The organism is Flavobacterium tructae, from assembly GCF_001853485.1.
Classification (GTDB): domain Bacteria; phylum Bacteroidota; class Bacteroidia; order Flavobacteriales; family Flavobacteriaceae; genus Flavobacterium; species Flavobacterium tructae.
Window position 1 is genome coordinate 288,357 of sequence record NZ_MIKE01000011.1, and the last position, 57,671, is coordinate 346,027.

Annotated in this window: 50 protein-coding genes and 1 tRNA gene (2 of these 51 cut by a window edge); 27 read left to right on the forward strand and 24 right to left on the reverse strand. The window is 34.8% G+C overall.

Annotated features, from left to right (window positions below):
• The 3 genes in view from BHE19_RS03225 to rodA are tightly spaced (at most 15 nt apart) and all read left to right on the forward strand, a layout consistent with a single transcriptional unit that may run on beyond the window.
• Positions 1-257 carry the 3' portion of a hypothetical protein gene (locus tag BHE19_RS03225; protein ID WP_026110182.1) on the forward strand. Its footprint begins 250 nt before the window's first position, so the window shows 257 of its 507 coding nt (coding positions 251-507); its start codon lies beyond the left edge, outside the window; it ends in the stop codon at positions 255-257.
• Positions 254-2,218 (forward strand): penicillin-binding protein 2, encoded by a 1,965-nt coding sequence (gene mrdA, locus BHE19_RS03230; RefSeq protein WP_070905911.1) that lies wholly within the window; start codon positions 254-256, stop codon positions 2,216-2,218. Before BHE19_RS03225 ends, mrdA begins: the two co-directional genes overlap by 4 nt.
• 15 nt (positions 2,219-2,233) lie before the next feature.
• Entirely contained in the window at positions 2,234-3,469 is a 1,236-nt protein-coding gene (gene rodA / locus BHE19_RS03235; protein WP_070905914.1) for a rod shape-determining protein RodA, read from the forward strand.
• A gap of 209 nt (positions 3,470-3,678) precedes the next feature.
• On the opposite strand, the gene BHE19_RS03240 is transcribed toward rodA, so the two are convergent.
• The 6 genes from BHE19_RS03240 to xrtF all read right to left on the reverse strand — a co-directional run bounded on the left by BHE19_RS03240 (position 3,679) and on the right by xrtF (position 8,503).
• On the reverse strand, positions 3,679-4,359 hold the full coding sequence (locus tag BHE19_RS03240) for a DedA family protein (protein WP_017494825.1): 681 nt from the start codon (positions 4,357-4,359) through the stop codon (positions 3,679-3,681).
• Between the two features lie 129 nt (positions 4,360-4,488).
• Positions 4,489-4,830 carry a heavy-metal-associated domain-containing protein gene (locus BHE19_RS03245; protein WP_017494824.1) on the reverse strand — a complete coding sequence of 114 codons (342 nt, stop codon included), beginning with the start codon at positions 4,828-4,830 and terminating at the stop codon, positions 4,489-4,491.
• A gap of 138 nt (positions 4,831-4,968) precedes the next feature.
• Complete coding sequence (locus BHE19_RS03250) at positions 4,969-6,975, reverse strand: TonB-dependent receptor plug domain-containing protein (RefSeq protein WP_070905916.1); 2,007 nt, start codon at positions 6,973-6,975, stop codon at positions 4,969-4,971.
• A gap of 114 nt (positions 6,976-7,089) precedes the next feature.
• Positions 7,090-7,485: an HYC_CC_PP family protein gene (locus BHE19_RS03255; RefSeq protein WP_070905918.1), complete on the reverse strand. Its 396-nt coding sequence runs from the start codon at positions 7,483-7,485 to the stop codon at positions 7,090-7,092.
• Positions 7,486-7,530: 45 nt separating this feature from the next.
• Positions 7,531-7,977, reverse strand: a complete 447-nt coding sequence (locus tag BHE19_RS03260; protein ID WP_070905920.1) for an exosortase F system-associated membrane protein — start codon at positions 7,975-7,977, stop codon at positions 7,531-7,533.
• Positions 7,967-8,503 (reverse strand): exosortase family protein XrtF, encoded by a 537-nt coding sequence (xrtF, locus tag BHE19_RS03265; protein ID WP_017494820.1) that lies wholly within the window; start codon positions 8,501-8,503, stop codon positions 7,967-7,969. The genes BHE19_RS03260 and xrtF overlap by 11 nt, the downstream gene beginning before the upstream one ends.
• 71 nt (positions 8,504-8,574) lie before the next feature.
• Here xrtF and BHE19_RS03270 point away from each other — a divergent pair, with 71 nt between their 5' ends.
• From BHE19_RS03270 to rpe, 14 genes are all read left to right on the forward strand, one after another.
• Positions 8,575-9,030: a GAF domain-containing protein gene (locus BHE19_RS03270; RefSeq protein ID WP_070905922.1), complete on the forward strand. Its 456-nt coding sequence runs from the start codon at positions 8,575-8,577 to the stop codon at positions 9,028-9,030.
• A gap of 39 nt (positions 9,031-9,069) precedes the next feature.
• Complete coding sequence (locus tag BHE19_RS03275; RefSeq protein ID WP_070905923.1) at positions 9,070-10,023, forward strand: energy transducer TonB; 954 nt, start codon at positions 9,070-9,072, stop codon at positions 10,021-10,023.
• A gap of 88 nt (positions 10,024-10,111) precedes the next feature.
• On the forward strand, positions 10,112-10,378 hold the full coding sequence (rpsO, locus tag BHE19_RS03280) for a 30S ribosomal protein S15 (protein WP_007804772.1): 267 nt from the start codon (positions 10,112-10,114) through the stop codon (positions 10,376-10,378).
• Between the two features lie 163 nt (positions 10,379-10,541).
• Positions 10,542-12,677 carry a polyribonucleotide nucleotidyltransferase gene (locus tag BHE19_RS03285; RefSeq protein ID WP_070905925.1) on the forward strand — a complete coding sequence of 712 codons (2,136 nt, stop codon included), beginning with the start codon at positions 10,542-10,544 and terminating at the stop codon, positions 12,675-12,677.
• Between the two features lie 212 nt (positions 12,678-12,889).
• Positions 12,890-13,282, forward strand: a complete 393-nt coding sequence (locus BHE19_RS03290; protein WP_070905928.1) for a hypothetical protein — start codon at positions 12,890-12,892, stop codon at positions 13,280-13,282.
• 80 nt (positions 13,283-13,362) lie between these two features.
• Entirely contained in the window at positions 13,363-15,102 is a 1,740-nt protein-coding gene (locus BHE19_RS03295) for a tetratricopeptide repeat-containing sensor histidine kinase (RefSeq protein WP_070905930.1), read from the forward strand.
• Positions 15,095-15,841 (forward strand): LytR/AlgR family response regulator transcription factor, encoded by a 747-nt coding sequence (locus tag BHE19_RS03300; protein WP_017494813.1) that lies wholly within the window; start codon positions 15,095-15,097, stop codon positions 15,839-15,841. The genes BHE19_RS03295 and BHE19_RS03300 overlap by 8 nt, the downstream gene beginning before the upstream one ends.
• Before the next feature lie 198 nt (positions 15,842-16,039).
• Complete coding sequence (locus BHE19_RS03305; RefSeq protein ID WP_070905932.1) at positions 16,040-16,291, forward strand: hypothetical protein; 252 nt, start codon at positions 16,040-16,042, stop codon at positions 16,289-16,291.
• A gap of 239 nt (positions 16,292-16,530) precedes the next feature.
• A complete protein-coding gene (locus BHE19_RS03310; protein ID WP_070905934.1) occupies positions 16,531-17,250 on the forward strand; it encodes a hypothetical protein in 720 nt (239 codons plus the stop codon).
• Positions 17,251-17,270: 20 nt separating this feature from the next.
• Positions 17,271-20,006 (forward strand): TonB-dependent receptor, encoded by a 2,736-nt coding sequence (locus BHE19_RS03315; protein WP_070905936.1) that lies wholly within the window; start codon positions 17,271-17,273, stop codon positions 20,004-20,006.
• 5 nt (positions 20,007-20,011) lie between these two features.
• Positions 20,012-21,244: a DUF4249 domain-containing protein gene (locus tag BHE19_RS03320; protein ID WP_070905938.1), complete on the forward strand. Its 1,233-nt coding sequence runs from the start codon at positions 20,012-20,014 to the stop codon at positions 21,242-21,244.
• A complete protein-coding gene (locus tag BHE19_RS03325) occupies positions 21,232-22,968 on the forward strand; it encodes a hypothetical protein (protein ID WP_070905939.1) in 1,737 nt (578 codons plus the stop codon). The genes BHE19_RS03320 and BHE19_RS03325 overlap by 13 nt, the downstream gene beginning before the upstream one ends.
• A 124-nt stretch (positions 22,969-23,092) precedes the next feature.
• On the forward strand, positions 23,093-23,956 hold the full coding sequence (locus BHE19_RS03330) for a sigma-70 family RNA polymerase sigma factor (RefSeq protein ID WP_007804760.1): 864 nt from the start codon (positions 23,093-23,095) through the stop codon (positions 23,954-23,956).
• A gap of 334 nt (positions 23,957-24,290) precedes the next feature.
• Positions 24,291-24,953 (forward strand): ribulose-phosphate 3-epimerase, encoded by a 663-nt coding sequence (rpe, locus tag BHE19_RS03335; RefSeq protein ID WP_017494806.1) that lies wholly within the window; start codon positions 24,291-24,293, stop codon positions 24,951-24,953.
• Here rpe and BHE19_RS03340 read toward each other — a convergent pair.
• Together BHE19_RS03340 and BHE19_RS03345 are read right to left on the reverse strand one after the other, a co-directional pair.
• Complete coding sequence (locus BHE19_RS03340) at positions 24,930-25,715, reverse strand: DNA/RNA non-specific endonuclease (RefSeq protein WP_070906561.1); 786 nt, start codon at positions 25,713-25,715, stop codon at positions 24,930-24,932. The two genes, rpe and BHE19_RS03340, sit on opposite strands and share 24 nt — an antisense overlap.
• Before the next feature lie 123 nt (positions 25,716-25,838).
• On the reverse strand, positions 25,839-28,022 hold the full coding sequence (locus BHE19_RS03345) for a carboxy terminal-processing peptidase (RefSeq protein WP_017494804.1): 2,184 nt from the start codon (positions 28,020-28,022) through the stop codon (positions 25,839-25,841).
• Positions 28,023-28,223: 201 nt separating this feature from the next.
• Between BHE19_RS03345 and surE the strand changes: the two genes are divergently transcribed.
• From surE to BHE19_RS03370, 5 genes are all read left to right on the forward strand, one after another.
• Positions 28,224-29,003, forward strand: coding sequence for a 5'/3'-nucleotidase SurE (gene surE / locus BHE19_RS03350; protein WP_017494803.1), 780 nt, complete (start codon positions 28,224-28,226; stop codon positions 29,001-29,003).
• Positions 28,996-29,268: a hypothetical protein gene (locus BHE19_RS03355; protein WP_070905940.1), complete on the forward strand. Its 273-nt coding sequence runs from the start codon at positions 28,996-28,998 to the stop codon at positions 29,266-29,268. Before surE ends, BHE19_RS03355 begins: the two co-directional genes overlap by 8 nt.
• A gap of 68 nt (positions 29,269-29,336) precedes the next feature.
• Positions 29,337-30,455, forward strand: a complete 1,119-nt coding sequence (lpxB, locus tag BHE19_RS03360) for a lipid-A-disaccharide synthase (RefSeq protein WP_070905942.1) — start codon at positions 29,337-29,339, stop codon at positions 30,453-30,455.
• 12 nt (positions 30,456-30,467) lie between these two features.
• The gene (locus BHE19_RS03365) at positions 30,468-30,953 is read left to right on the forward strand and encodes a C40 family peptidase (RefSeq protein ID WP_070905944.1); all 486 of its coding nucleotides are present in this window, start codon (positions 30,468-30,470) and stop codon (positions 30,951-30,953) included.
• Positions 30,954-31,001: 48 nt separating this feature from the next.
• Positions 31,002-33,038, forward strand: coding sequence for a ComEC/Rec2 family competence protein (locus BHE19_RS03370; RefSeq protein WP_070905947.1), 2,037 nt, complete (start codon positions 31,002-31,004; stop codon positions 33,036-33,038).
• Positions 33,039-33,090: 52 nt separating this feature from the next.
• Here the strand turns inward: BHE19_RS03370 and BHE19_RS03375 are convergent, their stop codons facing one another.
• From BHE19_RS03375 to BHE19_RS03405, 7 genes are all read right to left on the reverse strand, one after another.
• Positions 33,091-33,537, reverse strand: a complete 447-nt coding sequence (locus BHE19_RS03375; protein WP_017494798.1) for a thioredoxin domain-containing protein — start codon at positions 33,535-33,537, stop codon at positions 33,091-33,093.
• 270 nt (positions 33,538-33,807) lie between these two features.
• A complete protein-coding gene (locus BHE19_RS03380) occupies positions 33,808-34,260 on the reverse strand; it encodes a thioredoxin domain-containing protein (protein WP_017494797.1) in 453 nt (150 codons plus the stop codon).
• Positions 34,261-34,487: 227 nt separating this feature from the next.
• Positions 34,488-34,955, reverse strand: coding sequence for a thioredoxin family protein (locus tag BHE19_RS03385; RefSeq protein WP_017494796.1), 468 nt, complete (start codon positions 34,953-34,955; stop codon positions 34,488-34,490).
• Positions 34,956-35,008: 53 nt separating this feature from the next.
• Entirely contained in the window at positions 35,009-36,493 is a 1,485-nt protein-coding gene (locus BHE19_RS03390; protein WP_070905949.1) for a peptide MFS transporter, read from the reverse strand.
• Positions 36,494-36,507: 14 nt separating this feature from the next.
• Positions 36,508-38,166, reverse strand: a complete 1,659-nt coding sequence (locus tag BHE19_RS03395; protein WP_070905952.1) for a peptide MFS transporter — start codon at positions 38,164-38,166, stop codon at positions 36,508-36,510.
• A 79-nt stretch (positions 38,167-38,245) separates the two neighbouring features.
• Positions 38,246-39,922: a peptide MFS transporter gene (locus tag BHE19_RS03400; RefSeq protein ID WP_017494793.1), complete on the reverse strand. Its 1,677-nt coding sequence runs from the start codon at positions 39,920-39,922 to the stop codon at positions 38,246-38,248.
• A gap of 42 nt (positions 39,923-39,964) precedes the next feature.
• Positions 39,965-42,136 (reverse strand): S9 family peptidase, encoded by a 2,172-nt coding sequence (locus BHE19_RS03405; RefSeq protein WP_070905953.1) that lies wholly within the window; start codon positions 42,134-42,136, stop codon positions 39,965-39,967.
• Between the two features lie 183 nt (positions 42,137-42,319).
• On the opposite strand from BHE19_RS03405, the gene BHE19_RS03410 reads away from it, so the two are divergent.
• Positions 42,320-43,636, forward strand: coding sequence for a hydroxymethylglutaryl-CoA reductase, degradative (locus BHE19_RS03410; protein ID WP_070905955.1), 1,317 nt, complete (start codon positions 42,320-42,322; stop codon positions 43,634-43,636).
• A gap of 94 nt (positions 43,637-43,730) precedes the next feature.
• Positions 43,731-44,645, forward strand: a complete 915-nt coding sequence (locus tag BHE19_RS03415; RefSeq protein WP_070905956.1) for a GYDIA family GHMP kinase — start codon at positions 43,731-43,733, stop codon at positions 44,643-44,645.
• A 44-nt stretch (positions 44,646-44,689) separates the two neighbouring features.
• Here the strand turns inward: BHE19_RS03415 and BHE19_RS03420 are convergent, their stop codons facing one another.
• The 7 genes from BHE19_RS03420 to BHE19_RS03450 form a co-directional block, all read right to left on the reverse strand.
• Positions 44,690-45,121: a hypothetical protein gene (locus BHE19_RS03420; protein ID WP_070905959.1), complete on the reverse strand. Its 432-nt coding sequence runs from the start codon at positions 45,119-45,121 to the stop codon at positions 44,690-44,692.
• Between the two features lie 257 nt (positions 45,122-45,378).
• Positions 45,379-47,478, reverse strand: coding sequence for a peptidylprolyl isomerase (locus BHE19_RS03425; RefSeq protein WP_070905961.1), 2,100 nt, complete (start codon positions 47,476-47,478; stop codon positions 45,379-45,381).
• 108 nt (positions 47,479-47,586) lie between these two features.
• Positions 47,587-48,846, reverse strand: coding sequence for a hemolysin family protein (locus BHE19_RS03430; protein ID WP_070905962.1), 1,260 nt, complete (start codon positions 48,844-48,846; stop codon positions 47,587-47,589).
• Between the two features lie 3 nt (positions 48,847-48,849).
• Positions 48,850-49,044 carry a hypothetical protein gene (locus BHE19_RS03435; RefSeq protein WP_017494781.1) on the reverse strand — a complete coding sequence of 65 codons (195 nt, stop codon included), beginning with the start codon at positions 49,042-49,044 and terminating at the stop codon, positions 48,850-48,852.
• Between the two features lie 12 nt (positions 49,045-49,056).
• A complete protein-coding gene (gene lptC / locus BHE19_RS03440) occupies positions 49,057-49,608 on the reverse strand; it encodes an LPS export ABC transporter periplasmic protein LptC (protein ID WP_070905964.1) in 552 nt (183 codons plus the stop codon).
• A gap of 52 nt (positions 49,609-49,660) precedes the next feature.
• The gene (locus BHE19_RS03445; protein WP_070905965.1) at positions 49,661-50,893 is read right to left on the reverse strand and encodes a hypothetical protein; all 1,233 of its coding nucleotides are present in this window, start codon (positions 50,891-50,893) and stop codon (positions 49,661-49,663) included.
• A complete protein-coding gene (locus BHE19_RS03450) occupies positions 50,886-51,620 on the reverse strand; it encodes a type III pantothenate kinase (RefSeq protein WP_070905967.1) in 735 nt (244 codons plus the stop codon). Before BHE19_RS03450 ends, BHE19_RS03445 begins: the two co-directional genes overlap by 8 nt.
• A 104-nt stretch (positions 51,621-51,724) precedes the next feature.
• On the opposite strand from BHE19_RS03450, the gene BHE19_RS03455 reads away from it, so the two are divergent.
• From BHE19_RS03455 to BHE19_RS03465, 3 genes are all read left to right on the forward strand, one after another.
• Positions 51,725-51,800 (forward strand) — tRNA-Phe (locus BHE19_RS03455).
• A 481-nt stretch (positions 51,801-52,281) separates the two neighbouring features.
• Positions 52,282-53,778 (forward strand): MFS transporter, encoded by a 1,497-nt coding sequence (locus BHE19_RS03460; protein WP_070905969.1) that lies wholly within the window; start codon positions 52,282-52,284, stop codon positions 53,776-53,778.
• A 10-nt stretch (positions 53,779-53,788) separates the two neighbouring features.
• Positions 53,789-54,019: a DUF6814 family protein gene (locus BHE19_RS03465; RefSeq protein ID WP_070905972.1), complete on the forward strand. Its 231-nt coding sequence runs from the start codon at positions 53,789-53,791 to the stop codon at positions 54,017-54,019.
• Positions 54,020-54,123: 104 nt separating this feature from the next.
• Here the strand turns inward: BHE19_RS03465 and BHE19_RS03470 are convergent, their stop codons facing one another.
• Both BHE19_RS03470 and BHE19_RS03475 read right to left on the reverse strand, forming a co-directional pair.
• Positions 54,124-56,997, reverse strand: a complete 2,874-nt coding sequence (locus BHE19_RS03470) for an alpha-amylase family glycosyl hydrolase (RefSeq protein ID WP_070905974.1) — start codon at positions 56,995-56,997, stop codon at positions 54,124-54,126.
• An 80-nt stretch (positions 56,998-57,077) separates the two neighbouring features.
• Positions 57,078-57,671: the 3' portion of a SusE domain-containing protein gene (locus tag BHE19_RS03475; protein WP_070905976.1), read on the reverse strand. It continues 504 nt past the right edge of the window; only the last 594 of its 1,098 coding nucleotides appear in the window; its start codon lies off the right edge, out of view; its stop codon occupies positions 57,078-57,080.

Sequence of the window (57,671 nt, forward strand, 5' to 3'; positions counted from 1 at the left end):
ACAGACCTTATATTTTTAAATTCTCGTTTGGACTTAGTTATGAATATCAAACTATTAAACTAAATGATTCTTTAACTCCCGAACGGTTTTCATTTATTCTAGTTTCTGTTGTATTACACCACATCGTGTTATTTATTCTCGAAGCTTTTCAGTTTAAATTTATTCTGGACGTTTTGCTCCGAACTTTATTTAGTTCGATCTTTACCATAATCACCTCAATTATCATAATTTACCTTATTAAGCCTAATAAACGATGAGAAAAGTTTTGCTGCCCTCTTTAATTATTATTGCAGCATCCTTGCTAGTGATCAGGATCTTTTATTTGCAGATTATCGATGATTCGTTTAAGTTAAAATCCGAAAATAATGCCATAAAGAAAAAGTATGACTATCCGGAAAGAGGTTATATTTATGATCGACATGGAAAATTATTGGTTGCCAATCAGGCTTCTTATGACATCATGGTAATTCCGAGAGAAATCAAAGAAGACCTTAATATTCCTGAATTCTGTACTTTATTAAACATTACCAGAGAAGAGTACGATAAAAGAATTGCCAAGGCCAAGGTATACAGTCCAAGACTGCCTTCGGTATTTTTAGCACAGCTGAACAAAAATGAATTCGCCGCTTTTCAGGAAAAAATTCGAAAATATGAAGGCTTTTATTTTCAAAAGCGTTCTCTTCGTGACTATGAAGTAGATTACGGTGCCAACATCTTTGGCTTTATCACACAGGTAAACGAACGACAAATTGCCAAAAACCCTTACTACAATAGCGGAGATTTAATTGGAAAACAAGGTGTTGAAGAAAGCTACGAAGATATCCTTAGAGGTATTAAAGGTGTAAAATACATTCAGAAAGACAAATACAATAGAGAAATTGGCTCTTACAAAGAGGGTAGATACGATACTATCGCCGTAGCGGGAGAAGACATCAACTTAACAATTGATGCCGAGCTTCAAAAATACGGAGAAGAGTTAATGATCAATAAAAGAGGAGGAATTGTCGCTATCGAACCTAAAAGTGGTGAGATCTTGGCATTAGTAACTGCTCCTTCTTATGATCCCGGAATTTTAGTTGGAAGACAACGATCTAAAAATTATACCCTTTTATATCACGATTCGATTGCAAAACCATTATACGACAGAGGACTTTTAGCAGAGTACCCTCCCGGTTCTCCGTTTAAAATTCTTACCGGTCTGGTTGCTTTACAGGAAGGTGTTATCAACGAGCAGACCACTTTTATGTGCCACCACGGATTTAGCTATGGTAGAGGCCGTTTTATGAAATGCCACGGTTTTGGTCCTCATCAATTACACAATGGGATTTACAATTCCTGTAACACCTATTTTGCACAATCTTACATGCTAACCATTAACAAGTATAACAATCCTGCTAAGGCGGTAGATGTGTGGAGTGATCACATTAAAAGTTTCGGCTTGGGACAATTCATGGGCTATGACCTGCCAACAGGTAAAAGAGGAAATATCCCAACATCAAAAACATATAAAAGAATTTATCCTAACGGAGGCTGGAGAAGTACAACCATCGTATCAAATGCTATTGGTCAGGGAGAAGTTCTAATGACTCCTATCCAACTAGCCAATATGATGGCAACTGTCGCCAATCAGGGATACTATTATACCCCTCACATCATTAAAAAGATCGAAGGAAAGAAAATTGATGCAAAATTCACCACTAAACATGTTACCACAATTGACCAAAAATATTTCCCGCCAGTCATAAGTGGTTTATTTGATGTGTATAACAAAGGAACAGCTTATGCCCTTAGGGTAGAAGGCATTGATATTTGCGGAAAAACAGGTACGGCAGAAAATTTTGCAAAAATTAACGGTAAAAGAACACAGCTTAAAGATCACTCTATATTTGTGGCTTTTGCACCAAAGGATAATCCAAAAATTGCAATTGCAATTATGATTGAAAATGGAGGATTTGGAGCTACAGTTGCGGGTCCGATTGCCAGTTTAATGATCGAAAAATATCTGAGACATAAAATCACCAGGACCGATTTAGAAACAAGGGTTTTAAACAAAAGCTTAGCCAGCGAGTATGCAAAACTAGGCGGTATGAACGAAGCCAGTGCCATTGAATCTACACCAAAAGATTCTACTTTAAAAGCTAAAATTGTTCCCGTTAAACCGGTGACACCTAAAGCAGAAGTTAAAAAAACAGTATCAGACACCACTAAAAAGAACTAACAAAGATTATTTCAAATGAAAAATCAAAGTGTAAAAAATAACATTGACTGGATAAGCGTTTTTATCTACATTTCGTTGGTGATATTAGGGTGGCTGAACATCTATTCTTCCTCTTTATTATCAACCGAAGGAACTTACCAAAAGCAATTAATCTTTATCGGATGTACCATTCCTCTGATTTTTGTGGTGCTTTTTGTAGATGGAAAGTTCTACGAGAAATATGCGACTATTATTTTTGGCGTTTCACTTTTGTCCTTAGCCGGTTTATTCTTATTCGGAAAAACTATTGCCGGGCAAAGATGTTGGTACGCTATTGGCAGCTTCACTTTGCAGCCATCTGAGTTTGCCAAAGCAGCCACTTCATTGGCATTGGCCAAATATTTAAGTGACACACAAATCAACCTGAAAGACACTAACAGGCAGCTTCAGGCTTTGGCTATTGTATTTTCACCTGTATTATTAATTTTACCTCAACCCGATCCGGGAAGTGCTTTAATTTATAGTATTTTCATCATTGTTCTGTATAGAGAAGGACTACCATCCTGGTACGTATGGACTGGATTCATTACCATTCTATTATTTGTATTAACACTCGTTCTGGAACCTTATGTAGTTATTTTAATTGCCTTAGGAGTTTTAACGATCATACATTTCAAAGGCAGGGTGGTTGATAGAAATATTATCTTAAGCGGTATTCTTTTAGCTGTTATGTCTGCTTTTGTTTTCTCTGTAGATTATGTTTTCGATAATGTTTTTAAACAGCACCACCGTGACCGTTTTAATATCTTATTAGGAAAAAGTGTTGACATGAAAGGTATTGGATACAACACCAATCAATCTGAAATTGCTATTGGATCCGGGGGATGGATTGGAAAAGGTTTCCTTGAAGGAACTCAAACCAAAGGAGGATTCGTTCCTGAACAACACACCGATTACATCTTCACAACCGTTGGTGAAGAATGGGGTTTTGCAGGATCTCTAGTGGTAATCTTGCTTTTTGCCGGTTTATTTCTGAGAGTTATTTATCTGGCTGAAAGACAAAAAACAAAATTCAGCAGGGTATACGGGTATTGCGTTGCCGGAATTTTGTTTATACACTTCTTTGTTAACATTGCCATGGTTATTGGAATTTTCCCAACAATTGGGGTTCCTTTGCCTTTCTTTTCTTATGGAGGTTCCGGACTCTGGGGATTCACAATTTTACTGTTTATCTTCTTAAAAATGGATGCCAATAAGGTAAATGAATGGTAGTTTTCTTAAAGGTGCTAAGCTTCTGAGGTGCTAAGATGCTAAGTTTTTTTTAGTTCATAGGCTCAATGATTTCTGGAGTTGATATTTAAGTAGCATTTCATTTCTCACATCTTACGACTCGCATTTTACATTTCACAAAAGAAAAACATATTACATAAAAAAAGTCCGAAACTTAATTGCTTCGGACTTTTTTATAGATTTTATTTGAATTATATCTTTTCGCTTGGTCTCTTTTTAAAGAGTTTTATCAATACAGGGAATGTAGATATGATTACAATTATAATAATGATGTATTCGATGTGATGTTTTAAATCTATTCCTTCTTTCAAAAACACTCCATACAGGTAATGTCCAGCGAAGATCAGTATAAACGACCATAAGAAAGAACTTAAAACATTAAAGAACATAAATTTCTTTTTATCCATAGAAACTATTCCTGCCACAATAGGCGCGAATGTTCTGAAAATTGGAAGAAAACGTGCGTAGATAATTGCTTTTCCACCGTATTTCTCAAAGAAGTCTTTTGATTGCAATAAATATTTTTTCTTGAACCAAAAAGAGTCTTCTTTTTTAAACAAATAATAACCGCTTTTGGCACCAAACCAATATCCGGTCATATTTCCTAAAACTCCCATTATAGCAACCAGAGTCGAAAGTATAAATACATTAAGAAAATCTGTTGGTATATCAACAACATTCTGCATTAAGTCACGACTGTAGATACCTGCTAAGAAAAGTAAACTGTCTCCCGGGAGAAAAAATCCTGCAAAAAGTCCTGTTTCAGCAAAAACTATAAAGAGAACAATAAATAAACCAATTTGAACCCCTCCAATGCTTAATGTTATATAAAATTCAGGGTTGATTAATTGAGTCCAATCAAAATTATTCATAAATGCGCTTGGTTATATTTATAAGGTGGTGAAATTAACAATAATTTGCTTCAACCACAATTAAAAGCCATATTTTAAAGATAAATTAACTATTAAAAGCCCGGATACAAACCCGGGCTCTTTTGTTTTTTATTCTCTTACATATTTGCAGCAGGAATGTAGATTATCATAATCAGCATCCGTAGCTTTAACCTCTTTAGTATCATGTCCTACCTTAGCGATAACGGCATTTAAATCTGCCGTAGATGATTTTTCTTCGTTCAAAATCACCGCAAGCTGATGCGTATTAATATCCCAAACCGCCGATTTTACACCCGGAACACTAAAAGCTGCTTTTTCAATACGCTTTTTGCATTGCTCACAAGTACCATTTACTTCTGTTGTATACTTTAAATTCTTGTTCTTTTTAGTTTGAGCCTGAGCTGAAAATCCTAAAAAAGTTATTAGTGCAATTAAAATTATCCTGTTCATCTTGTTTATTATTTAATGTTATTTTTTTTATGTTATGTGTGAAATGTTTTATGTGAGATGTAAGGTGATTGCATAAAATTTTTGTGTTTCCACAATTCACATTTTACAATTCATATTTCACATCTCAGATTTTTACCTCTATTTTATCTTAAAACGCAATCCCGCGTAATACATCTGTCCAAAAATAGGAGCATACGCAACAGACGCATCAAAATTAGGACCAAATGGATCTGAAGCTCCTAAAATGGCTTTTTGCTGTTTGTAATTTCCAATATTCTCTCCTCCTACATATACTTCAAAAACAGAAGAAAAAATTCGCGTTACCTGAGCATTCATCACCGCATACGAAGGTGAAAAATCAGGAAATTGATCCGCAACAGGATTTGATGCTGTATAAGGCAATTGTTGTTTTCCGGACCAGTTAAATGTATAATCAAATTTCCATTGCTTACCATCATTTACTTGAGTTTCGTATTCCAAATTCCCCAGAAAACGATGCTTCGCCTGTAAAGGTCGCTGAAAAGTTCCTCGCAAATAATCCGTTTGAATATCGTAATATTTATAAGCCGTTCTTAAATTCAGGTTATGGATAAATTCGAAATTAAATTCCAGCTGAAAGCTATTGGCAAACGAACTTCCTTTCAGATTATAAAACAAAACATTCTGCGGACTCTGCATCAAATCCACAACGGCCTGATTTTGAAAATCGGTACGATAGAAATCAAATCCAACTTCAGCATTTTTATTAAAAACACGGAATTTCTGAGAAAAACTCACTCCATAATTCCATGCGATTTCCGGATTCAATCCATAAATTTTTCCACCTTGATCTAAAATTGAAAACGTTCTGGAACTCGCAAAAAGCTGTTGATTTTCGGCAAAGATATTAGCCGAACGTTTCCCTCTTCCGGCAGAAACACGAAGCACTCCAAACTTCCAGGGATTGTATCGCATGTGTAAACGTGGCGTAACAAACAACCCCAATCGATTGTGATTGTCTACCCTGCCTCCTAAAATCAAACTAAAATTATCGGCATTGTCATAAGTATACTCAAAAAATGCACCAACAGAATTATCAATTCGGCTGTAATCATTTGCATTTACAAACTCCTGATACTGATCGTAGGCAAAATTTAAACCTGTAGAAAACTTATGCTTTGTATTGTTAATAATCGAATTGAAAATTAAATTTGAATAATAACTATTTTGTCTGATATCATAAAGATTCAGACCAAAGTAAGAGTTTTGATTATGGGTATTAAAAGCATTCTGAAAACCGATACTTTGATACGGCATATCTTTAAAGACATATCCAATTTTTGTAGAAACATCAAAACGTTCTGTGTTGATTTCTGAACCCCAGTGATTTTTTGTTCCGCGATCTGTATCCTTATCAAAATCAAGTTCTCCAGTCTGTTTTTTATCATTCATATACCTGAAATTGATAAAACTTACTAAACCGCTATCAGGATTGTAATATTGGTAACGGTTCAAAACATTAATCTGTTTTCCCAACGGATTATCCAAAAAACCGTCGTCGTTCATATCGTTCTTTGCTACACGCGCATTACCATGAACAAACAAACTTGTCGCCCATTTATCCGACAATTTTCTATTAAAATGGGTATTCAACTCAAAACGTGCATCTGTAGAGCCATAAGCATTTAAGAAAAACGGAATGTCGTTTAATGGTTTTAAAAGTTCCGTATTAATCTGTCCGGAAATGCTCTCATAGCCATTGATAACACTCCCTGCTCCTTTTGTAATCTGAACACTTTCGATCCATGTTCCCGGGGTAAACGATAATCCGTAAGCTTGTGAAGCTCCGCGTACAGAAGGAAGATTCTCTTCGGTGATTAATAAATAAGGGCTTGTTAAGCCAAGCATTTTAATTTGTTTGGTTCCGGTTAAAGCATCCGAAAAATTCACATCAATCGAAGGATTTGTTTCGAAACTCTCGGCCAGGTTACAGCAGGCTGCTTTTAATAACTCCTTGCTGGTGATAACAGTAGTATTGGATGTAAGCGTATAGGATTTTTTTATTCCTTTTTGCTTTTTTGTGATTTTTACTTCCTGCAGATCTTCTTGCGAAAACGCAGACACGGATAGCAAAAATGCCACAAAAAGCAGTATACTTTTTTGCATAAAAAAAAATGATTTAATGTTAAATAGAAGGCTGTTTCTATAGAATTTCTTCAAAAGGAGAAATAAACAAACAGCATAGCGCAAGCCAAAAAGGCCTGGATCTAAACATTAAAATCAGGAATAAAAAATATACTGGTGATACAACTTAAATAAAGGAGGTGCATTGGCATCCGAATAATAAGAAATAACCTGATTGCTTTTGAAATTTACAATTCCAAGAAAAGCAATCGGCTGATATTCCTGAACTGCCATAGGAAAGGCAAACTGAAAGAAGAAAAACTTTAAAGTAGCATCATCTGATTTCTTTTCAAAATGAACTACTTTGTCTTTACAGCAAGATGATTTTTTTTCAGAGGTTCCGCAACAATTCTTTTCCGGAGCTGCTGCTGTTGTATTCAATGAAACCGAAGCGATCTCTCCACCACAATAGTGCACATCAAAAGCAAACCCAATATTGGAGACCAATAATAGGAAGGCCAAAAATAATCCGGTACACTTTTTTAGTTTCATACTGCAAAATTATTTAAAAGACTCCAGAAAAGACTGAATAAAGTATTATTTTTTTAAATTTTGCTGCTGATAATAAAATGCAGGAATAAATAACAACACAAATATGGGCTGAATAATGAACCTTCGCACATAAAAAAGAAGCCAGTTTCCTTCTGCAAAACATTCAAGAACGACAAAAAACATCCCCAAAAGTATCACAGCAAAAAACACATACAGCAACAAACTAAACTGAAGCATATCCCGATCCTGAAACAAAACATAGATCAATGCCAAAGACAAAATAGTGTTCAGTACATAACGGAGTAACAAATTCAGAAAAAGAGTAAAAGTTTTCACCTCGGGAAAAGGCAAATTTTTAAAATCACCGTCAAAATAATCCAAAAACGGATCATAGAACAGCTGATTTTCAAAAGCTCTGATAACTGCAAAACACAATACAATCGCAACCGCTATTATTAATTTGGACTTATGTTCGAGGATTCTACTTAGCATACTTCGAAAATTTGTTTACCCAAATAATCCACAAAAGAAAAACGAAACCATAAATAATCAAAGGAAACAAAGTTCCGTGCAGGAAATGATCCTGTTCCGGAAAACGAAACAATAAAACAACCAATATTGCAATTCTCGCTACATTTAAAACATAAATAGAGAAGATTCCAAACACTATAAACAACAAAGTGGCTCTGAACTTTCCGGAAAAAGCAAGTACAAAAGCAACAAACAAAATCATAACGCTTACCGCATTACAGCCTTCAACAATCCGAACGGAATAGTGCTTATTGTACCAAACCTCCATCCAGGAATCAGTAAGGCTTTTATGAATCTTGATATCACAATTAAACCCCTGCATCAATTGTTCGACATTTCGCCCTACAGTGTTGGTTATCCCATCGATTTCATTTGGTCCAAAACCGTTTAGATAAAACTTATATAACAAGGTGAGCCCAATATAGGCTGCAAAAAAAGTGCCTATAAAAATAAGGAAGGGTTTAAACTGTACGAGATATTTTTTCAACGAAATTTTTTTTCAAATTTATGTATTTTTTGAGTTTAGCTTTAAATACTTTTGTATAAAATCTTAACATCATGACATTTCAAGAATTACAACCAAAAATAAGCACTATTGTTTCTGACACCGTACTAGTTAGAGACGAAAAATTATTAGCAATCTGCCAGTTATTAAACGAGAATATCGAATACTATAATTGGGTTGGTTTTTATTTTGCTAATCACGAGAACAAAACCTTACACTTAGGCCCGTATGTCGGAGCTGAAACTGATCATACGGTTATTCCTTTCGGGAAAGGAATCTGCGGTCAGGTAGCCGAAAGTAATGCCAATTTTGTAGTGCCGGATGTTGCGGCGCAGGACAATTATATTGCCTGCAGCTTTACGGTTAAATCTGAAATTGTTGTTCCGTTATTTGTTGATGGAGTAAATATTGGTCAGATTGATATCGACAGTCATGTTATAGATCCGTTTACAGAAGCTGACGAACGATTTTTAGAATTCGTAAATCAGGAAGTTGCCAAACTGTACTAAAAATAATACATTCGCGTAATTTTCTTTTTATTAAATTCCATGAAACTAATTTTACGCGTTTTCTTTTTCTTTATAATTTCAGCAAAATTATTTGCTCAAGCCCCTGCGTCGGCTAATAAGTTAATTTATCTCGACTCTTTGTGGACACCTGGTACCCCTGAAAATTATAAGTATACACGTCTTATTGAAGACTATTATTCTGAAAAGAAATCCTATGTCTACCAAGACCATTATAAATCCGGGGCAATAAAGTATATTGCAAATACTACAAACAAAGACGTCATTATAAATGAAGGGCAAGCTGTCTCTTATTATGAAAATGGCAACAAAAAATCTTCCGTGTCTTACGTTAACTCAAAAAAAACAGGGAAAGAATTCAATTGGTATGAAAACGGAAACCTGAAATCGGAACTTGAGTATTCTGACTATAAAAAAGGAGAGGTTGATTTTAAAGTTAACAACTACTGGACTCCTAATAAGGAACAAACTGTAACTGCAGGAAATGGCAAAGTTGAAGACACTAGTTACGATATTGAGCAAAGCGGCATCATAAAAGACGGTTTTCCTGATGGTATATGGAAAGGTAAGAACCTAAAATCCAAATACATTTTTACAGAGCAGTATGAAAATGGCAAATTAATCTCCGGAAAGAGCATTGATTCTTTAAACATTGAACACCGTTACAAAATCATAAGCGAAAAACCTCTTCCGAAAAACGGTATTGATTCATTTTACAGACATTTTAGCAGCAAAATGGTTATCCCCGTGGATATAAGAAACAAAGTGTCCGAAAAAATATACATGACTTTTATAGTAGATGAAACTGGAAATCTGGTAGATCCAAAAGTAATAAAAGGTGTTGGTTATGGATTAGATGAAAATGCAATTCAGATAATTAAAGAAGCTAAAAAATGGAATCCGGGCTTAATTAGAGGGATACCTGCAAGGATTCTATACAAACTACCCATTACAATTGTAAAAAACGGACGATAAAATTCGTTTTTCCAAAAAAAAGTTCTAATTTTGCACCCGTCTTACAAAAGTTGTATGACATACATAAAAATCATTAAACAATATTGGAATGTATTTAACTAAAGAAAAGAAAGAAGAGATTTTCGCACAACACGGTGGTGCAACAAACACTGGAAGCGCAGAAGGTCAAATTGCATTGTTCACTTACAGAATTTCACACTTAACTGAACACTTGAAAAAAAATCGTCACGATTACAACACTGAGCGTTCACTTGTACTATTAGTAGGTAAGAGAAGAGCTTTGTTGGACTACTTGAAAAAGAAAGAGATCAACAGATATCGTGAGATTATCAAAGTATTGAATATCAGAAAATAATCAATATAGAAAAGAGGTGCGAGAGTGCCTCTTTTTGTTTTTACATTACAAGCATTTTATAAGAAAAAAAGTTTGGTTTTTCATTGGGTTTTAGAACAATAACTACACACAACAACAACTACAACACAACTAAAACCCATTGTATAATCAAAAAGGAAAAATTATGATTCCACAATTATTTGTAGAAAAAATCGATTTAGGTGATGGCAGAAGCATCACAATCGAGACAGGACGTTTAGCAAAACAAGCAGACGGTTCTGTAGTAGTAAGAATGGGCGACACGATGATTCTTGCAACAGCAGTTTCAGCTCGCACTTCAAACCCGGGCGTTGATTTTTTACCTTTAACGGTAGATTATCGCGAAAAATTTGCAGCAGCAGGTCGTTTTCCAGGTGGTTTCTTTAAAAGAGAAGCTCGTCCAAGTGATAGCGAAGTATTGACAATGAGATTAGTTGACCGTGTTCTACGTCCGCTTTTCCCAGACGATTACCATGCTGAAACTCAGGTTATGATTCAATTAATGTCTCATGACGAAGAGGTTATGCCGGACGCTTTAGCTGGTTTAGCGGCATCTGCAGCATTAGCTGTTTCAGATATCCCTTTTTATAACTTAATTTCTGAAGTACGTGTTGCACGTATCGACGGAAAATTGGTCATCAACCCAAGCAGAGAAGAATTAGAAAAATCTGATATCGATATGATGATTGGAGCTTCTATGGATTCTGTGGCAATGGTTGAAGGTGAGATGAAAGAAATTTCAGAAGCCGAAATGATCGAAGCTATTAAATTTGCTCACGAAGCTATCAAAGTTCAAATTGAAGCTCAATACCGTTTACAAGCTGCTTTTGGTAAAAAAGAAATTCGTACTTACGAAGGTGAGAAAGAAAACGAAGAAATTTACAAAAAAGTAAAAGCTGCTGCATACGATAAAATTTATGCTATTGCAAAAGTTGGTTCTGCTAAACACGAAAGAGGAGCTGCATTTGCTGAAGTAAAAGAAGAAGTAAAAGCTTTATTTACTGAAGAAGAATTGGCTGCTGATGGTGATTTAGTTTCTAAATACTTCTACAAAACAAACAAAGAAGCTGTTCGTAATGTAGTTTTAGAATTAGGCGTTCGTTTAGACGGAAGAAAAACAACAGATATCAGACCAATCTGGTGTGAAACTGATTACTTACCAAGAGTTCACGGATCTTCATTGTTTACACGTGGAGAAACTCAGGCGTTAGCTACAGTAACTCTAGGAACTTCAAGAGAAGCTAACCAAATCGATTCTCCATCTGAACAAGGTGAAGAAAAATTCTATTTACACTACAACTTCCCTCCTTTCTCAACTGGTGAAGCAAAACCTCTAAGAGGAACTTCAAGAAGAGAAGTAGGTCACGGTAACTTAGCTCAGAGAGCTTTGAAAAACATGATTCCAACAGATTGTCCTTACACTATTCGTGTGGTTTCTGAAGTATTAGAATCTAACGGTTCTTCTTCTATGGCAACCGTTTGTGCCGGAACAATGGCTTTAATGGATGCAGGAGTTCAAATGGTAAAACCGGTTTCCGGAATTGCTATGGGACTAATTACTGATGGAGAGAAATTTGCTGTATTATCAGATATTCTAGGAGATGAAGATCACTTAGGAGATATGGACTTTAAAGTAACCGGAACTGCTGATGGTATTACTGCTTGTCAGATGGATATCAAAATTGACGGTTTACGTTACGACATTATGGAGCAGGCTTTAAGTCAGGCTCGTGATGGACGTTTACATATCTTAGGCAAATTAACTGAAACTATTGCTACACCAAGAGCTGACGTTAAAGCGCATGCACCAAAAATCATTACCAGAACTATTCCTGGAAACTTTATTGGAGCATTAATCGGACCTGGTGGAAAAGTAATTCAGGAATTACAAAAAGCTACCGGAACTACTATTGTAATCAACGAAGTTGACGAACAAGGTGTAATCGAAATCTTGGGTACAGATCCTGCCGGAATTGAAGCGGTATTGGCAAAAATTAAGTCAATTACCTTCAAACCACAAATGGGAGAAGCTTACGAAGTAAAAGTAATTAAAATGTTAGATTTTGGAGCTGTGGTAGAATATACTGCTGCACCAGGAAATGAAGTTTTATTACACGTTTCTGAATTAGCATGGGAACGCACTGAAAACGTAACTGATGTTGTAAACATGGGTGACGTATTCCAAGTGAAATACTTAGGTGTTGATCCAAAAACTAAAAAAGAAAAAGTGTCAAGAAAAGCGCTTTTACAAAGACCTCCACGTGAGGAGAAAAAAGAGTAATCAGATCTTAGTTTACTAAAGGTTTATTCATAGAAAACCCCAATTCATGCATTTGAATTGGGGTTTTTCGTTTTTATGACATTTTCTAACTAAAATTTCCCTTGATTACTAGAAAAATCACAAAAAAACACGACAAACCTTACATTTATATGTGAAAATAAAATATCTTTAACACACCAAAAAAACAGATTAATAATCCTTAAAACACCACTATGAACTTCAACGTTACCCAAATCACAAGAATTAATCAGCAAGATTTTGTATTTTCAGACAAAAGCAATCTTACTTTCCCAATCCCTCCCTTAGCCTCTTCACAACTTTACAGAAATCAGGGAGTCCTTACCTTAAAAATATGTGCTACCGTTTACATCAACTCTAAAGATTCAGCTGCCCCAGCAGTTCGTACACTAATAGAAAACGATACTAATATCGAAGTTTATTTTGACTATACATGGGATGAAAGCACACCAGATACCTATGATGTTTGGTATGTTGAAATCGATTATATTTCTGACAGAATTAGCCAAATTACATCTGTTACATCTTATTTAAGAAATCTGGACCCTGAAACTTCTAGAGGAACTACAACACAAGTAGACAACTAGCGGACTAATACTCACATCGCTTATATTTTCTAAATTAAGCGATGTTTCTTTTTCTTTCATTACAATTCTTAATTTATATTATGCTAAAAATTAGATTTTTTATCACTATATTTTTGTTGTACCTTCCAAACCTACATTATTCTCAAGTAAAACCAACCTTTACCACATTAAATACAGTAATTGAAGAAGAAACAAACGAATTCCAAAGAGAAATCGATTTCAAAAAGGCAAGATCATTCTTCGTAAAAAAGGAATGGGACTCTACTTTAACTTATTCTATTCGGGCACTATCAACCACAAAAAATAAAGAGATAATTAATTATTGTCATTTTTTTAGAGGCTATTGTTTTAGAGAAAAAAGAGTTTTTAAAGAAGCTCAAAAAGAAATGCTGTTAATATCTCATGATTTCAAACTTTATCCATTTGTAAATATAGACTTAGGGAAAATTTATTTAGAACTAAAAATATTTAAAAAGGCGATCCACCACTTTAATGAAGCAGAAAAAAAACCACTCCCTCATAATAAAGATTACAAAATTAGCGTGATTTATTCAAATCTAGGGATTTGCTATTTACACCTTAATGATTTTATCACCTCAGAACATTTTTTCTTCAAGAGTCTAAAGTTAAAAGAAAAAGAAAAAGACTTAATTTCTCTTAATGGATTATATACTAACATTGCCAATTTGTATTATATGCAATACAAAGATCAACAGGCCATTCCATACTTTGAAAAAGCTTATGCATTATCAAAACACATAAACCATTTTGAAACAAAAAAAAATGCAGCACAAAACATGTCCGCAGTTGAAGAAAACAGAGGGAACTACAAAAAAGCTTTAGAATACAGAAAAGAATCTGCTCAATGGAAAGACTCCTTAAATAATCAGAATAAAATTTGGGCCGTTGCCGATCTTGAGAAAAAATTTGCAGTTGAACAGAAACAAAAGCAAATTAAAGTTCTTGAAGTCGAAAACAAACTTAAAAATGCACAGCGTAACGGTTTATTTTTTGCCGCTGTTGGGCTATTATTGATTTTAACGGCAGGAGTTTATCTCTACGCTCAAAAAGTAAAAAACGGCAAGACGATTTTGCGCCAAAAAAACAAACTTGATGAATTAAACGCTACCAAAGATCAGTTATTTTCGATTGTCAGTCACGATTTGCGCTCGTCTGTTAATGCTTTAAAAACCAGCAACACTAAATTATCTTCTACACTGGAAACCAAAAACTATGACGAATTAAATCATCTAATAATCCAAAACAGCACTATCGCAAATGGCGCTTACACTTTGTTGGATAATTTGCTGCATTGGGCCATGTTACAAACCAAACAGTTGTACTTTCAAAAAGAATCCATTCACTTGTACTCTATCGTTCAACAAATTGAACACAACTACAAACCTTTGCTTCTTGACAAAGCCATTACTTTTGAAAATTCGGTCTCAAAAAATAGTTTTATCTTTGTAGACCTCGATTCGTTAAAAATTGTACTTCGAAATTTATTAGACAATGCTATTAAATTCTCGAATGAAAATAGCAAAATCAGCTTTTACACCCAGGAAACTAACCCTGATTTTTGTGAACTTGTTATTCAGGACAATGGTATAGGAATGAGTGAAAGCACCATTCAGGAATTACTCGCTGACAATGCTTTACTTGCCAAAAAAAACAACACTGAAATTATAGGTACCGGTTTAGGTTTGCAGCTATGTAAACAAATGATCAAAAAAAATGGCGGAACACTAGCCATAGAAAGTGAACTCCATGCAGGAACTAAAATGATTTTGACTTTCCCAAAAACAAAAAACAATGGATAATATTCATGTATTAATTATAGAAGACACTCCTGAACAAAGCGATGCCCTGCGTAAAGTACTGCTTCAGAACAATTATAAGGTTGTAGGCATAGCAACTAATTTTGCTGATGCGTTAAAACTCTTTTACGAAAATACCATCGACATTATTATTATTGATATTTTCTTAGACGGGAAACCGGAAGGAATCACATTTGCGGAATCGATTAACATTATTCCAAATGCAGCAAAACCGTTTGTGTTTTTAACCAGCTCGCAAGACCGTCAAATTTTTGAAAAAGCCAAGCTTACAAAACCGTTCAGCTTTTTACTAAAACCTTTTAATGAATTGGAAATTCTTTATGCTATAGAAATGGCTGTAGAAAAGTTTTATGCTCAAACCGAAGTTTTCCAGACTGAAGAACAAGATACTGTGATTAGCAACGACTACTTATTTATAAAAAAGAAGAACTCCTTAAAAAAAGTAGCATTAAATGATATCCTTTATATTGACGTTGAAGAACGTTATTGCAATATCATAACCGAGAAAGAAAAATTCGTAATTCTTATCTCTTTGACAAAAATCAGCAATCTGTTGGATAAAAACAGATTCATAAAAACGCATCGAAATACAATTGTAAACACAAATAAAATTGAAGAAATTATTCTCGCCGATAATCTCATTATTTTAAAAGGCGATCACAAAATAAATCTTAGTGATACCTACAAAGATTTCATAAAAAAGATGAATATTTTGTCATAACAACAGTAAGACGAAAAAATAAAAACTCAGCAAATCCTCTCTATCCGGGAGGATTTTTTTGTTTTAAAAGAAGAATACCCTCCCACAGGGTTAGTAAAAAATTTCATGACAAAAAATTCTGCTTTCATGACATTTTTAATTTCCTTCCCGCAAATCGAAATTACTTTTACACCAAGAAATCCAAATTATAAAATCTAAATGAGAATTGAATTAAACAGACCATCGGACATGAAGCTTTTATCTATATTAAAAAAAATAAAAAACAACCCCTGGGTTGGCGTAACTGTCTCTCTTCTCTTTATCATTCCTTGTTTATATAAAATTCTGGACGACATCACCGTTTTCAGAATCGAATATCTTTTGTTAGCCGTCGCATTTCCGATCTACATCAAATCACTTAAAAAAATATTTGATGACATTTTAGATACCTCAGATGATTTTTCAGATTAAAAAATAAATTTTGCCCCAATTTTATCGAGACACTTTGGCTTAATCTTTTTAAGCCTGAGTGTTTTTTTTTTATTTTAAGACAGGACAGATTTCCAAACTCAATAATACCGCATAAATCACTCGTTTTTTAAGTCAAAAAATAACAACCTTATTAAAATTTAACAAAAAGACCATTGTTGTTAACATTTTTTTGATATTTTTGAAGAGCTATAAACCAAAAAATCAAAACCACCAATCCTTTGAAGAAAAACCAAATAAAAGGTCAATATATATTTTTATTGGTCTTATTCTTAAATGCATACATAATTTACGGGCAAACAAACAACGAAATCTTAGTATACAACTGGTTTGACAAAAATCTGGGTGTAGAATCGTTAGAATTTGAAAATGGACCCGCCCATTTAAACTTCGACAAAACAGTCAACAACGAAAACCGGTATTACATTTCCGAAGATTTCAGAAAAGGAAGTATGCAGTATAATAATCAAAATTATTCTGATCTGTTACTCAACTACGATACTTATACCGACGAATTGGTTATAAAACCGTATGGTGAGCTTAACACCACTAAAATTAATCTCTTTACCCAAAACATCAGTTACTTTAAAATAGGCAATGATAAATTTGTTCATTTAGACGTTCCGAATTCAACCACTTTCAGGAAAGGATACTATGAAGAAGTTCCGGTGGGAAACAATGTTATTCTATACATAAAACACTCTAAAGAGAAGAAAAAAAGTAATAAAGCCGAAGTTGATTTAATAGGATATACAGACAGAAAAGAATTCATCCTTTTAAAGCAAAACAATTTTTATCCTATAAATGATAAAAAAGAGATCATAACTTTATTTCAGGAGAATAAAAGAAAAATAAATGATTTTTATCTGATGTATAGAAATCTAAGAAAAGAAGATGCAGCATTATTTATGAAAAACCTCCTCAAGTACATAAATAACTAAAATCTGTAGCAATTATCCAAATGAGAATATTTACCCTTCTTTTATTATTTTTCGGTTTTAATCAATGTATTTATTCACAAGATCAAAAGATTAGTATAAATTACAACAACATCAATCGGATTGAAGTTCTAAAAAAAATAGAGGCTTCTACAAATTATAAATTCTACTTTCAAAAGGAATGGATAGACAACAACGTATTAATATCCGGAGATTACTCTAATAAAGCCATACAGGATGTACTAAGCAAAATCTTTGAAGACACTGATCTGAATTTCTTTATTACCAAAAACAAAGTCATTCTGACCAAGAACAGTATCATCTATGACAAATTTCAAAATGATAAAGTTAAGGCCGGCAATATTCCTATCTTTTTTCAACAGTATGATTCTGTAAAAAAGAACAAAACAGATCAGGCTGCCCCTATTGCATTAATTGGAAAGGAATCCATCGATTCTGAGACTGACTTTTATACCATTTCAGGCTATATAACGGACCTAAAAGACGGTAAACCTCTTGCTGACATAACGGTAAAAGCAAAAAATACCACCGCAACAACCGTTACAAATGCTCAGGGATTTTACAGTCTAAAACTACCTGTTGGATTAGCAACAATCGAAATCGAATCATTACTGTACAATAACACCGCCCGTAAAATAATGATTTACAGTGACGGTACTTTGGATTTTCCGATAATTGAAAAAATAAATCAATTAAAAGAAGTTTTGGTAAAAGGAAAAAACAGTCAAAATATAAGAACTGCAATAACAGGAGTTACAACAATTGAAGCCGAAGGCGTAAAAACGGTTCCTCTCGTTCTGGGAGAAAGAGATGTTCTAAAAATTGCCCTCACCATTCCCGGAATAAAAACTGCAGGAGAAGGCTCTTCAGGATTTAATGTAAGAGGAGGAAAAGAAGATCAAAACCTAATGTTGTTGGACAACGGAACAATATACAACCCTGCTCATCTTTTTGGTTTTTTCTCTTCTCTAAACCCTTACACCATCAATAAAGTTGATATTTACAAAGGAGGCATACCATCTGAATTCGGCGGCAGATTGTCATCGGTTTTTGACATTACTTCTAAAAACGGAAACACAGAGAAATTTTCGGGTGAAGGAGGAATTGGTCCGGTTACCAGTAACCTTACCGCTTCGATCCCTGTTGTAAAAGGAAAAGCAAGTTTATTATTGGGAGGCAGAGCCACTTACTCGGACTGGATTCTAAAAACCTTAGACGATGAAAATCTCAAAAACAGTCAGGCTTCTTTTTATGATTTGTTTGCAAAATACAGTCACAAAATAAACAAAAACAATACTGTTGAGGGCACCGCCTATTACAGTAAAGATAAATACAGCATCACTCCTGACTCGTTATATCAATACAGCAACCGTTTGATTTCTTTGAAATGGAAACATGCTTTTAATGAAAAAAACAACAGTGAACTTAATGTCTCCAATAGCGAATACAAATTCAGTATCGATTACGAATCTGTTAATCCTGAATCTTTTATTTTCAAATACAAAATAAACGAAACTCAGGCAAGTCTTAAATTCAATAGTGAACTGAACAGTAAGCATAAATTTACTTATGGAATATCAAGCAAATTATACAACGTTAGTCCTGGTGAGCTCAATCCTAATGGAGAAACTTCGATAGTGACTCCTATAAAAGTAGATAACGAAAAGGGATTGGAATCAGCGCTATTTTTCTCTGATAAGTTTAAAATTACCGAAAAACTATTGTTAGATGTTGGAGCACGATACTCCTTATACGCGGCTTTAGGAGCATCTACACAGAAAATTTACAAAGAAGATGTACCTAAGACTCCTTCAACAGTTATAGAAGAAAAAACGTATGGTAATAATAAAGTAATTACGACTTACGGAGGTTTTGAACCAAGGCTTGCTTTGCGCTATATATTTGATGAAAGTCTATTTGTAAAAGCCGGTTTCGATAAAAACTACCAATACATCCATTTGTTAACCAATAACACAACCCAATCGCCTACAGATACCTGGAAGTTATCTGATTTGAATGTAAAACCGCAAAGCGGACTACAGTATTCTCTTGGGATTTTCAAAAAACTGGATTATAAAGATATTGAGTTAAGCCTGGAAGGATACTACAAAACTTCTAAAAATATACTCGATTACAAAGTTGGAGCCAACTTACTTTTAAACAAGGATCTTGAAACGGAATTACTTCAAGGTAATGGAAAGGCATACGGTGTAGAGTTTTTACTAAAAAAATCAACCGGAAGACTTAATGGCTGGCTGGGGTACACTTATTCAAGAACCTTTATAAAACTGGACAGCAAGTTTAACGATGAAAAGGTAAACAATGGTGCCTACTTTCCAACTAATTTCGATAAGCCGCATGATGTAAGTATTGTCATGAATTACAAATTTACACACCGCTATAGTTTTTCTTCCAATTTTGTATATCAAACCGGAAGACCAATAACCTATCCTATCGGAAAATACAATTACAATGGTGCCGAATACACATTGTATAGCGATCGTAACAAATACAGAATACCGGATTATTACAGACTAGACATAGGATTAAATATTGAAGGCAATCATAAGATAAAAAAATTAGCACACAGTTTCTGGAACATCTCCATTTACAATGTGCTGGGGCGTAATAACCCTTATTCTATCTTTTTCGTAACAAAAGAAGGCCAGGTAAAAGCCTATCAAACCTCTATTTTCTCTGTTCCGATACCAACAATTACCTATAATTTTAAATTTTAAAAGTTATGAAAAAGATCTTACACTACGGATTTCTTATAACGATACTTCTTTCAATTGTATTGGGATGCACAACACCCTATTCGTACCAAACTAATGGCTTCGAAGATGCTTTGGTAATAGAAGCCACCATGACCGATCAATATAAAAACCATCAAATTAAATTGTCCAGAACGTATAAACTTGACGGAAAGAAACCAACCTTTGAAAGTAAAGCGGTGGTATATGTTACCGATGATCTGGGTAATAAATATGATTTTCAGGAAAAAAATGAATCCTATATTTCCGTAAACCAGTTTCAGGCCACTCCCGGAAGAGCTTATCAATTGCATATCCTTACGAAGAATGGAAGAACATATGTCTCTAATGAGGAAAAACTGCCACAACAGACTCAAATCGAAAAAGTAGAAGCAAAAACTTTGACAAAAAAAGGAGAACTGGGAGTCGAAATTACCGTAAATAGCAATGATCCAACAAATAAATCCCGATACTACCGATACGAATACGACGAAACTTATAAAATTGTTGCTCCAAAAGCTTATCCTAAAAAAGCCGTTGCTGTTTTTTTTGCCCCGGGCTCCAACCCAAAAGGACAAGTGGTATTTGAAGACAGAACAACAGAAGTCAGAGTTTGTTACTCAGATAAAAAATCGAATGAACTAATTCTAACCAATACGAACCAGCTAAGCGAAGACAGAGTTACTGATTTTCCAATTAAATTTATTAGCAGTAAAGACCCCATCATAAGAACCAGATACAGCATTTTAGTCAAACAATATGTACAGAATCTCGCTGCCCATACTTTTTATGAGACCCTTAAAGAAATCGCTGATATAGGAAGTATACTATCGCAAACCCAGCCTGGTTTTTTCTACGGAAACATAAACCCTGTTGACAATCCGGGTGAGAAAGTGATTGGTTTTTTTAATGTGTCCTCCTATTCCGAAAAAAGGATCTTTTTTAATTTTACCGATCTTTTTCCTAAAGAACCAATCCCTAAATACCAATATTATTGTCCCTCTCCCATTCCTGAAAATGAAATAAATGATTTTTATTTCGAATACTGCTTCAATCCCAACAACGAGATTTGTCGAGGAAATGACATTTTAGATTTACTTAAAAGCGGAATAAAAACTTTTTTCCCTAATGAGTCACCTACTTCTTACTTACTATATCCCGTTGAATGCGGAGATTGCACTTCATTTTCATCAAACATAAAACCATCATTTTGGATAGACTAAAACAGATAACGATCATCACTTTAGCAATGTGTTTTCAGCAGATATTATTTGCTCAAAAAAACAATGCCGTAACTGAACTGAATACAATAGATCAAAACCTTAATGAGTCCATTTACATCAGTACAAATGCTAATTCCTATATAACCGGAGAATCTTTATTCTACAAGATTTTCTGTATCAATAAATCAACAAACGAAATATCAAAATATAGCAAAGTTGCTTACTTGCAACTAATCGACAAAAACAAAACAACAATCCTTACCCACAAATTATTTCTGGAAAACGGAACCGCCGGCAGCGACTTTTTCATTCCAACAACTCTGGAAACCGGAAACTATAAAATTATAGGATATACCAACTGGATGCTGAACAAAGAAGTCTCAGAATACTGCAATATTGACATTTACATCTTAAACCCGTACAAAGATAAACCTGTAAACACCATTTCTCAAAAAGAAGTAACTTTAGCAGAAACGATAACAAACAGAGACATCTCTTTTAATTTAAAGAGCAAAATTTACAAAAACAGAGATCAGGCAGAATTGCAAATCAACACAAATTCTGATGAGTTTACAAAAGGAAATTATGTGCTTTCAGTAAGAAAAGCAGATGGTTTTATCGCCCAAAAGAAAATCAATTTTGAAGAACTTAGTGCAGGCAATACTTATAAAAGTTCTCTATCAGAAATAAAAAACCCTAATTTTCTATTGCCGGAATTACGCGGTGAACTAATTTCAGGAAAAATAAGATCCCGCAATGCTGACATAAAAAATAAAAAAGTAGCTCTTTCTATAGTGGGCAAAAATTACACATTGAAGCTTGCCAAAACTGATAATGAAGGAAATTTTATTTTTAATCTGGAAAAGCCAAACTCAAACTCCAATGTAATCGTTCAAATCCTGGAAGACAACAAACAGGATTATACCATTGAGATGGACAAGCCGAAAAATATCAATTTTTCAAATTTAAGCTTTCCGGAATTTCAGTTCAATTCAGACTTCAAACAGAATATTTCAGAAAGACTAATTTCCACTCAAATAGAAAACGCTTATTACAATCTTAAAAAAGACAGCATATTAGCCTCAAATGATACTATTCCTTTTTACAACAATTTATCAAAAGAGTTTAAACTGGACGCTTTTACACGATTCGCAACTATGGAAGAAACGATAACTGAAGTTGTAAAAGGCGTCTACTTTTCAAAAGATAAAAACAACTATGCTATTCATGTTTACGATTACGATCCTAATTACGAATCTCCTTTACCAACTTTAATAATCGTAGACGGACTGATTATAGAAGACCTAAACGAACTATTTCGTTATAACCCAAAAAACATCCATAAAATCAATGTTGTAAAAGGAATTTACAATTATGGAGCAAAATCTTTTAACGGTTTAGTTTCGTTTACAACTAAAAATGGCGATTACGAAACCAAACTTAAAGGCAGTTTTATTATCAGGCCCGAACTTCTAAGACCACAGTCTAAAAAAGAATACTTCAAACCTGATTATACCGGCACTAAAAATGAAAGAATTCCTGATTACAGACATCAGCTTCTTTGGATTCCTAAAGTGGATTTAAGTGACACAAATTCAAAAATACAATTTTACACTTCGGATGTATCCGGCAAATTTGAAATCACACTTGAAGGATTTTCTGCTTCGGGAAAACCCGTTTTTATAAAAGAGACTATCGAAGTTAAAGAGGCGCTTTCAAATTAGATCGGAAGAGATAAAAAAGCAGCCAAACAATTAATTTGTAAAAATAATTTAAATTAATTGTAACTTTTTTTGAACTCATTACGTATAACCATTTGTACACTTAAAAATTGAGGAGACAAAAAACATGAGACAACTTAAAATCACCAAGCAGGTAACCAATCGTGAAACTGCATCATTAGACAAATACCTACAAGAAATTGGAAAAGTTGACCTAATTACCGCCGATGAAGAGGTAGAATTAGCACAAAGAATAAAAGCCGGTGATCAAAGAGCATTAGAAAAATTAACAAAAGCTAACCTACGTTTCGTTGTATCGGTTGCTAAACAATATCAAAATCAAGGATTAACTCTTCCTGACTTAATTAATGAAGGAAACTTAGGTTTAATTAAAGCCGCTCAGCGTTTTGATGAGACTCGTGGTTTCAAATTCATCTCTTATGCTGTATGGTGGATTCGTCAATCGATCCTGCAGGCTTTGGCAGAACAATCTCGTATTGTTCGTTTACCATTAAACAAAATCGGTTCTATCAATAAAATCAACAAAATGTATGCTTTATTAGAGCAATCTAACGAGCGTCCGCCTTCTGCTGAAGAAATTGCAAAAGAACTTGACATGACTGTAAATGACGTAAAAGAGTCTATGAAAAACTCTGGTCGTCACCTATCAATGGATGCACCTCTTGTTGAAGGTGAAGATTCTAACCTTTATGACGTTTTACGTTCAGGAGAATCTCCAAACCCGGACAGAGAATTAATTCACGAATCATTACGTACTGAAATTGAGCGTTCACTAGAGACATTAACTCCAAGAGAGGCCGATGTTGTTCGTTTGTATTTTGGTCTTGGCGATCAGCATCCAATGACTTTAGAAGAAATTGGAGAAACTTTCGATTTAACTCGTGAGCGTGTTCGTCAGATTAAAGAAAAAGCAATCCGTAGATTAAAACATACTTCAAGAAGTAAAATTCTTAAAACTTATCTTGGATAAATTCCAAAGTTCCAATTATAGCAATTCCAAATTCCAATTATTTTGTTGGAATTTGGAATTTATTTCAAAACTACCTATATTGGACGACAAAGCAAACAACAGTTTGATTGACTGTTCGTTTTTTGATTGATGATTGAAACTCCGGCTGATTACCGGAGTTTTTTATTTTATTTTTTTACTGCAACACTTTTACAAATCAGACTTTTTAAAAAACACAATGCTTCTTGAATTTATTACTCCAATCAAAACATAAAAACTTTGTATAAATCTTTGCGAGCTTTGCAATTAAAAAAATTAACTTTGCAAAAAAAACAACACAACACACAACTACACAATGAAGAATACACTTATTGCTCCTTCTGTTCTGGCAGCTGATTTTGCTAATTTGCAACGTGATATCGAAATGATCAACAACAGTCAGGCCGACTGGTTTCATATTGATATTATGGACGGAGTTTTTGTTCCGAATATTTCTTTCGGAATGCCGGTTTTAGAAGCTATTTCAAGACATGCTAAAAAAACAATAGACGTACACCTGATGATTGTTGATCCGGATCGTTACATTAAAACTTTTGCCGATTTAGGCGCCAATATCCTAAGCGTACATTACGAAGCCTGCACACACTTACACAGAACGCTACAAGCCATCAAAGCTGAAGGAATGAAAGCAGGAGTTGCAATTAACCCTCACACTAATATTGATTTATTAGAAGATGTAATCAACGATATTGATTTAGTCTGTATCATGAGCGTAAATCCAGGTTTTGGAGGTCAGTCGTTCATCGAAAATACCTATGCTAAAGTAGAGAAGCTAAAAGCCTTAATTACTCGTAAAAATGCTTCGACTATTATTGAAATTGATGGTGGTGTGACCAGTAAAAATGCCAAACAATTAGTAGAAGCCGGTGCTGATGTTCTGGTTGCGGGAAGCTTTGTATTTAAAGCCGAAAACCCAACTCAGACTATTGCTGAATTAAAAACTTTGACTACTTTTTAGATTCTTTAAATTGGGAAAGAAATCAATTCCGGTCATTTTCTCAAGAGTCTCAATTGGAACCACAAAATCATAAAGCGACTTGTCACTATCCTTATTCGGAACTAAAAAAGCAATAGCCTTATGTTCCTTTCCGGTTTTGACCAGGATAATTTTATAAAAATACCTAGGAACAGATACTTTTTCTGTTCCTATTTTTTTATCCGAATCTTTCAAAATTCCTCCTGTCACTACATAAATGTCATGATACTTTTCAGCCCAATAACGTGTTTTCTGTTCCAGTCTGTTCCAGATTCCGCTGTTGAAATCGTGATCTTGTGGTGAAATATTTGAAGTGTAAAAGGTATCATTATAAGCACTTTCATTAAACTCCATATCTCCCGCAGGGCAAAGATGCCCCTTATCATAACCCGACTTTTTATAATTCCTCCAATCTGCAGAACCGGTTGTTACTTTTGGATCTTCAATAAAATAAGGGCGTTTATAATCGGTGTTTTTTAGATATTCTTTCTTTAATTCATAAGCAACCCATTCTGCCTGTTCAAATTTTTCATTGTAGGACAATGTGTAATAGTTATGCTTTACAATTTGTCGGGTCGTAGAAGTCGGCAAATATGCTGCTGTAAACACTGAATCTGAACTGCCTTGATTCGAAACAAATGGAATCTCCTTCTCCTGTTCGGACAGTTTTTCACTTTCATTAATTTCTTTTTTACAGGATAACAGCACAAATCCCAACAAACTCAAAAGGATATAATTTTTCATCTTTCTTTCGGATATTTTTTTATCTGGTTTCCAACATCTGTAGAATACCGTTAAATCTACAAAAAAACGCTCCAAAAAATACATTTTGGAGCGTTTTCCTAACAAATTAATCCTTTTACAGTATTAAGACTTTACTAATTTATCTCTTTTAATTTTAGTTGTAGCACTGTTTCTTACCACACCTTTTACTTGTAAATCATCTAAAACATTCAATGCTTCTTCTACATAAACATCTTTAGATAATGCCTGATGCCAAGCCTCTCTTTTTTCTTTTAATGTAGCATCACTTTTCATTTCAAGCTCTTCGTAAGGCAATGATTTAAAAACCAAATTGTTTTTGTAATCTGAAATTGGTTTGTATTTTTTACCTTCAGTTTCTACCTGTTCCTGAGTTGCTTTGAAGTTTTTGATATTTAAACTATACGTATTCTCCTTATTTTTAACATCAATCCATTTTGCGTTGTCTTCGATCAATTTAAACTGTGCATTTTGAGCAATTCTGTTTTTACTGCTTTCAATTGCTTTAGTAAAATTTGTATTCGAATGCCATGTGCTATAATCCGCCGGATCTATTTTGTCCCAAGGCATAGCATTGTCGATATCGCGTTCTCCCATTTTTAAGTAAGCATAACGATCCGGCATTACCACATCACTATGAACTCCTTCTAACTGAGTAGAACCTCCGTTAATTCTATAGAACTTTTGCCCTGTAATCTTCAAAGCACCTAAATCTCCATAATTTGCATTACGAACAAATTGATTCAAATCCAGAACATTCTGAACTGTTCCTTTTCCATAGGTTTGTTTACTACCAATGATAACCCCACGTTTGTAATCCTGAATTGCTGCCGCCAAAATCTCTGAAGCCGAAGCAGAGAAACTGTTTACCATAATTACTAATGGTCCGTCCCACTCCACTTTTTTATCTTTATCGTACAGTACTTCTTTCTTTTTTCCTGCAGATTTCACCTGAACGATTGGCCCTTCTTCGATAAATAAACCTGCAATATCAACAACAGTCGATAAAGATCCTCCTCCATCGTCACGCACATCAAGTACGATACCGTTTATATCTTCTTTTTTAAGCCTTTCTACTTCAAGAGCAATATCTTTTCCGGCATCACGACCGTCTTTATTCTCAAAATCGATATAGAATTTAGGCAGGTAAATTACTCCGTATTTTAATCCGTTTCTTTCTACAATACTTGATTTTGCGTATGTTTCTTCAATTTCAACTACATCTCTGATGATTGAAATGATTTTAATCGTACCGTCTACTTTTTTAACGGTAAGCTTAACTTCTGTTCCTTTGTGTCCTTTGATTTTTTTCACAACATCGTCCAAACGCATTCCCACAACATCTACAGGCTCTTCGTTTCCTTGTGCCACTTTAAGAATTAAATCTCCTGCTTCAAGTTGTTTTCCTTTCCATGCCGGTCCTCCTGAAATTAACTCATCAATTTGAGTAAAATCATTTTTCTTAGTCAATCTTGCACCAATACCTTCCAGTTTTCCACTAATATTAACATCGAAACGATCTTTATCTTCAGGCGCAAAATAGCTGGTATGAGGATCAAAACGAGTCATGATTGAATTTACATATACTGAAAACCAATCTTCTTTATTCAAATCTTTAATCAGACTAAAATTGTCATCTAAAGATTTCAGTGAGCTTTCACGTGTTTCTTTTTCCAGAGTTTCAAAAGTTTTCTCCTTATAATTAGGGTCTGTTTTCTTTTTATCCTCTTCTAATTTTTGTTTGGTCACAAGCGAAGAAAGTGTAGATAACTTAATTTGTTTTCTCCATCTTTCGTTGATCTCAGCTGTATTTTTAGCATACGGCAATTTGTCATAATCCGCATTAAAAGTCTCATCAATATCGTAGTTGAAAGGCTGTGCTAAAATTGTCTTATAACGTTTTTTGCTTTCCTCCATTCGTTTCATCAATCTTGTGTAAGTAAGGTTGAAGAACGTTAAGTCTTTATTTAAAAACTGATCGTCCAATTGCAATTCATATTGTTTGAATTCGTCAATATCCGATTGCAGGAAGAATCTCTTAGACGGATCTAATGCTTCGATATAATCTTTAAAAATTCCCTTAGAGAATTCATCATTTATTTCTGCAGGACTATAGTGTCCTTTTTCAATGACAAATGCTAATAATTCTAAAAGTGTTTTATCTCTATTCGGGTCCGGATCTACTGATTTGTCTGCATTTATCTTAAAAGCAAACAACGTCAATGACAAGCATAATACGGCTATAAGTATTTTATAATTTCTTTTCATAAACTTAATAATAGCATTCATCAAATTTTTTAATCTAAGTTACGGTAAAAACTGTGCCAACAAAGCCAAGCCCGCTATAATTTTTTGTTAAAGGTATAAAAATGTTTGACGCGCAAAAATCTTCTTTAAATTAGTTGACAAATTTTGCACTTTTTGTTCGTTTTCTACCGAAATCTGTCACTACATTTGCTTAAACCCCTTATACAACCTTACGATTTTAGCATGAAAAATGAGAAACCCCTAATATTAGTTACGAATGATGATGGCATTTTAGCTCCCGGAATAAGAGCTTTAATCAGTGTGATGGAAACTATTGGTGAAGTCGTAGTAGTAGCTCCGGATAAGCCTCAGAGTGCCATGGGTCATGCCATCACCATAAACAACACCTTGTTTCTTGACAAAATTTCTAAAGAAGAAGATGTGGTAACAGAATATAGCTGCTCAGGAACTCCTGTAGATTGTGTTAAACTGGCCGTCAATGAAATTTTAAAAAGAAAACCGGACTTGTGCGTTTCAGGGATCAATCACGGGTCAAATTCTTCTATAAATGTGATTTATTCCGGTACGATGAGTGCTGCTGTAGAGGCCGGTATAGAAGGAATTCAGGCAATTGGGTTTTCTTTACTGGATTTTGACTGGAATGCCGATTTTGAACCGATCAAATCATTCGTTAAAAAAATTACTTTGGAAACTCTGGAAAACAAACTCCCTCCGGGTGTGGTTTTAAATGTAAATTTTCCAAAACTAAAAGAAGAAGAAATCAAGGGGGTAAAAATCTGCCGTCAGGCTAAGGCTTACTACTCTCAAAAGTTTGACAAGAGACAGACTCCTTTCGGTAAGGATTATTACTGGCTTACCGGAAAATTCACAAACGAAGATCAAGGTGAAGATACTGATGAATGGGCTTTAGAAAACGGATACATTTCAATTGTTCCGGTACAGTTTGATCTAACCGCGCATCATACCATGCAGCAGCTTAATACCTGGAAATTAAATGAATAAAAAAGACATCACCATAGGCTTTGTTATTGGAATTTTCACGGCTTTGCTTGGAAGTTTTTTGTTTGTTTCGTTCTTCACCAAATTTGATTTCTTTACGGGAATTCAAACCATCAAGCAACAAGGATATCTCGGAAAAGTAATCACAATCGGTACCGTTTTAGATCTGGCCGTTTTCGGTATTTTTCTAAAAACGAACCGGGAATTGATGGCCAGAGGTGTTGTTTTGGCAGTCATTGTTCTTGCGATTTCAACTTTGTTTATTTAAATCTTATCTTTGTGCTGCAAAAATTATTTTGCGTTTAAAGTTGGAAACACACTTTCAAAAAAATCAATATGAAGTACTACATAATAGCTGGTGAAGCGTCAGGAGATTTACATGGTTCTAATTTAATGAAAGCACTATATGAGGAAGATCCTCAGGCGGAAATTAGATTTTGGGGCGGTGATTTAATGCAAAAAGCCGGCGGAACTCTGGTAAAACATTACCGAGAACTGGCTTTCATGGGGTTTGTTGAAGTTCTTTTCAATTTAAAAACCATATTAAACAATATTAAAATTTGCAAGAAAGATATCACAGCATTTCAACCTGATGTTTTGATTTTTATAGACTATCCCGGTTTTAATATGCGTATAGCAAAATGGGCCAAAGCTTTACATTATAAAACGCATTATTATATTTCGCCGCAAATCTGGGCCTGGAAAGAGAATCGTATCAAGGCAATCAAAAATGATATTGACAAAATGTTTGTGATTTTACCTTTCGAAAAAAGCTTCTACGAGGACAAGCATCATTTTCCGGTAGATTTTGTTGGGCATCCTCTGATTGATGCTATTCAGAATCAGCCTTCTTTTAATGAAACAACCTTCAGAAAAGAAAACCAACTGGGAGAGAAACCTATTATTGCAGTGCTACCCGGAAGTCGTCAACAGGAAATCACAAAAATGTTGAGTGTGATGCTAAGTGTGGTGGATGATTTTCAGGATTATGAATTTGTAATTGCCGGTGCTCCAAGTCAGGACTTTGAGTTTTATCAGCAATTCATCAGCAATAAAAACATCAAATTTGTATCGAACAAAACGTATGATTTGTTACGCTCTTCAAGCGCAGCTCTGGTAACATCCGGAACAGCTACATTAGAAACGGCTCTTTTTAAAGTGCCTGAGGTAGTCTGCTACAAAGGAAGTGCTATTTCCTATCAAATTGCCAAGCGTATTATCACGCTAAAATATATTTCACTTGTCAATTTAATCATGGATGAAGAAGTGGTTACAGAATTAATTCAGAGTGAATGCAACACGAAACGAATTAAAGAAGAATTACAAAAATTACTGACTTCTGATTATCGCGAAAAATTGTTAAAGAATTATGACATCTTAGAGCAAAAACTGGGAGGCGTCGGAGCCAGTAAAAAAACAGCAAAACTTATTGTAGCTGATTTAAAACACATTTAAAACTTTCTAGCTTTGAAAAGAATATATTATTTAATACTCATCACTGTCCTTTTTGCTTCCTGTAAATCGGCTTCAACTGCGGTGGGCAACAAAGAATCAAAGCGGGAAAACAGATATACGGTTACGCATTTAATCGAACACGCAACAGACAATATTGGAGTGCGATACAAAGCCGGAGGCACCACCAAAAGTGGCTACGACTGCTCCGGATTAGTGTTTACCACTTTTGAGTCGGAAAATATAAAACTACCCCGAAACTCTTTTGAGCAGGCTAAGGTGGGAAGAATCATTAAATTTAATGACGCCCAAAAAGGGGATTTAATTTTCTTCAAAACAAACAGAAGCAAACAGATCAATCATGTTGGACTTATTGTTGAAGTAAAATCAGATGAAATCAAATTTGTGCATTCTTCTACCTCAAAAGGAGTTATTATTTCATCCACTAAAGAATCCTATTATCAAAATTCATTTGCTCAAATCAACAGGGTACTAGAATAATCATATAAATTATATTCTTTTTCTTACAAAATTTAATACTTTTGACTCATGAAAGTATTAAATTTTCCTTTAAGTAAAATTACCATTTGGTTTAGCTCTGGCATTTTGGTTGCTTATTATTACCCGTCAAAATTCTCAGTAGTAACTTCCGTTTTTATTCTTGGTTTTACTGCTTTTTTACTAGTTTACACTTCCCTTCAAAAGAATAACAAGCGAAGTATCTATTTTGGAATAAGTATCTCTTTCATTTCTTTCCTTATTGGCATTGCAACGCTTTTACTTCATACGGAATCATTACAAGAATCCAATTATACTCATTGTAAAGAAGTTTTTAGCTCTCCACAAACGATAACTTTTGTGGTACGCGAAAAACTAAAAAGCAACGCATACAGCGACCGCTACTATGTGCAGATAAAGAAAATCAACAACAGGAATTACTCCGGAAAAATTCTTGCAAATGTAGAAAAGGGCAGTGCCGAAAATCCAATTATTATTGGAAACATAATAAAAGTCAAAACCATTTTGCAACGTACTAGCGCGAATAAAAACCCAAATCAGTTTGACTACCAAAAATACCTTTCAGATAAACAGATTTACGGTCAGTTGTACCTCAATAAAACAGAAATCGCGGTTAATAAAAAACTTCAAAAAGACATCTGGTATTACTGCGGACGTTTACATTCCAGAATTTATAATAATCTGAAAAAAACAGGTTTTCGTCAAACGGAAATGAATGTTGCACTTGCTCTTATATTGGGACAACGACAAGAAATTTCAAATGATTTGATTCAGGATTATCAGTTCTCTGGTGCTACGCACATTCTGTCAGTTTCCGGTCTTCATGTTGGTTTTATCATGCTGTTCATTAGTTTTATTTTAAAACCTGTTCCCAACACGCAAAAGGGCTCTTTATTAAAATTAATTTCAATACTGTTATCTCTCACACTTTTTGCCGTAATCTCAGGATTATCTCCATCGGTACTGCGTTCTGTTGTCATGTTTTCTTTTCTTGCTGTTGGCAGCCATCTTAGAAGAACAGGAAGTACGTATCATACTTTACTTGTCTCTTTGTTTTTAATTCTACTCTTCGAGCCTTACTTTTTGTTTGATGTCGGTTTCCAGTTAAGTCATCTTGCTTTGTTTTTCATTCTTTGGCTACAGCCTCTCTTAAACAGCATCTGGTCTCCTAAGCTCAAAATCTCGAAATTCTTCTGGAACGCACTAACTGTTTCTTTCGCTGCCCAAATAGGCACATTACCATTATGCTTGTATTACTTTCACCAGTTTCCGGGATTATTTTTTGTTACCAATATTGTTATGATCCCTATATTATCTTTTATCATGATTGCCGGAATCCTAGTATTGCTTATTGCTATTTTTTGTCCTCCTCCAATGGTCCTCGCTGCGATATTTGAAAAAAGTATTTTCCTCTTAAACTATACCATCCATTATATTGCATCACTCGAGTGGTTTGTTATTCGCAACATTAGCTTCAACTTTTGTCTTCTTATCTCCTCTTACTTTCTAATTATTTCTGCTAAAATCTGGGGTAAGAAAAAAAATTACAATACAACTTTCGCTGTATTGATTTCAATTATAGCATTTCAGATTTCTATGATTTATACCAAGAGAGAAACCGCGACCAAACGTGAAATGATCGTTTTTCACACAAAAAGCAACTCTATAATTTCTCAGAAAAATGGAGGTCGTATCAAAGTGTTTTCAAATGATACTCTTTTACTTCAATCCCCGAAAGCAACTCTTATAAGTTCTTATCTGTCAAGTGATTTTAGCCAATTAAGCGCTACTGTGAGCATCAAAAACCTGTTATATTTTAATGGAAAAAAGATCTTAGTAATTGACAGTTCCGGAGTTTATAAAATCAGCTCCCAACCTGACATAGTATTGTTGATTCAATCCCCGAAAATCAATTTAGACCGTGTTCTGCAAGAGCTGCATCCTAAAATTATAATTGCAGATGCATCAAATTCTTACTCTATTCAAAAAATCTGGAAAAGAAGTTGCCGTAAAAAAAACATCCCTTTTCATGCCACAGCCGAAAAGGGATTTTATTCTTTAAACTAATAAATCAAACTTAGTCCGAAAAGACAAAATAGCTCGTTTAATTCTACAAGATTCACGGATTCAGAATTAAATTTGCATCTGCAATCCACGCTTTTGCACCACCTTGCTTGTACGGAACCAAACCTAAGTTATTAAAAGTCGTTTTGCCTTTTCTGACGGAAGCCATTAAAAGACATACTTGCGGAAGTTCCTGAATGCCTAAAGCGTTTTTTAACTTGACATTTTGCTCCTTTACCATATCAGATGCTTCTGTATCTGACATATCCAGTTTTACCAAAATGACATTATCACGCGACCATACTGCAAAGTCAGGTGTAACAAAAATTTCACTCTGGATTCTCTGCGAAACTCCGGCAGCAGTGAAAAAAATTAATAAGGGCCGTTTTTGTGAATCACTCGCCATTATAGCATCATTCATATCTGTTTTCCAAATCAAATTTTGCGAATGCAGGCCAAACGAACCTAAAAAAAGTAATAAAATAAGTAATTTTCGGTTCATACTAAATTGGTTTTTTAAGTAGGTTAATGCGACTAAATTAACATAATATCTTCACCAAACAAGTGAAAATCAAATAAAATGAGTTAAAAAAGCAACATAAATTCAAATTCATTAATAAAGTCTTGGATTTTTAAGAAAATAAAAAAATATACCCTTTTAAATAACAAAACCATTGATTATCCGGATAAACCGTTCAAAAAAAAATCCCTTCTCACTCAAGAGCAAAAAGGGAATCTACAAATTAAACTAAGAAACTTAATTTAAATCTTACTACTCACCTGAATGCAAAATTGCATTTGACTCCGCGATCCAGGCTTTTGCACCACCCGGTTTATACGCAATTTTTCCTAAAGCGCTAAATGTGGTTTTATTTTTTCTAATCGAAGCACTTGCAAAACAAACTTCAGGCAAGTCCTCTACTCCAAAAGCATTTTTCAATTTGAGCTTTTGTTCTCTATCACTTTCATCCGCTGTACTGTCAGACAAATCAAGTTTTACAAGAATAACGTTGTCACGGGACCAAACCGCAAAGTCTGGAGTTTTAAAAATTTCGTTCTGAAGATTTTCCGGCACACCTGAGGCAGTGAATAAAATTAGCATTGGTTTTTTCTGTTCATTACTAAGCGCAATAGCATCCGTCATATTTGTTTTCCAAACTAAATTCTGCGCCTGCATAAAAATTGAACCTAAAAAAAACAGTAGGATAAGTATTTTTTTGGTCATATTAAATTGGTTTTTGGTTAGAATATTAAGACGAAATTAACATAATATTTTAATTTTCCAATTTTTATTAATACAAAAAATGTGTTATGTATTTTTTTAATCAAAATAAATTACAAAATACACAATAAGTGTAAAATTTAGTTATTGCTTTTTCTTACGAAACAAAAAAAACTCCTTACCAAAAGGCAAGGAGTTTTCCTAACTATAATTGTAATTTAATGTTTACGCTACGATTTTTTAGGATGTACAATTCCTTCAGCAACTGTTAACCAGGCAGTCGGACCACCCGCAACATATCCTGTCTGACCCAATCCTTTAAAATTCACTTTCCCGTCTTTTGACTCTGCGCTTGTGAAATAAATAGTCGGGAATCCCTGAATTCCAAATGCCTGCTGTAATTCATTATTCTGATTTTTAAGCTCTGGTGTCTGAGGTGTTCTTCTTGGATAATCAAGCTCAACCAACACTACATTCTCGGTCGCCCATTTTTTGAATTCAGCGGTTTTTAAAACCTCATTCTGCAAACGAATACACCACCCACACCAGTCACTTCCGGTAAAAAACATTAACAGAGGTTTTTTCTCTTTATTACTAACAGTGATCGCTTCTTTAACATCCGTATACCATTTTAACTCTTGTGCCTGCGTTACAAATGCTCCCGCTAAAAAAAGCGTTATTAAAAATATTTTTTTCATATCCTTTTATTTTACACACAAATTTAAACAAAAAAAGAATCGTAAAATGTCGTCTATTTTACTTCTTGCATTAATTTTCTAATAATTGGCGAAATTGCTAATAATATCAAGCCCGCAACTAGCGAATAAATAGCCAGTTGATAGTAACCTTCTGTATACGATTGTAATTTAGAAATCAAGGTGTCGCCGGTATTTGATCTGGAAATCTCGGCTCCCAGTTTACCCGCAGCCAACTGTCCAAAAGCACTTGCCAGGAACCACAACCCCATCATCATTCCGAATAATCTTTTTGGAGATAATTTGGTAATAATTGACATTCCGATTGGCCCCAGACAAAGTTCCCCAATAGTGGTTATCAGATAAGCAAACGTAAAGACATTTAATGAAGCAATTCCGTTAGCGCCAGCAAAGAATTTGGTCAGATAGAAGATGTAAAAGGAAGCTGCCAGGAATAAAAACCCAATTCCGAATTTAATTAAAGTATTCGGTTCAATTTTCCGTTTCCCTAACCATATCCACAACAAACCAATAAGCGGACTTAAAACTACTACAAAAAAAGTATTCGAACTGTTGTTCACAACGTTGGGATCAATTGTAAAAAACAACAATTTATTATTCAAATTATCTTTTGCAAAAAGCGATAACGATCCACCACTTTGTTCGTAAATAGAATTGAACAGGAAATAGAAAAATACAAACAGAAAAGCAGCAAAAAGCTTCTTTTGCAATTTAGAATCTCCCAGTTTAAACAATTCATAAGCAAAATACAAAACAGCAACTGTACCAATAGTATACATAAAATAATCCGTATACTTCGTATTCTTAACCATTATAAAAATAAAAGGCAAACTCAAAATAGACAGAGCATATACGGCTATCTCACGAATTCGTCTCTTTTGCGGTGTTAAATTCAATAACGGAGAATCACCAATTGGTCCTAAATATTTTTTAGTAAATAAGAAGGTGATCAACCCTAAAAACATTACAATTGCAGCGGATAAAAAGCACAATTGCCAAGAATAAAACTTCCCTAAATACACACACAAAGCACCACCAAAAAGTCCGCCAACATTTATACCGGCATAAAACATCCCATAACCTGCATCTCTTCGGCCATCATCTTCACGATACAATTCTCCAACCATCGAGGAAACATTGGGTTTAAAAAAACCTGTCCCAATAATAGAAAAAGCAATTCCGTAATAAAAGAAATCATGAGGCGCAATAGCAATCAAAAGGTTCCCCAGAATCATGACGATTCCTCCAAAAAACAACGATTTTTTAAATCCCAATACTTTATCGGCAAAAATACCTCCAATAAATGTAAAGGCATATACAAAAGCCTGAATAGCACCATATTGCTCGCTGGCATGATCTTCTTTCAAGAAAAGCTGATCGACCATAAAAATAACCAAAACCCCACGCATTCCGTAAAAGCAAAAACGCTCCCACATTTCGACAAAAAACAAATACCATAATTGTTTCGGATAATTGCCTTTAAAATTTTGAATTTCTTCTAAAGTGATTTTTTGCTCCATTTATTTATAAATAATTAATTAATTCCTCTCTCTTTCATCACTTTGTTAAGTTGCTTTACTAAAGCAAACATCAATATTGTCGCAAACATTAACAGCGCAAAATTTACCCAAAAAAAGTTGACTTTATTGTCGTAGCTATCCCACATACTAGCTAAAACACCACTTAGTTTATTCCCTATAGAAGTTGACAGAAACCAGCCTCCCATCATTAAAGAAGTGATGTTAACAGGACTTAATTTGGAAACTACTGATAATCCCATGGGACTCAAAAACAATTCACCAATTGTTATAATACCATAATTCGCTACTAACCACCATGCACTAACTTTCTCTGTACCGTTATCCCCAATTTTTACAGCAGCTATCATAACCAAAACAGACAACGCCGAAATCAGCAAACCGAAAGCAATCTTTGTAGGTGTTGAAGGTTCTTTTTTACGCATTCGTAAAAAAGAGAAAAATGCAACGACCAAAGGAGTTAATATAACGACCCAGCCCGGGTTGATAGACTGACTTAAATTTGTTGCCCAAAGATGAACCTTAGCACCTTCTGCCGGTAATTTATCCGGAGCAACATTTCTAAAATATAAAGGATAATTGACTTCTTTCTTAACCACTCCATTTACCTTTTGCAAACGAAATTGATCATCGTATAATTCCGTAGAGTCCTTTTTATATTCAACTTCTTTTGCCAGTTTTAGCTTAGCAATCACCATACCTGATGTTCCAGTTACTTCTCTGTCAGTATATCGATCTGCCCATGTAGTAAGCGCCGAGCCATTAAGCTTAAAGACTGCCCAAAATAAAATCACTACTCCAAAAATAGCCAATAAAGCTCCTATTGATCGCTTATCTTCTGTTTTTGCTTTAAAATAAAGCGAACCGTAAAAGAGAACTATTGGAATACATGCAAAAATGAAAGCGTCTGTACTGTCTGAACCAAATATAGAACTATTCACATTAGCATCTGAAGCTACTCCTTTTATCAACCAGCCAATTGCTCCAAAAACAAAAGAGGGTAATAAAATAAACAGTATAATTTTATAAAAAGGCATATCTCCTTCCTGCACTCCTTTTTTCTGGTCGTGTCCCACATAATGCTTCGTACCCAACAAAAACACAATAACTCCTATAAACATTCCGACACCGGCAGCCATAAAAGCCCAATGCCATCCCAAAAGGATTTGCAAAGCAGCTCCAAAGAAATTACAGATAAAGCCTCCAACATTAATTCCCATATAGAAAATATTGTAGCCTTCATCTTTTTTATCTTTATACTCTTCTTTAGAATAAAAACTGCCCAGTAATGTAGAAATATTGGGTTTAAAAAAACCATTTCCAACAATTATCAAAGTCATGGCGATATAAAGCATGGTCAAATCATGCACTCCAATTAAGAAGTAACCAACCCCCATTAAAATTCCGCCAAGGATGATTGATTTTCTATATCCTAAATACCGATCGGCAATTAGTCCGCCAATAAACGGAGTCAGAAAAACCAAAGCAATAAAAGTCCCGTATAAATCAGAAGCCTCTTTCTCGGTCATGGCAAAACCGCTCTTTACATCTTTCAGATATAAAGTAAAAATTCCGATCATTAAATAATAACCAAAACGTTCCCACATTTCAGACAGAAACAGGAATGGCAATGCTTTTGGGTGTTTTTTCCACATAACTATAAAGTCTTTAAAATTAAAATTACCTACAAGCCTAAACCTGTAGGTAATTTTTTATATATGATTACGATTTATGTTATCTAACACCATGCATCATTCTTTTCAGAAATGGAGTCAAAGCAAATAAAATAATTGCAGCAATACCCGTTAAAACAACAAATACCATGAAGAATTCGTATAAGTTATGAATTTCGAATCCGGCAAAGAAGTGATTATGAGCACTAATTTGGTGATGCTCTAATAAAGCCAATTGTTCAGCTGTTGGTGTAACTTTGTTATCTAAGACTGCCTGAAGGTCAATTCCTAATTCTTTTGCTTTTGCAAATTTGTCTCCGGTTGCCGGTAAGATTGAACCTAAAGTTCCTCCTAAAGCATAACCTGAAGCATTTGACAAGAAGAATACTCCGTACAATAACGAAGCAAAACGTTTTGGAGAAAGTTTACCTACCAATGACAAACCAATTGGAGACAAACATAGTTCCGCACATGTATTTAAGAAATATAATAAAATAAGCCATTTTACCAATAACAACCCTGATGTTCCGATATAAGAAACCTGAGTAGCGATCATAAAGAAACTAACCGAAATTACCACTAAACCAACGGCTAATTTTACCGGTGAAATTGGCTCTTTACCTTTAGCTCTTAAAGTATCCCAAAGTACGCTAAACGGCACTGCTAATAGCACTACGAATAGTCCGTTAAAAATCTGAACCATTGACGGAGGCATTTGCCATCCGAAGAAATTTCTATCCGTTTGGTTGTCTGCAATAAAAGTCAATGACGAACCTGCCTGCTCAAAAGCTGCCCAGAAGAAAATAATAAAGAAAGAAACGATGTAAATTACAATAATTCTGTCTCTCTCTACTTTAGTCAAAGAAGTATCCGAAATAATTAATCCGGCCAATGACAAACCACTAGAATAAATCAAAGTATAAATCAAGTTCTGACCGACCACATAATGGAAGAAGAATCCTAAAGCAACAAAAGCGATTCCGGCAATTGTTAAAGCTTTACTTGAGAAATTAGCTTTCTGAGCTTCTCCTTCTTCAAAATCAGAGGCGTCATTTTTAGAAGGTAAACCTCCTAATGGCTTTCCTTCAGGAGAAACCACATATTTATTTTTCAGGAAGTAAAAAAGAATTGTTCCGATAAACATTGCGGCAGAAGCAGCAAGGAATCCCCATCTAAAAGCGTGAATATCTCTAACTCCACCGGCATCTTTAACATCTCCTAACAAAGGGCAAATAGACTGACCTAAAAAAGCACCAATATTGATACCCATATAAAAAATAGTAAAAGCACTATCCAATTTTGTCTTTTCCTGTTTAGGATACAAACTTCCTACCATACTTGAAATGTTTGGTTTGAAGAATCCGTTACCGAATACGATAACTCCTAATGCAGTGTACATAATAATCGTAGCAAACGCTCTGTTACCTTCAAACACACTACCACTGGTAAACAGCAACAATTGTCCGATTGCCATAAGCAACCCACCTAAGATGATACAATTTCTGTTTCCTAAGAAACGATCGGCAACAAAACCTCCCAACATTGGCGTTAAATAACAAAGCCCAAGGAAACCTCCGTAAATCAAAGAAGCCTCTTCTTCCTTCATCAACAATGAATTTACAAGAAATAAAGTTAATAAAGCTCGCATTCCATAAAAGTTGAACCGCTCCCACATCTCCGTTCCGAATAATACCCAAAGTCCTTTTGGATGCGCTGTTTTTACCTGAGTTTCTCCCATATTCTTTATTATTTATTTAAGGTTTTTAGTTTTGTTTTATAATTATAAATTTTCTTTGATGAAGTTAGTCATTTTGTTGTATAGCTGAATTCTGGTCTTTCCTCCATAAATACCATGATTTTTGTCCGGATAGATTTGAGAATCAAATTGTTTATTGGCCTGAATCAATGCTTCCATCATTTGCATGGAGTTTTGCACGTGTACGTTATCATCTGCTGATCCGTGAATCAATAAAAACTTACCTTTTAGTTTGTCAACGTGATTTATTGGAGAGTTCTGATCGTACCCGCTTGCATTTTCCTGAGGAGTCTGCATGTATCTTTCCGTGTAAACGCTGTCATAAAAACGCCAGTTGGTTACCGGAGCAACAGCAATAGCCATTTTGAAAACATCATTCCCTTGGAAGATACAATTTGAAGCCATAAATCCTCCAAAACTCCAACCAAATATTCCAATTCTTGAAGCATCCACATACGGATATGCTCCAATTACTTTTGCGGCGTCAATCTGATCTTCTACTTCGTATTTTCCTAATTCTTTTTGAGTAACTTTTTTGAAATCTGCCCCTTTAAAACCTGTTCCTCTACCGTCAACACAAACCACAATATAACCTTGTTGTGTTAGGGATGCAAACCAATAGTCGTCTGAATTGTTCCAATCGTTGTTTACCTGCTGAGAACCAGGCCCGGAATACTGGTACATGAAAACCGGATATTTTTTTGAAGAATCAAAGTCTTTAGGTTTTAAAATCCACGCATTAAGTTCATTGCCTTTAGCTGTTTTTAAAACAAAAAATTCTTTTGTTGGTAAATTGTAAGCTGTTAATTTAGCAGAAAGTGCCTGATTGTTTTCGATAACCTGAATTTCTTTTCCTGTTTTCGCTTCGTTTAAAGTATAAGTAGTAGGCTGTGTACTGCTTGAGAAAGTATTGATAAAAAACTGAAAGTTTGGACTAAAAGTTGCCGCACTTGTTCCTGTATTTTTAGACAAACGAATTTTATTCTTTCCGTCTAAAGCAATACGATAAATATCTCTGTTGATTGAACCATTTTCTGTAGACTGATAGAAAATTGTTTTATTTTTTTCATCGAAACCGTAGTAAGACACTACTTCCCAGTTTCCTTTTGTAACCTGATTTTTAAGTTTTCCGTTTTTATCATATAAGTAAATATGATTAAACCCGTCTTTTTCGCTGGTCCAGATAAAGCTATTGTCTTTTAAGAAGGTCAAATTATCGGTAACATCCACATAAGCCTTGTCTTTTTCATTCAAAACTACTTTTGTTGCAGCAGTAGTTCCATCTACAAACAACAAATCCAGATTGTCCTGATGACGGTTTAAAACCTGAGCAGATAATACATTGTTATCATTTGTCCATTGTAATCTTGCAATATAAAAGTCATTGTAGTTTCCTAAATCAACTTTTTTACCCGCATTACTCACTGCATCATAAATGTGTAAAGATACTACTGAGTTTTTTTCTCCTGCCTTAGGATATTTAAACGTTTCAATTGTTGGATATAAATCTTTTTGAAAGATTGACATCGAAAATTCCGGAACAGCACTTTCATCAAAACGGATGTAAGCTAATTTTTTACTGTCTTTACTCCAGTCAAAGGCACGAACAAAGGAGAACTCTTCTTCATAAACCCAGTCCGTGATACCATTAATGACAGCATTTTTCTTGCCATCGGTAGTAACTGCTGTTGATTTTTTCGAAGCCAGATCATACACATACAAGTTATTCTCTTTTGCGTATGCGATTTTAGTTCCGTCCGGAGAAAAAGTTGGCTCCTGAATCTGAAAATCAAATAATTTAGTCAACGTTTTTGTGGTGATGTCGTATAAGAAGTAATTTGCTGTAAACGAGTGACGGAAAATTTGTTTGCTGTTACAGGCAATTAAAATCTTTTTCTCTGAGGCATCAAAAGTATAACTGTCAATTCCTTCAGCAAGATCCTTATGATTCTTTGTATCGATTAAATTGGCTACTTTTTTTAGTGTTGCAAAATCGTACAAATCAATCTGCATGCTTCGGCTGGCCTGATCTACATTTAGTACCGTATATTGGTCTGTATTTTTTAACGATTGCAGTTCATCCATTCCTTTTGCCCGAAATGCTCCGCTATAAATATTTTCGACAGTAATTTTTTGCTGACCAAAAATAGTGGTCACTAAAAATAAAAATATAACAGTAATTTTACCTGTATTCATTAGAATTATTTTAAATATAAAAAAAGAGCCCAATTTTAATAAAAAAAATGAACATAATACCCATTTTAATTGTTAAATGTTAAAAAAAATAACGATTGCGTAGTTTTCAATTTTCAAATACATTGCAAACAAAAGTCTTAAAATAGTATCTTTGCCACAACTTTATTATTTAAAATACTGAGAATGAACAACGCCGTTGCCGGATTTTCGAAATTATCCAAAAAAGAAAAAATAAACTGGATTGCCAATACCTATTTTTCAAGCCCTGAAGAAGCCCTTTCTATTATAAGAAATTACTGGAATACAGACGAAAAGCTGCAGCAATTGCATGATGAATTCATCGAAAACACCATCACAAACCTTTACATCCCGTTAGGAGTAGCGCCAAATTTCCTAATCAACGGAAAATATACCACAATTCCGATGGCAATTGAGGAAAGTTCGGTAGTAGCCGCAGCATCAAAAGCAGCAAAATACTGGTCGACCAGAGGTGGTTTTAAAGCAACGGTTATGGCTACCGAAAAAATAGGTCAGGTACATTTTACCTTCAACGGAGATGCTGACAAACTGCAATCTTTTTTCGATAAAATTAAACCTAAATTCTTCACCGACACGCAAAGCATTACTAAAAACATGCAACAACGCGGCGGCGGAATTTTAGACATAAAACTAAAAGACAAAAGAAGTCTTCTGGAAAATTATTTTCAGCTTCACGCTACTTTTGAAACCAAAGACAGCATGGGAGCGAATTTCATCAACTCATGTCTGGAGCAATTTGCGACTACATTAAAGGATGAATTTCACCATTCTGATTTGTTTTCGGAAGATGAGACTCTAAAAGTAATTATGAGTATTTTGTCTAATTATGTACCAAATTGTATTGTTAGAGCAGAAGTTTCCTGCCCTATCGAAGATTTAACAGAAAAACACATTCCGAATCCGCAGGAGTTTGCCGAACGTTTTGTACAGGCGGTTCAAATCGCCGAAGTAGAACCTTTCAGAGCTGTAACTCACAATAAAGGAATTATGAACGGTATTGACGCTGTAATTCTGGCCACCGGAAATGATTTTAGAGCAGTCGAAGCAGGAGTTCACGCTTATGCTTCTAAAAATGGTCAATATTCAAGTTTATCTCACGCTAAAATAGAAGACGGCATTTTTACGTTCTGGCTTGAAATTCCTTTAGCACTGGGAACTGTAGGCGGATTGACTTCTTTGCATCCACTGGTAAAACTATGTTTTGATATTCTTGAGAAACCTTCTGCAAAAGAATTAATGGAAATTGTTGCAGTTGCCGGTCTCGCACAAAACTTTGCTGCCTTACGTTCCTTAACTACTACCGGAATCCAGGAGGGACATATGAAGATGCACCTGAACAATATCATCAATCAATTTGAAGCAACTGAAGAAGAACGTCATTTAATTAAAACTCATTTCAAGAAAAGCGCCGTATCGCATAGCGCTGTGGTCGAGTTTATTGAAAATCTAAGAAAAAAGTAAAAATTTTAAATTCCAAACTTCAAATTCCAAGTTCCAAGGTTAATTGGAGTTTATAACGACGTTTGGAGATTGGAATTTAATTTATAATTGAAGAATGAAAACAATTTTTTACAGTAACGGAAAATTGCTTATTTCCGGGGAATACCTTGTTTTAGACGGAGCTGACGCTTTTGCCTTACCTACCAAATTTGGTCAAAATCTGGTGGTTGAAAATGGTACAAACCAGGAAATCAGCTGGAAAAGCTATGATTTTGACGGACAGCTATGGTTTGAGGATTCAATTCCTTTTTCAGAGATCATCGACAATCCAAAGTCAGAAATCGAGACTGTAAAAACGACTTTGATTCAAATTCTTCATGAAGCTTATCTTCTGAACCCGGAGTTCCTAAAAAATACTGACGGTTACAAGATCAGCACCCATCTTACATTTCCTAAAAACTGGGGATTAGGCACTTCGTCAACTTTATTGAACAATGTTGCGCAATGGACGAAAGTCAATGCTTTTACTTTGCTAAAAAACAGTTTTGGAGGCAGCGGTTATGACATAGCCTGTGCACAAAATGACACGCCAATTGTTTATCAAATTGAAAATAATGCTGTAAAACCGATCTCTTTTAACCCGGATTTTATAGATAAAATTCATTTTGTGTATCTCAACAAAAAACAGAATAGTAAAGCAGCCATAAAAGCCTATTACAACAATAAAAATCAAAATTTAGCGCAAAATATAGCCGAAAACAACAAAATTACTTCCAGCCTTATCAATGCTAAAACAGCAAAGGAATTTGCTTTTGCTGCTGAAAAACACGAGGTTCATTTGAGCGATATCCTGGAAATGGAAACCATCAAAGAGATTGCTTTTCCAGATTTCAATGGAGTCGTAAAAAGCCTTGGTGCCTGGGGTGGAGATTTTGTGATGGTGATCTCCAAAGAAGATCCCAGATCTTATTTTGCTTCAAAAGGATACGAAACCATCCTGAGTTACGAAGAAATGATTCTGCAAAAATAAAGTCATCAAATTTTAACCGATCTAAAACCAAAAGAAAGGAGATTTTAATTTACTTTTTTACTTTCGCGATCTTTGGTTTCCAGTTTTCGGACTTTTTGATTTTCCTGCACATTAGATTCTCTAAGCGTATTGTGCAGTCGCTCAGCCATTTTTTCTATGTTATTGGTTATAGAATCATAAACCTCTTCCATTCTGCGATGCTTCTCTTCTTTTATTGCCTTCAAAACGTCATCCACAAAAGTTTTATCATACTTCTCAGCAACTGAATCCCTTGTATTGGTTAACCTGATTACATAATCATTACCTAAGACCGTCACTTTAAAATGCTGCTCTTCGTTACTTAAATAATACTTCCCTCCTAATTCATCCCCATTGATTTCGGTACTGCTCAACTTTAAAAGCTCTGTTATTATTCCGAAAATATGATTTTCAATCTTAGAATAAGCTCTGGGCTTTCTTTTCAACAGCTTAAACATAAAGATGGAATGCTAGATTACTAAAGTATTTATTCATCAGTCTTAAATGGGTTTTGTTTGAATTTTAAATTATAATTTCAACAAATTAACTGTAATATTCTTAATACTACAAACTTTTAACCAAAATTACTCACAAAAAAACTAAAAACCAAAATAACAAAGCCCTCTACTCGCACTCAATACATAACAATAAAAAAAACCGAAACATTCTGTTAGAACGTTTCGGTTTTTATATTTAAACCTTAACTAACTAAAAACTAGTAGTTAAATTGCAATCTGTTATCTTCAATTTTAGCGTTAGCTTTCAATGCCGGTAAAATTCTACTTGCATCAGATGCGCTTTGTGCTTTTACTTTAGCCACATATTCTGCGTGATTAGCAGCTGCAGGAGCTTTTACTGTACTGATGTTTTTCACTACATATACACCTGTATTACCTTCAATTGGAGCAGAGATTTTGTTTGCAGCTAATGCAAATGCATTACCTACCACTTTTGGCTCTTGTCCTACACCTCCAGGCAATACCGGGCTATCCATCGTTACGTTAGTCGCTTGTTGAACTGCTACACCAGCACTTTTAGCAATAGCTTCAAGTGATGAACCTTTCATTTTTGCTTTTAAGATCTCCGCTTTTTTCTTGTTCTTTAAAATTGACTCCACATATGGTCTTGCCAAAGTTACTGATACTAAACCTGATTTGTTTTCACTTTTGTATTGTGCAATTACGTGACCGATATTAGCCAATTCAAAACGTTTTACATCTCCAGTGTTCGTTTCTTTATCAAATGCCCATCTGATGATGTTACGTTGATTTCCTAATGGACCAAATGCTTCATCCATCGCTTTTGCAGTTATTGGAGCAGCCACTTTTAAACCTAATTCTTTTGCCGTAGCATTAAAATCTTTATCGGCAGCGTCCATTTCAAATTTAGTTGCCAATGTAAATACTTTATCAGAAGTAGCTTCAGAAGGCTCAATTTTTTGAGCGATAGTAGCTAAACGAATTCCGTCTTGTTTGTCGGTAATTTTGATCACGTGAAATCCAAAAGGAGTTTCAACTAAACCAACTTTTCCAATTCCGTTACTGAATACAAAATCATTGAATGGTTTCACCATTTGGTTTGGACCAAAATATCCTAAATCTCCTCCTTGTTGCGCAGAAGAATCATCTGAACTTGTGAAAGCCAACATCATGAAACTATCAGGATTTGCCTGAACCTGAGCAAGAATTTCTTCTGCTTTAGCTTTAGCTTCTTCTTTCGTTCTTTTCTCTTTTGTATTTGGAGTTTGAGAACCTTCGTATCCAATTAAAATATGACTTGCTTTTGCATTAACTCCTGCTTTAAATCCTAAAGATTTAGAAATTGCATAGTATCTTCCGTAAACATACGGTCCGTAAATTGCTCCTGCAGGCAAACTGAATAATTTATCAGCATCAACAGCCGGCAAAGCATTTTTTGGTACATATGTTGAATCGTAAGGAACATCAGAATTTGAGTTTACAAATTCAGCAATGTTAGTAGCATTTTTAAATCCTGGCAAAGTATCGTTCTTACCTGTTTTAGCATTGTACTCTACTCTTCCGTTTAATAATGCCGTAATTTTAGCTTTAATTTCAGCTTCGTCCTGTTTTGAAGCTTTATCTTCTACTAAAACATATTGAATTTCACGAGTTGCATCCGCTTTGAATTTCTTCTCGTTTTTCTTCATATATTCTACAATCTCTGAATCAGAAATTTTCACTTCACTATCTTTAATCGAAGAATACAAAGCAGCAGCATAAGCAAAGTTTACTTTGTTAGCTTCCATTTCATATTTTAGTTTTCCTTCGCTTACAGTAGTGTAAAGTCCTGATTTTACTAATGTATTGTAGATTTGAAATTTAGCGTTTAGCTCAGCATCTTTTTCTTTTTGAGAGATAAATTGTGCTGCTTCAGGATTGGTTTTAAAGTATTCTTTAAATTTAGCTACATCAAAAATACCGGCAGCATTTAAGAACATTGGGTTTTTACCAATATTCGGATCTGCCTTTAAAACTTCAAGCAGGTGTTTTTCACCAACTCTCAATCCTAATTTATCAAACTGTGTTGATAATAATGCGATTGAAACCTCTTGGTCCCAAACTCTGTTTGCAGCTTCAGTGGAAGTAATTCCTTGACCACTTTTTTCAACATTACTAACTTTAACTCTAAAGTCTTCAAATGAAATATCTTTTCCATCGATGCTTCCCACATCTTTTGAACTTTGACCAAAGGTACCTCTTGTGAATAGATCTTGTATTATAAATGCAAATAATGCAAGTGCAATAACTCCTATCAATAAAGCGGAACGCTGTCTAATTTTTGCTAAAACTGCCATTTTTATTATCGTTAATTTTATATTCAGTTTGCGAAAATACAATTATCTAGTTAATAACAATACAACTAGCGTTTTATTTTACACAATTTTTTTTATTAATTTAAAAAATCACTCTTTTATTGTCAATTTAACCAATTCTATTTTCTTATTTGTGGCTTCTTCAATCACAAAATGATAGTTTCCAATTCGTATTTCTTCTCCTTTTTGAGGAATTTCTTTGGTTGAATTGACAATAAAACCACCTAAAGTCCCGTACGAATCCTCCTCAGGAATCGCTAATTTATAGGTTTCATTTAGATATTCTACATCTAATCGGGTCGAGAACAAATACTTACCTTCTCCCAATTCCTGCTCCATCAATTCCTCATCTAAATCATGCTCGTCTTCGATCTCACCAAAAAGCTCTTCAACAATGTCTTCTATTGTAATAATTCCGGAAGTCCCTCCGTATTCATCCAAAACTACGGCCACATTTTTTCGTTTTTTGATCAACAGATTTAATACATCTTTTATTAAAATGGTTTCAGGAACAAATTCAACCGTCATCAAAACCGATTTTATTGTTTTTGGTTTTTTAAACAAATCAAACGAATGCACATACCCCACAATATCATCGAGTGAGTTTTGACTCACTATAATTTTTGAATATCCGGTTTCTACAAATAACTCTTTAAGATCCGTAACACTGTCAAACAAATCAATATCGACAATTTCGGTACGCGGGGTCATAATATCACGAGCTTTTACACCTGAAAATTCCAGTGCATTCTGAAAAATCTGAATTTCAGAATCTACTTCTTCATCATCTTCAACAGCATTCATTTGTTCTGCGATATAATTCCCCAATTCAACTTTGCTAAAATACAACTGTACCTGATCTCCTTCTGTTTTAAAAAATTTACGCAGAATAAAATCTGAAATCCAAATGAAAAAAGTAGAGAAATAATAGAACAAACGATAAAACAAATAGGCCGGAATCGCAAAAATCTTGATTAAGGAATTGGCGTAAATCTGAAAAAAAACTTTTGGAAAAAACTCAGCAGTTACCAAAACCACAAAAGTCGAAATAGCGGTCTGAATCAGCAAACTTGCTAAATTTGAAAAATGCCCTCCTGAACTGATGATCCATTTCAGAATCAAATCTCCCATGTAAAAGGCATAGACAACCAAAGCCAAGTTATTGCCAATAAGCATTGCAGCAATAAACTTTGAAGGATTTCCGGTAAGTTTTGTTAGAATTTGTGAGGCAAAATTATCTTGTTTTTTTTCAATTTCAAGATAAATTTTATTAGATGAAATAAAAGCAATTTCCATTCCTGAAAAAAAGGCTGACAATATTAGACATAATATTATAATCCCTATTTCCATTGTTTACTGCTTTTTATTACGGTCATCAAATTTCTTAACAAATTTCCTCCTGAAGAAGAACATAAATACTGCCATACCTGCAATTAAAAAACTTAAAGCGGCGGTATCATTTCCATCGTTTATCTTTGTAAAACCATCATAAATAAAGTAAATGGCAAATATGATGTAAACGTATTGTGTATATTTTATGTAACCCATAATCTCTTTTTTTTATTCGTCTGATTCGATCTCGCCGCTCACACGCTGCGAATTAATCACTTTAAAATCCTTACTAAAATCTATCCCTTGCCCATTTGAAGTTCCTTTTGCATCTATAAGCTTAAATTTCCTTTCGGTATAAAACCATTCGTTATTCTGATCGAAGTACAGCTGTTCTGTTTCCAGCATTTGCCCTTCTTCAGAAGTGATTCTAACTTTTCCCTGCAAGTCAATTATGCCGGTTGGCTTATAAGACACTGCATAATTTGATCTGATAAAGGTACGCTTTTGATTTTTATCGTATAAGGTAACATCAATTCCTTTTGGGAATTCGGTAAATGGAAAATCCAAATTAGAATAATCCAGCATTTTAGGACTTTTCAAAACCCCGGTTATACGCCCGGAATCTGTATATTTAATATCAACGGTATCTGCATCACTTCCGGGAACAAACTCTGAGAAGTTAATTTTCTGAACTTCTTTAAAATTACTTTCGCACCCAAAAAACAGTGTCACAGTAAAAACTGTGACAGCCGCTATTATATATCTTTTTGATAAATTCATTTGCCAAATGTAGTAAATTGTAATGAGCTTAAAAAAACATAAAAGTTTATGTTTAATTGAATTTACTTTTCACGAACCATTTATCATTAAATGAGAAGCTCATACTAAAATTGAAATAGTTTTCCTGAACTAAACCTGCTGACGTCGTTCCTCTTTTTCCGAACTCAAGTCCAATATTAACATTTGAAAAAGATCCGTTATTAAGTGGAATCCCCATACCCAACGTCATTCCTAAATCATTGATCTCTTGATTATTTACGACCAAACCAATTTTCTCGTATTTTAATCCGGCTCTATACGTCATTCGGCTAAAATAGCTTGTGAACGATCCATAATTAGGAATATAGTAACCGCCTATCGCATACTTTTGATATTTTTCGTAACGTACATTATCTCTTGTATTGTAAAAATTCGCAAGCTGTCCCTCGCCCTGAAAAGAAATGGTAGTACCTACCAACCATTTTCTGGCTTCTCCGATACCAGCACCAAAGGTTATTTTATTTGGCAACTTTAGTTTATTTGTTTGTTCAGGAGTATTAATTGGATCCGAATCACCATCTACCTGAATAACTCTCGTGCTGTTTGAATTTAAGTTACTGGCAAAAGTATAATTCAAACTGGTAAACAAACTTAGTTTTTTATCAATTTTTGTTTGATACATTGTACCAATATTAAAATTAACACCTGATAACTCAGAAGTATTTGTTTCTCTGGTTGCGTTTTCAACATTTGTTCTAAGCGCTAAACTACTAGTTGTAATTTTCCCGAAATTATATTGTGCATCAACTCCAATATTCCAGTTCTTTTTAATCTTATATCCTAAACCAAAAAACACTTTATTAACTCCGCCTTTTCCCTGAAGCTGCGTACTTGTAGCCCCTTCTGTATCTGTAAGGTCATTTTGAATTTTATATCCAACAGAACTTAACGGAACCAAACCAAACGCTGCACCAAATTTTCCCATTGGAATTCCTAATGCCAAATAATCAAAAGTAGCTCTTTGTGCTTTTTCCGATTTTTCGCCTGTTTTCAGATTAGTTGTACCAAAAGATCCCCCAACTGTAAAAGTTGTAAACTTTAAACTCGCATAACTTGCAGGATTTTCAATATTCAGGTGAATACTATCCTGCTCCACCGCAACTCCTGACATCGATCTGTTTTCAAGGGTCCCTTTAAATCTTGTATCTCCAATTCCGTAGAAAGAATAAGGCGATGCGGTACCCTGCTGAGCGAATGAAACGAACGAGATAAGCAAACAAGCGCTTACTATAATTTTTTTAATCATTGTCGATTTTATATTGAAATGTTTGGTTCAAACTCTCCAAAAGGAAATTTGAATTGGCAAATATGGTATTTTTTAATCGTTTAGCCAAAAAATCTGCATCACCTCCCGTTAAAATTATTATAAAATTTGAAAAGTTTGCCCGATATTCATCGATAAAACCATCAATCTCATAGACGAATCCATTGACCACTCCGGAGTGAATTGCCTGTTTTGTGGAATCTCCAATATAGGAATCCGGAGACTCTAAAGTGAGTAACGGCAGTCTGGCTGTAAAATTGTGCAAAGATTCGTAACGCAGCCTTAGTCCCGGAGATATAGCTCCACCTAAATAATTATCATTTTCGTCGATGAAATCGTAGGTTATACAAGTTCCGGCATCAATTACCAGTCTGTTTTGTTTGGGAAATTTTAAAGTTGCTCCGGCCGCCAAAACCATTCGGTCTATTCCTAATGTTTTTGGAGTTGCATATTTATTGGTGAAGGGAAAAACATCCTCATGGGTTAAAAAATGAACTTTTAGATCCTTTTCGAAAGTCAGGAAAGATTGTTTTTCAATATTTCCAACCGATGCAACTACCAAATCGGAGCATTTCTGAAATTTTTCTAAAATTTTTTTAATTTTTTTTTCGAGCTCATTTTTCTCAAAAGTAAAAATTTCAAGAACAGTACCACCCTCAAATACAGCAGCTTTAATTCGGGTATTTCCAACATCAACCGTTAAAATCATGTTTGTTTTTTTTGCTAGGCGAAGATACGAATTGATTTTTTTAAAAAAATGTTTTGGATAAACGAAAAATGATTCTATCTTTGCACCCGCAATGCGCACAGCACGGTACCTTAGCTCAGATGGTAGAGCAATGGACTGAAAATCCATGTGTCCCTGGTTCGATCCCTGGAGGTACCACCAAAACCCACTCAATCGAGTGGGTTTTTTGTTTTTACTATCTTTCCTTCGCAATCAAACATTCTAACACAAACTTTTTTCTTTCCGATTAGACTTTGCGTTCCTTGTATAATCCTTCATGCACATTCCGGTTAGAAACAGCACACGGATGATACAGATTCTATGTATTATTTTCCAGAGAATAATAACATCTCTCATGATCCGCTTCTGCCTTTTCGGGACTTAAACAATCATGTTCATCTCCCTTAGTGCTTTACACTATTCAATAGCTATGGCTCTCTCTGAGCAACTGTTCCCGAATACTTTCTTCAGGGGCATAAATTATAGCCTAAATATTTTACGATAACTATTCTGCCTAAAAAACAGCATATATCTTTTATTATCTTTTTGTTAAAAAATCATTAAATAAATAAAAAAATATCTTATATATTCGCGAAATAACACTTTATACTTTTATTCATCATCAAGTACACAAAGTAAGCTTATGAGCAATACCTCTACAAAGGGCATCTGGAAAGTAATTTCGGCATCGTCGATGGGAACCATGATTGAATGGTATGATTTTTATATTTTCGGAAGTTTAGCAGTCGTCATTTCAACCAAATTCTTTCCCAGTGATAATCCTACTGCTGCATTCTTATCGACTTTAGCCACTTTTGCTGCCGGATTTGTAGTGCGGCCTTTTGGGGCATTGTTTTTCGGAAGACTTGGTGATATCATTGGCCGCAAATATACTTTTATGGCTACCCTCTTATTAATGGGAGGCTCTACTTTTTTAATTGGCTGTATTCCGAGTTACGAAACCATTGGCTTTTTAGCTCCTTTATTGGTTTTAATTCTTCGTTTACTTCAGGGTCTCGCTCTTGGGGGCGAATATGGCGGAGCTGCTACTTATGTTGCAGAACACGCTCCTGCGGGACAAAAGGGTTATTGGACTTCGTGGATTCAAACTACCGCAACTGTTGGTTTATTTATTTCTTTGATAGTCATATTAGCCACAAAAAATATTCTTTCGCCCGAAGATTTCGATTCCTGGGGATGGCGTGTTCCGTTTTGGGTTTCTATTGTGATGATTGGAATTTCGTATTTGATTCGTAAAAACATGGATGAATCTCCTGTATTTGCCAAAGCTAAAAAAGAAGGAACAACAAGTACCAATCCTTTAAAAGAAAGTTTCGGGAATCGCTATAACCTTAAATTTGTTTTACTCGCATTATTCGGCGCCACTATGGGGCAAGGTGTGGTTTGGTACACCGGGCAATTTTATGCCATGAGTTTTATGAAAACAGTAATGAATATTAATTCGTCACAAGTAGATGAATTACTGGGAATCGCATTGTTGTTCGGAACACCATTCTTTATTTTTTTCGGATGGCTGAGTGATAAAATCGGACGAAAACATATTATGATGGGAGGAATGTTGCTTGCTATTTTGTTTTACAGACCTATTTACAAAAAGATGTACAACACAACCGATCTAAAACACAAGACTGAAATAGCCGAGAAAACAACTACAAATACAGCTGTTTTTAAAGAAAATCAAACCATTACCACTATTTCGAAAACCTATACTGACGGAACTACGTATACAGAAAAGAAAACAAACTTTGCCGATCAAAAAGAATCTCAAAGCAGTGTTATTATAAATATCAATTCCAATGATGAATGGACTTTAATTTTCTTAATTTTCATTCAGGTTTTATTTGTTACCATGGTTTACGGCCCAATTGCAGCGTTTTTAGTTGAACTGTTTCCAACTAAAATCAGATATACTTCGATGTCACTTCCTTATCATGTAGGGAACGGAATTTTTGGCGGACTACTCCCGGCAATTTCAACTTATTTTGTAACTCATGCTAAAGCTGCCGGAAAAGATGATTTTTATCTTGACGGACTTTGGTACCCAATTATTATAGCCTCAGTATGTTTTGTAATTGGAATGGTTTACATCGATAATAAAAATAAAACAAATCACCTTTAATATACTATTTATGAATTCAATTAAACAAGCTTTAGGTGTTCTGTGGATTATACTGGCAATTGCAGCGACTTATTTCTGCATTTTCGAATTTGGCTTACCTAAACTGCTTTCAGACAAACAAGACGATCTTGTATTCGGAATCATTATTCTTTTCATTCTTACTCCATTAATTGTTTTGGGGCTAGGTACTTTTGGCTATTTTGCTGTAGCAGGAGAATACAATACTAAAATAAAAAGATAATTAAAAACGAAAGGACTGTCTAAAAACCGACAGTCCTTTCTCACCACTAACAAAACCAAAAATCTTTTACCTGTCGGTTCTATTTTTCTATTTGTTTCGATAAATTATTTTTTAACAAACTTCATTACCTGAGTATGTCCATTCTCATCAACTGCTTTCACAAGATATAAGCCTGCTTTCAAATCGTTTACAGCAAACTGAGAATCCCTATTCCCTTTCGGATTAAAGCTTTTCACTAATTGACCTGAAACTGCATATACCTGAACTTTTGACACTGGTACATTTAAAGTAAAATAGTCTGTAACCGGGTTGGGATACAGATGAACTGCACTTCCTTTTTCAAAATCTGTAATGGCTAAATTTGCTGCTTTATTACCATAAATTCTATACTCTCCTGCAGGAAGATTTAAGGGAGTATTTACGTCAGTAACATTAATAGTAGTATTGTCCATCAAATTATACCAGGTACCGGCATATTGAAAACCTGTTGGAACATTTTGTGCAGTAATATCAAAATTTGCCACTATTAAAACATCCTTTAACTGGGTTGAAGACAAGGCCGAATTGGTAATTTTAATGTTAACTGATAAAGAATTTGTATTTGCAATTACAGGAGTTCCTAAAAACACAGGCTCCTTTATTTTCAAGGTAATCATCTTTGCCCAGTCAGTGTAAATTTTACTACGCGCTGAATTACCCAGCCAGTTATTGACCCATTGAGGCTGTGGCTTTGTATCTAGTTTACAATCGCCTGCAACGCCATCAAAATCATTGTTAACCGAATTATCATTACAGGTAAAAATAGAGTTCTCCCACCCTAATTCTCCAAAATGCCAGATCATTTTTGGTCCCGGAACTAATAATGAAACGGCGCCAATTGCCGACATTCTGGACAAGGCCGTGTCTAACGTTTTTACATTATACCCTACTGTTGAATTTCCGTATTGTATATTTTTATACATCAAACGTTCTTCATCATGACTTTCAGCATATCCCATTAATCGGTTTGCGGTAAAACCATGACTTTCGCTAGACATTCTTGAAATATTACTCTCATTAGCGTACCCCATTGACAATTGGTTATAGGGTCCTGTCATTTTCCCCCACATCATTACTCCTTTAGAAGGTGTCTCAGCAATTCTGTAATTCGCCCATTCTTTTTCTTCTGTATCAGATCCCAGGTGTTCGAAAATTGTATAATGTGTAGGATCCAAACTCCATGAATAATCAGCATATTTCTTTAATACGTCTACTCTGTCCTGTTGATAGGCATCTGTACAGGCTCCATCCGAAGCCGTACAATTTTGCGTAAAACCTTTGGTTAAATCCCAACGGAAACCGTCAATTTTATATTCTTCTATCCATTGTTTGATAACACGATCGACATAGTTCTGCGTTTTTAGCGACTGGTGATTGAAATCTTCCCCCACATTATAAGCATGTTTCGCCACTGTATTAAAATAGGGGTTTTCAGCAGTTGGCGAACCAAAACCATCTCCATCCGGATCATTCATCCACATTCTCACCATTGGATTTCTTCCGAAAGCATGATTTAAAGCAACGTCCAGAATTACTGCAATTCCATTTTGATGACATAAGTCGATGAATTCTTTTAACTTATCTGAAGTCCCGTAAAATTTATCCAAAGCCATATGAAATGAGGTATTGTAGCCCCAACTTTCATTACCTTCAAACTCCATTACCGGCATTAATTCGATGGCATTTATTTTAAGATTTTTGAAATAGTCGATACGGTCTATTAAACGTTGATAGTTTCTGGCTGCATCAAAATCACGAACCAAAACTTCGTAAACTACTAACTTTTCTTTTTCGGGTTTTACGAAATTGGTCACTTGCCAATTGTATGGTGTTTGTCCGGTTTTTAGAACGGTCACCTCAAAGTTCTGTCCTGTCGGATAAACAGGCATGTTGGCATAAGAAGCTGAAGGAATAGAAGGATCATCATAAGGTGATAACACTAAAGTGGAATACGGATCGGCCGTTTTTACCATCGAAGGTGAATTAGCCAATGGTGTTGTATCTACTACCCAATATTGATACGTATTATTTGCGCCTGAAACCAATCCCGTTAATTCTAGCCAGAATTTACCCGACGCAGGGTCTTTTTTCATAGCATAAGCCGATGAAGGCTGCCAATTATTAAAACTTCCGGCAACGTAAACAAAGTCTTTTAAAGGCGCATCCAAAACCAAAGTCGCTTTTGTGGCATCGGCCAGATTGTAGTTTATTCCGTCTGTCAAACCCGCTGGCATTGTTTCTAAAACCGTATTTGGATTTACCACAACCGAAAACTTCTTTACAATAGTAGTTGCTCCCTGAGTCACACTGAGTTCATAACTTTGATTGCTTGTAATATTTGAGTGAGAATAAGAATAACTTATCGTACTTGTATTGGTATTAATGGTCGCTCCGTTTGACTTCAAGAGGTAGCTCGCCGCACCATTTGTATTGGTGGCCACTATATTAAAATTTGCGCCTGAAACAATAATTGTTGTACTATTTTCTGCAGGACTAGTGAGGCTTACCTGAAAGCTGCCTACTTCTACTAAAATATCCTGCGATTTTTTATCACCATTTCCGTTTTTGGCTTTTACCAAAAAACCAATTCTTCCAATCCCTGTGGTATTGTAATAAACTGTTGGTGTAATGGTTTTGGTATACGTGTCTGTACCCGAATTATAGGTGAATTTGCTCGCCTCGCTTGAAGCATCCCAGGAACCATTATCCGGACTTCCCTTCTGAGTAGTATCGTTGGTATCAAAAGCCCAGGCCCACATATACAAGGAATGATCGGTAATTCCCCAGCTATTCTCATCAACACTGGTACCGTTAATGGTGATGGTAATGGGTGTAGTCTCTTCAAAAGTTGACGGACTTACGGAGTAGCTTACCGTTTGCGTTTGGGCAAAAGTAGCCACAGACCACAAAAATGTGATCCATAGTAAAGTTTTTTTCATAATGTGGTTGATTGGTTGGTTAGTCTGACTAAAAAAAGGGCTATCTTCTAATAGATAGCCCTTTCAATTTCAGTAAAAAATTATTCCTGATTTGGAATCATTAAATAGCTTCCATCTAAATCATTAAAATAAATAACATATTTAGATTTTGCTACTGGTATATTTTCACCGGAACCTCCTCCTGAGAATGGAGTAGTTCCTCCCCATGAAACGTCCCATTTATCATCTGCTCTGAATTTAAGCCCTCCATCTTTCAACGCCGTTACTCCCAGAGTCCAGATATGATCGTTGAACGTAGATTTTTTCATCGCTGTCGATGTATTCCAGCCTCCTGGTGTACTATCGCCAATGATACCAACTGTTCCATACGTTTTAGCAGCAGACGCATCATACGGAGTTAGTTTGTACGTTAGTTTTTGCACATCGATTTTAAAGGTGTAATACCCTTGAGTTGCAATTACAAAACTAGCCGGATCAGCGTCAGATTCTTTTCCTCTGTACACTAAAACATCACCTGCACCACCATACATTGGAGCCCAGCTGCCTAAAGTACTAATGGTTTTAAAAGCACCCGCTTTAAAGAATCCTGTAAATGTATATTCGTTAGGATTTTTTGGATTTCTGAATAAAATTTGGTTTCCTTTATTATTGTCCCATCCTGAAACCGTTGCATC

Coding starts and splice junctions, on each gene's coding strand:
- mrdA (WP_070905911.1), top strand. CDS start 254: ATGAGAAAAGTTTTGCTGCCCTCTTTAATTATTATTGCAGCATCCTTG.
- rodA (WP_070905914.1), top strand. CDS start 2,234: ATGAAAAATCAAAGTGTAAAAAATAACATTGACTGGATAAGCGTTTTT.
- BHE19_RS03240 (WP_017494825.1), bottom strand. CDS start 4,359: ATGAATAATTTTGATTGGACTCAATTAATCAACCCTGAATTTTATATA.
- BHE19_RS03245 (WP_017494824.1), bottom strand. CDS start 4,830: ATGAACAGGATAATTTTAATTGCACTAATAACTTTTTTAGGATTTTCA.
- BHE19_RS03250 (WP_070905916.1), bottom strand. CDS start 6,975: ATGCAAAAAAGTATACTGCTTTTTGTGGCATTTTTGCTATCCGTGTCT.
- BHE19_RS03255 (WP_070905918.1), bottom strand. CDS start 7,485: ATGAAACTAAAAAAGTGTACCGGATTATTTTTGGCCTTCCTATTATTG.
- BHE19_RS03260 (WP_070905920.1), bottom strand. CDS start 7,977: ATGCTAAGTAGAATCCTCGAACATAAGTCCAAATTAATAATAGCGGTT.
- BHE19_RS03270 (WP_070905922.1), top strand. CDS start 8,575: ATGACATTTCAAGAATTACAACCAAAAATAAGCACTATTGTTTCTGAC.
- BHE19_RS03275 (WP_070905923.1), top strand. CDS start 9,070: ATGAAACTAATTTTACGCGTTTTCTTTTTCTTTATAATTTCAGCAAAA.
- rpsO (WP_007804772.1), top strand. CDS start 10,112: ATGTATTTAACTAAAGAAAAGAAAGAAGAGATTTTCGCACAACACGGT.
- BHE19_RS03285 (WP_070905925.1), top strand. CDS start 10,542: ATGATTCCACAATTATTTGTAGAAAAAATCGATTTAGGTGATGGCAGA.
- BHE19_RS03290 (WP_070905928.1), top strand. CDS start 12,890: ATGAACTTCAACGTTACCCAAATCACAAGAATTAATCAGCAAGATTTT.
- BHE19_RS03295 (WP_070905930.1), top strand. CDS start 13,363: ATGCTAAAAATTAGATTTTTTATCACTATATTTTTGTTGTACCTTCCA.
- BHE19_RS03300 (WP_017494813.1), top strand. CDS start 15,095: ATGGATAATATTCATGTATTAATTATAGAAGACACTCCTGAACAAAGC.
- BHE19_RS03305 (WP_070905932.1), top strand. CDS start 16,040: ATGAGAATTGAATTAAACAGACCATCGGACATGAAGCTTTTATCTATA.
- BHE19_RS03315 (WP_070905936.1), top strand. CDS start 17,271: ATGAGAATATTTACCCTTCTTTTATTATTTTTCGGTTTTAATCAATGT.
- BHE19_RS03320 (WP_070905938.1), top strand. CDS start 20,012: ATGAAAAAGATCTTACACTACGGATTTCTTATAACGATACTTCTTTCA.
- BHE19_RS03330 (WP_007804760.1), top strand. CDS start 23,093: ATGAGACAACTTAAAATCACCAAGCAGGTAACCAATCGTGAAACTGCA.
- rpe (WP_017494806.1), top strand. CDS start 24,291: ATGAAGAATACACTTATTGCTCCTTCTGTTCTGGCAGCTGATTTTGCT.
- BHE19_RS03340 (WP_070906561.1), bottom strand. CDS start 25,715: ATGAAAAATTATATCCTTTTGAGTTTGTTGGGATTTGTGCTGTTATCC.
- BHE19_RS03345 (WP_017494804.1), bottom strand. CDS start 28,022: ATGAATGCTATTATTAAGTTTATGAAAAGAAATTATAAAATACTTATA.
- surE (WP_017494803.1), top strand. CDS start 28,224: ATGAAAAATGAGAAACCCCTAATATTAGTTACGAATGATGATGGCATT.
- BHE19_RS03355 (WP_070905940.1), top strand. CDS start 28,996: ATGAATAAAAAAGACATCACCATAGGCTTTGTTATTGGAATTTTCACG.
- lpxB (WP_070905942.1), top strand. CDS start 29,337: ATGAAGTACTACATAATAGCTGGTGAAGCGTCAGGAGATTTACATGGT.
- BHE19_RS03370 (WP_070905947.1), top strand. CDS start 31,002: ATGAAAGTATTAAATTTTCCTTTAAGTAAAATTACCATTTGGTTTAGC.
- BHE19_RS03375 (WP_017494798.1), bottom strand. CDS start 33,537: ATGAACCGAAAATTACTTATTTTATTACTTTTTTTAGGTTCGTTTGGC.
- BHE19_RS03380 (WP_017494797.1), bottom strand. CDS start 34,260: ATGACCAAAAAAATACTTATCCTACTGTTTTTTTTAGGTTCAATTTTT.
- BHE19_RS03385 (WP_017494796.1), bottom strand. CDS start 34,955: ATGAAAAAAATATTTTTAATAACGCTTTTTTTAGCGGGAGCATTTGTA.
- BHE19_RS03390 (WP_070905949.1), bottom strand. CDS start 36,493: ATGGAGCAAAAAATCACTTTAGAAGAAATTCAAAATTTTAAAGGCAAT.
- BHE19_RS03395 (WP_070905952.1), bottom strand. CDS start 38,166: ATGTGGAAAAAACACCCAAAAGCATTGCCATTCCTGTTTCTGTCTGAA.
- BHE19_RS03400 (WP_017494793.1), bottom strand. CDS start 39,922: ATGGGAGAAACTCAGGTAAAAACAGCGCATCCAAAAGGACTTTGGGTA.
- BHE19_RS03405 (WP_070905953.1), bottom strand. CDS start 42,136: ATGAATACAGGTAAAATTACTGTTATATTTTTATTTTTAGTGACCACT.
- BHE19_RS03410 (WP_070905955.1), top strand. CDS start 42,320: ATGAACAACGCCGTTGCCGGATTTTCGAAATTATCCAAAAAAGAAAAA.
- BHE19_RS03415 (WP_070905956.1), top strand. CDS start 43,731: ATGAAAACAATTTTTTACAGTAACGGAAAATTGCTTATTTCCGGGGAA.
- BHE19_RS03420 (WP_070905959.1), bottom strand. CDS start 45,121: ATGTTTAAGCTGTTGAAAAGAAAGCCCAGAGCTTATTCTAAGATTGAA.
- BHE19_RS03425 (WP_070905961.1), bottom strand. CDS start 47,478: ATGGCAGTTTTAGCAAAAATTAGACAGCGTTCCGCTTTATTGATAGGA.
- BHE19_RS03430 (WP_070905962.1), bottom strand. CDS start 48,846: ATGGAAATAGGGATTATAATATTATGTCTAATATTGTCAGCCTTTTTT.
- BHE19_RS03435 (WP_017494781.1), bottom strand. CDS start 49,044: ATGGGTTACATAAAATATACACAATACGTTTACATCATATTTGCCATT.
- lptC (WP_070905964.1), bottom strand. CDS start 49,608: ATGAATTTATCAAAAAGATATATAATAGCGGCTGTCACAGTTTTTACT.
- BHE19_RS03445 (WP_070905965.1), bottom strand. CDS start 50,893: ATGATTAAAAAAATTATAGTAAGCGCTTGTTTGCTTATCTCGTTCGTT.
- BHE19_RS03450 (WP_070905967.1), bottom strand. CDS start 51,620: ATGATTTTAACGGTTGATGTTGGAAATACCCGAATTAAAGCTGCTGTA.
- BHE19_RS03460 (WP_070905969.1), top strand. CDS start 52,282: ATGAGCAATACCTCTACAAAGGGCATCTGGAAAGTAATTTCGGCATCG.
- BHE19_RS03465 (WP_070905972.1), top strand. CDS start 53,789: ATGAATTCAATTAAACAAGCTTTAGGTGTTCTGTGGATTATACTGGCA.
- BHE19_RS03470 (WP_070905974.1), bottom strand. CDS start 56,997: ATGAAAAAAACTTTACTATGGATCACATTTTTGTGGTCTGTGGCTACT.